Source organism: Brevibacterium salitolerans, assembly GCF_039531405.1.
In the GTDB taxonomy this organism is placed as follows: domain Bacteria; phylum Actinomycetota; class Actinomycetes; order Actinomycetales; family Brevibacteriaceae; genus Brevibacterium; species Brevibacterium salitolerans.
Genome location: NZ_BAAAPZ010000006.1, coordinates 130,194 through 187,864 on the forward strand (window position 1 = coordinate 130,194; position 57,671 = coordinate 187,864).

The following is a 57,671-nucleotide window of genomic DNA, read 5'->3' on the forward strand; positions in this document are numbered from 1 at the left end:
GCCGTTGAGGTAGGAGTCGCGGAACTCCGGCGGCCACGAGCGGGTGTCGATCGATGCGGACAGCGCTCCGGCGCGGACCACGTCGCAGGTGAATACGTGATAGGCGGCGGCGTAGACGAGGGAGAAGTCCCGCGTGACCGGAGTGCGGCACAGGGAGACCGAGCGTTCCGCGGCCTGCATCGCCTCGTCGAACTGGCCGCCCTGGAACAGCGAATAGCTGAGCTGCCGCAGGATCGTCCCCACGTGCCCGCTGAACTGCGAGCCGTTCGCCGCGCTCGCCTGCTCGGAGAGCCGCAGTGCGCGCGTGCTGAGCGCGGCGGATTCGCGGTGCCGGTTGGCGAGGCGCCAGGCGATGGCGCGCATCGCGGCGAGGGCGAACTCGTCGACGTGCGGTTCCGCGTGGGAGTGGCGGGCCTCGGCCTCCGCCGCGATCCGTGCGATCCGGGGTGCTTCCGCGCGGCGGACGGGGCTGGCGGTCAGTGCGAGGGCGAGCCCGAATGCGAGCATGGGGTGCATGCGGAGGTCATCTTCGGGGACGCCGCTCAGCGGTGTGAGGAAGCGATCGGTGGTGTAGCTGTCCGGGTTCTCGATGACGAGTGTGAAGAAGACGCGGTCCGCGAGGCGATGGTCCCGTCCCTCCAGGGCGTAGAGGAGCGCCTGCGAGACGACCTCCTCGTTGTCGAGCAGCCATTCCGCCGTCGTGGTGCACAGCTGTGAGAAGCGCGCCGGATCGCGGGCGGCCCGGGTCCGGAACGACGAGCGGATCGTCTCGACGTACTGGAAGACCTGCCGTCCGGGGGCGTAGGGAATCCATCTGCCGAACCCGTTCCGCTCCAGGACGGAGAACAGCGCGGACGCGTCTGCGGCTCCGGTCAGGCGCCTGCCCAGCTCCACGTCCACGTACGGAGGAACGCTGGTGTCGGAGACGAACTGTACGGTCCGTGCATCCGGCAGGAGCGATTCGAGCCGTGCCGTGACGACGGCACCCCACTCCTCGGAGTCCAGCGGCGGCATCCGGCCCAGCTGCGCGATGGTGAGGACGACGGAGCGGACCGCCAGTGCGAAGCCCCGCGTCGCGCGGACCACGGCGGCCGCCGCCGAGGCCGCGGTCGCCTCGTCGCGCATGCCCGCCTGGCTCTGCAGCAGCTCCTTCGTCTCGTCCTCGGTGAGTGCGAGCTCGCTCAGGGTGACGACGCGCACCACGGAACCGTCCGTGAGATCGAGGTCCGCCGTGCAGGTGGGGGCGCGCGTCGTGAGGACGACGCGGAGCTCCGGCCGTTCCGCGAGGAGGTGCATGAGGTCCGCGTCGACGGCGTGCATCGACTCGCCCAGATGCTCGTAGGCGTCGTCACGCCCTCGCCCAGGGGCACCCAGATCGCGGGCAGGTCCCCCTGCCGGCGCAGCCAGCTGCGCACCAGGGTGGTCTTGCCGCAGCCGCTGGGCCCCTGCACGATGCAGAGGCGGACGTGCCCGGCGTCGAGCACGCGATAGAGGCGGGGCCGGTCGACGATGCCTGCGACCGGGTCCGTTGTGGGGGCCATGCCCTATTCTCCTCGAAACAGCTGCCGGCGCCGTGGTCGTCTCAGGGAATGCCGTTCCCGCCACCCTCCCGCGGGCCGGAAGGACATGAGCGAAGCGGAGGAGCGGGCGTGAGCCCGCGCCTCCGCAGCGCGTCCCCCGGCAGCGGCAGCGGTGCCGGGGGACGGATGCCCAGGGGCGAGGTCGGGACGGGGGTCTCCGCGCCGTGCCCCTGGGCGGCCTCGTGTCCGCTCAGGGCAGGACGGTGCCGCCCCAGGACTGCCCCGGGTCCACGGGGCCCTCGCTCACGAGCCGGTACGAGCCCGGCACCGGGCTGTTGAAGGTGATGTTCACGGAGGTCACTCCGTCGTCCGGAGTGATGAGCCACTCGCCGTCGGAGAGCTTCACGATCGTGCCGCCCGTGATCGCGGTGACGACGATGGTGTCGAAGTCGAGGTCCGAGGAGAGGAGACGGAAGGTCTGGCCGTTCGGGAAGTATCCCTCGTTGCCGTTCGGATCGAGCCCCTGCGGGCGGATGAACCCGACGTTGCCGACTTTCGGGCTGGTGCTCGTTCCGCCGATGCTCGTCGCCTCCTCCGGCGGTTCCGTGCTCGCGGCGGCCATCGGCGCGGTGGCCGCCGCTGCGATGACGGGAGTGGCCCATGCGGCCGCCTTCGTGAACGTCCGGCGGCTGGTGCCCGCCTTGATCTGCGTCATCCTTCTGCTTCCTTCGGTGTGATGGGTGGAGTGCGCTGGGGGCGCGCTCCACCCATCACACCGCCGGAAGCGGACGGAGGAGGCAGATCCGGAAGAAGACGACGCGATCGGCGGTGGGGACGGCGGGATCGGTGCAGGGGCGGTGCAGGGCGAGCATCACACAGTGCGGACTGCGCACGGACCGGGCGCGGCCACGGACACCGGGCACGGACCAGGCGCGGACCGGGCACGGACCAGGCGCGAACCGGACACGGACCCGGCGCGGCCGTGGGCCTCACCCGCTCGTGAGCTTCACACGCCCGTGAGCCTCACACCGCGTAGTCGACGATGACGGGAGCGTGGTCGGAGGCGCCCTTGCCCTTGCGCTCCTCGCGGTCGATCACAGCGGCCTCGGCGGTCTTCGCCAGGGCGGGGGAGGCGAGCTGGAAGTCGATCCGCATGCCCTGCTTCTTGGGGAACCGCAGCTTCTGGTAGTCCCAGAAGGTGTAGACGCCGGGGCCGGGCGTGAACCGGCGCGTGACCTCGGTGAGCCCCGCGGCCTCGAGCGCGGCGAAGGCCTCGCGCTCCTGCGGAGAGACGTGGGTGGCGCCCTCGAACTCCGCGATGTCCCACACGTCCTCGTCCAGCGGAGCCACGTTGAAGTCGCCGGTGAGGACGAAGCGGTCCTCCGGGTCCGCGGCCAGGCGCGCGGCGGCGACTACCCGCAGCCTCTCCAGCCACTCGAGCTTGTAGTGGTAGTGCGCGTGGTCGAGCTCCCGGCCGTTGGGCACGTAGAGGGAGTACACGCGCACTCCGCCGGTCACGGCGGACAGGGCGCGGGCCTCGGCGGCACCGTCCTCACCGAAGCCGGGCATCTCCGCGAAGCCCACCTCCACGTCCTCGAGGCCCACGCGGGAGGCGATCGCCACGCCGTTCCACTGGTTGAGGCCGTGGAAGGCCACCTCGTAGCCGCGTTCGTCGAAGATCTCGCGGGGGAACTGCGCGTCCTTGCACTTGAGCTCCTGGATGGCGAGGACGTCCGCATCGGAGCGGTCGAGCCACGCCCCGATCCGCTCGGCACGGGCACGGATGGAGTTCACGTTCCAGTTGGCGATGCGCATGGACGACAGACTATCCAATCCCCGCGCGGCTGTGCCGCAGGCCGCCGCGGCGCAGGACTCTTCGCGGGTGTGCGCCTGGGGCGCGCGCCTCGGGTGTGCTCCCTGCGTGTCGCCGGTGCCCGCCGGATCGTCCCGGATGCCGCCCGATAGATTGACGGCATGGCAGCAGCACTCAACCACCACCTCGGCGCCGGCGGCGAGGACGTCCCGTACGCCTACTTCGTCCGCACGGGGGAGTCATCCTACCGGTCCACTCTCCACGCGCAGGGCGCCTGGCAGGCCGGCGAACAGCACATGGGAGCGGCCTCGGGCCTGGTCGTCCATCACCTGGAAGCGGTGCTGGGCGGGGACGCGCTCATCTCGCGCATCGCCTTCGACATCCTGGGGGTCATCCACTCCGGCGAGTTCGACATCGAGGTGGAGACCGTGCGCCCCGGCCGCACCATCGAGCTCGTGGAGGCGCGCATGGTGCACCGCGCCGCGCACACCGGGGCCGAGGCCGCCCCCGCCACTGCGGATGCCCCCGCTCGTCCGGCCGTGGAGGGACGCCCGCGCACCTCCGTCGTGGCGCGCGTGTGGCGGCTGCAGTCCTCGGACACCTCCCCGGTGGCCGGAGACGCCCTCGCGCCCTTCCCCGCGTGGGAGGAGTGCGCGCCCCGGCAGCTGAGCGAGCTGTGGCCGGGCGGATACATCGCCTCGCTCTCCGGGGCCGAGGCGCCCGGCGGCGTCCCGGGCCGCCGGCAGGTGTGGGTGCACACGGACATGCCGCTCGTGGCGGGGGAGGCGGACGGTCCTTTCGCGACGTTCGCCAAGCTCGCCGACAGCATGAACGGGCTCGCCGTCCGGGAGGACCCGCAGCGGATCTTCTTCCCCAACGTCGATCTCACGCTCCACTTCCTCCGGGCACCGGAGGCGGGTCCGCGTGGGGAGTTCGGCTTCGACGTCCGGCAGAGCTTCGGCCCCACCGGTGTGGGCATCACGCATGCGGTGCTCCACGACGGCCGCGGGCCGCTGGGCACCGCCTCACAGTCACTCACCGTGCGGATGCCCACGGAGTCCGGCCGCGCGGACGGCTGAGCACGGTGCGTGGGGGCCTGGCGTGCGGCGGGGTTCCCCGTTGCCGGCTGCGCACGCATACTGGGGGCACAGCCGCGGCGGCCCGTGGCGTCCGGTGTTGGAGCAGCCCGCAGTGTGCAGTGGCAGAGGAGGAAGCATGTCCGATCCCACAGTGGAGATCCGCAAGGCTCCGGAGGACAACAGGTTCGAGATCCTGGTGGACGGAGAGCGGGCGGGCCTGGCCGCCTACAGGGACCGGGGGAGTCAGCGAGTCTTCCACCACACGGAGGTCGCACCGGAGTACGGAGGGCGGGGCCTGGCCACGCAGCTCGTCTCCCGTGCGCTTGCGACGACGATCGGCGAGGGCATGCGCATCGTCCCGGTCTGTCCGCTCGTCGCCAAGTACGTCCGCACGCATGAGGAGCTCGCCGCGGACGCGGATCCGGCGACGGGCGACGTCCTCGCGTGGCTGGAAGACGAACTCGGCTGAGAGGCGGTGAGGAGATGAGCAACCTCGAGGCGGAACCCCGCGAACAGGTGTGCGCCCCCGGGCCGGTCCCGGGCACCGGCACCGAGCCCGCCGGCAGTCCCGCTTCCGGCGCAGCAGACGGCTCCGCACCCGGACCCGCCGGAGCGCGCGTGGAGGTCGTGACGTCCAGGGAGGTCCCGCTGGGCGGGCCTCGCGCCATGCCGGTCCGCCGCACCCTTCCGCAGCGGGCCCGTTCACTGGTGGGAGCGTGGTGCTTCGCAGATCACTACGGCCCCGACGACGTGGCGGTCACCGGCGGCATGGACGTCGCACCCCATCCGCACACCGGCCTGCAGACGGTGAGCTGGCTGTTCACCGGTGAGATCGAGCACCGGGACTCCCACGGCGTGCACGCGAGGGTGCGGCCGGGCGAGCTGAATCTCATGACCGGCGGCTCCGGGATCGCGCACTCCGAGGTGACGACCCAGGACACCACGGTGCTCCACGGCGTGCAGCTGTGGGTGGCGTTGCCGGAGGCGCACCGCCGGGCGCCGCGCAACTTCCAGCACTACGCGCCGCCGCTCGTGGAGTTCCCCGGCGGCCGCGCACGCGTCTTCCTCGGGACCGCCTTCGGTTCGACCTCGCCCGTGGAGGTGTTCTCGCCGCTGCTCGGCGCGGAGGTGGAGATCGACGCCGGCGCCTCCGTCCGGCTGGCACTGGACCCCGCCTTCGAACACGGCTTCCTCGTGGACCGCGGCGCGCCCGTGGTCGACGGGACGGCGCTCGCCCGTGCGGAGCTGGGCTATCTGGGCACCGGGCCGGACTCCGTGGAGGTGCAGGCGGGGGAGGAGCCGGTGAGGCTGGTCCTCCTGGGCGGCGAGCCCTTCGGCGAGGAGATCGTGATGTGGTGGAACTTCGTGGGCAGGACCCATGAGGACATCGCCCAGGCCCGTGCGGACTGGGAGGCCGGAGCAGAGCGCTTCGGGACGGTCGAGGGCTATGTGGGCGAGCGGGATCGGCTGCCCGCGCCGGCGCTGCCGCAGGTGCGCATCCGGGCACGCCGGAACCCGCCCACCGCCGCCCCGCGCTGACCGGATACCTCCTGCGGCGTGGGCGGCCTCGGGCGCGAGACCCCGCGAGCGGCGCTTCCCACCCACCTATACGTGGGCGGCTGGGACGATAGGCGGTGTGTGACGGCGGGCGGACGGCGAGGAGGATGCGGTGGACCATGTGACCGGCGATGCGACCAACGGCGTGAACAGGCACGCGGATGCGGCCAACGATGCGGCGAGGCATGCGGATGCGAGCAGGCACGCACACGACGGCGAGACGGAACTGAGCGAGCGTCCGTGTGCGCTCGTCACGGGTGCGAGCGCGGGCCTCGGGCGTGCGTTCGCGACTCGTCTCGCCCGTGACGGGTACGACCTCGTGCTGGTGGCCCGCGATGCCGTGGCGCTGGAGCGTCTCGCGGAGGATCTCGCCGCCGCCCACGGGTGCCGGGCCCTCGCCCTGCCCGCGGATCTCTCCTCCTCGGAGGGGATCGCCCGGGTGGCGGACTTCATCGACACCACCCGCGTGGACGTCCTCGTGAACAACGCCGGCTACGGACTGCGCACCTCGCTCCTCGACACGGAGCCGGAGGCGCTCGCCGCGAGCGACTCCGTCATGCTCACCGCGGTCACCCGGCTCAGCTGGCACGCCGCCCATCGCATGCGCGCCCGCGGCCGCGGCGGGATCCTCACGGTGTCCTCCCTGGCGGCGCTGGGGGTCTACGGCGTGTACTCGGCGGCCAAGAGCGCGGCGATGATCGTCACGGAGGCGCTGGCCGCGGAGCTCGCGGACACGCCGGTGACCGTGACCGCGGTGCTGCCCGGCTTCATCCGCACGGAGTTCCACGAGCGCATGCGGGTGCGCAGGACGGGGCCGCGCTGGATCTGGCTGGAACCGGAGCAGGTGGTCGATGCGGCCGTGCGCGATGCCCGCGCGGGGCGGACCGTGAGCGTGGCCGGCGCGCAGTACAAAGGTGCGTACGCCCTGCTCCAGGTGCTGCCCCGTCCGCTGGTGCGGGGTGCGAGCGGCGGATTCCGCTGGATGCGCAAGGGCGCGGGCTGACTCCCCACGCGGGCACGGAGACGCCGGGGGTGCGGGACGGGTGTGCGGGCAGGCCCGCTGACTCGCCATGCGGGCAGCGAGGACGGGCGTGCGCGGCGGAGCGGATACGATTCCCCACATGACAGACACCCGCTCGCAGCTCCTCGCACTCATCGATGAACTGGCCGTCGTCCGCGGCCGTGTCACCCTGTCCTCCGGCAGGGAGGCCGACTACTACCTCGATCTGCGCCGCGTCACCCTCGACCACCGCTCCGCGCCGCTCGTGGGCGACATCGTCCTCGACCTCCTCGCCGAGCACGGCCTGCTCGACGGTGAGGGCGCCGTGCAGGCGGTGGGCGGTCTGACGATGGGCGCGGATCCCGTGGGCACCGCCGTCATGCACCGCTCCGTGGTGCGCGGCACCCCGCTGGACTCCTTCGTGGTGCGCAAGGCCGCCAAGGAGCACGGCATGGGGCGGCGCGTGGAGGGCCCGGACGTCGCCGGCAAGCGCGTGGTCGCCGTCGAGGACACCTCCACGACCGGCGGTTCCGTGCTCACCGCGGTGGAGGCGCTGCGGGAGGCCGGTGCCGAGGTCGCGGCCGTCGTCGTGGTCATGGACCGCGAGACCGGCGCGAAGGAGCGCGTGGAGAAGGAGGCGGGCATCCCGTACCTCACCGCGCTCTCCACGCGGGACCTCGGCCTCGACTGACGCCTCGGCGGCCCTGCCGTCCCGGTGCCGCCGGGGCGGTGGAGGCGCGGCCTCCGCACAGCCGCGGGACCGTCCGGCGCCCCGGCACAGGCTGGGAGTCTGCACCGAAGCCGCTGACTCGCGTGCCTCCGCGTTTGCCGCGCGGTGCCCGCACGGCCAGACTGACTCCGGTACCGGATGGATCGCGCAGGCCTGTGCGTGTGCGGCCTCCTCGGACACGGAACCATCGCACGCAGACAGACCCGCGCTGGCAAGACAGCGCACACAGCACCCGCACCTGCGGGCGCACCCCGACGCATAAGGACAACCACGTGCTCACAGTGAAGGGACTGACGGTCTCCTCCGGGAGGAAGACCTACCTCAAGGACGTCTCGTTCGAAGCGAGATCCGGCAGGCTCACCGGTGTGGTGGGGCTGCGCGGCTCCGGCAAGACCGAGCTGGTGCGCGCCGTCATGGGCCTCATCGATCCCACGGCGGGGTCGATCGAGCTCGAGGGGAACGCGCTGGGGTTCGGCGACCGCCAGAACTTCGGCTACCTGCCCCGTGAGCGCGGGGGCTACCCGCGCATGAAGGTGATGGAGCAGATCGTCTACCTGGCGCGCCTGCACGGCATGACGCTGGGAGCAGCGGAGCACAACGCGGTCACGCTGCTGGCCCGCCTGGACCTCTCCGACCGCGCCTACGCCCAGCTGAACCACCTCTCCGGCAGCGAGGTCGCCTGCGTGGACATCGCCGCGGTGCTGGCGGCGGACCCTGACGTGGTCGTCCTCGACGAGCCCTTCGACGGGCTCGACGCGGATTCTGCGGCGAAGGTGTTCGCCCTGCTGCGCGACCACGCGGAGTCCGGCGTCCCCGTCCTCTTCACGACCGAGAAGTGGAAGCAGGCCCAGGAGGTCGCCGACGACCTCGTCATCCTCTCCCACGGCCGGGTCGCCGGCCAGGGCACGCTCGAGGAGCTGCAGGGCGAGTCCCGCAGCTTCCGGGTGCGGCTCGCGGACGCGGAGGCCGCAGCCGCCGCCGGGGCCCAGGTGGAGAAGGCCGGTGCCGAGGACGTGGTCGCCGCGGGCACCGTCGTCACCTTCCGCGCCGCCGACGAGGCGGCCGCTGCCACGTACCTGACCGGTGTCGCCGGGGCCCGCGAGTTCGGCCCCGTGACCCGCGACCTCTCAGAGCTGTTCAAGGAGTCGGTGTAAGCACATGGTCGAAGACAGGCGAGACGAAGACAACCGCGAAGAGACGACGAACGACACGGAGCTCGCAGACGACTTCCTCGACTTCAGCGATGAGGCCCAGCTCCCCGAGGAGCTGCGCGAGGACCGCCCCGATCCTGCCTCCACGCCCAAGACGGGCCTGGTGAGCGAGTTCCACGATCTCTCCGCGTCCCAGGCCGCGTACCTGGTGGCGAACCGGGAGACCTCGAGCGTGGCGCGCAGCCCGCTGTTCTACGTGAGCGCCCTGGTGCTGGGCCTGGCGACGATCGCCGCGCTCATCATCGGCTTCCAGCGCGTGGGCGCGGAGGCTGGCGGCAACAGCACGCTCGCGGTGGTGGGCGTGCCCGCCGAGCAGGCGGACGCCTTCGCGCAGCAGGTCGGCATCCCCGTCGTCGCGGCGGAGACACAGGAAGCGGGCGAGGAGATGCTGCGCGACGGTGAGGTCGGCGCGCTGTACGTGCTCGATCCCACCGGCATGGGCCCGGCGCAGCTCATCGCGCTCGACCGCGAGCCCATCGCCATCCTCGAGAAGCTCAACCAGCCCGTCCCCGTGCAGTACGTGGACGAGCCGGCGGTGGCCTCGTCCCTGGCGGACCCCGTGGGCTGGGGCATGGGCGCCGTCGTGCTCCTCGCGGGTCTGGCGCTGGGCGCCGCCCTCTACCAGAACCTGAGGACGGAGAAGCGCAACCGCCTCGCGGAGGTCATCGCCTCCGCGATCCCGGCCCGTTCCTCCGCATGGGGCCGCGTGTACGGCCTCACGCTGCTCTCCCTCACCTACGTGCTGGTGGGCGCGGGCGTGCTCCTCGTGGGGCTGTCGATCGGACAGCGCACCACGGAGGCCATGGCGCTGCTGCCGGGACTGGGCTGGTTCGCGCTCACCGCCGTCGCCACGGTGTTCCTGGTGCTCGCCGCGCATCTGTGGGTCTCGACGGCCTCGTCGAAGGGCCTCCAGCGGTTCGGCTACGGTGCGCTCGTGGTGCTCATGGTCGCCGGTGCCGTCCTGCCCATGTACTTCCGGGCGGAGCGCACCGTGCTCCAGATCCTCTCCTTCATCCCCTTCAGCTCGCCGGTGGCGATGCCGCTGCGGTACTTCGCCGGCAGTGCCGAGTGGTGGGAGGGCCTGGCCGCTGCGGCCATCGCCGCGGCGGTGGGCCTCCTGGTCTTCCTGCTGGCGTCCGCGGCGTACCGGCGCACACTGCTGGCGGGAGCGGGGCGCGGCGGACGCAAGGCGGTGGCGCGCACCTCCCGCAAGGCGAAGAAGGCCGCGGAGAAGGCAGGCGTCGCGCCCGCACCGGCCGCAGACGGCGCATCCGCGTCGTCCGCAGCGGACGAGTCCGGGGAAGCCGGGAGCACCGCGTCGGAGGACGCTGCCGCCGGCGACGCCGCGGGTGCGGACACGACCGAGAAGTGAGCGGATCACCGGCCGCGCCCGAGGCCTCGGGCGCGGACGCTCCTTCCCTCGCGGGTCCGGCGCCGGGTTCCGGCCAGGGGGCAGCCGCGGCCTCGGGCGCGGACCCGGCGCTCCATGCGGGCGCTGACGGCCCTGCGGTCGCAAAGGTGAGAGCGGACCTCTCCGCGGCCGGGGACGGCCGGCCCGGCGCCTCGGGAGCGGTCCCAGCCGCTGCGGACCAGGATCCGCAGGTAGGTGTGGGTCCGTGGGAGGGCGAGCTGCCCACGGGTGACCACTGGGATCCGGAGCTGCTGGCCCGGGGCGACCGGCGGAACGTCGCGGACGAGTACCGGTACTGGACGGTCGAGGCGATCGTCGCGGATCTGGACACCCGCAGGCACTGTTTCCACGTGGCGGTGGAGAACTGGCAGCACGACCTCAACATCGGCTCCGTGGTGCGTACGGCCAACGCCTTCAACGCGGCGGCGGTGCACATCGTGGGCCGGAGGCGATGGAACCGCCGCGGCGCGATGGTCACCGACCGCTACCAGCACCTGCATCACCACGGGGACGCGCAGGCTCTTGCGGAGTGGTGCGGGGAGCGTGGGCTGCCGCTCATCGGGATCGACAACTTCCCGGACTCCGTGCCGCTGGAGACCTTCGACCTGCCGGAGCGCTGCGTGTTGCTGTTCGGCCAGGAGGGGCCGGGGCTGAGCGAGGAGGCGCACAGGGCGTGCGGGGCGGTGCTCTCCATCGCGCAGTTCGGCTCCACACGGTCGATCAACGCAGCCGCCGCGGCCTCGGTGGCGATGCACGCATGGATCCGGCGCCACGTGTTCGGCCAGCGGGTGCAGGGCTGAGGCCGCGCGGCGCCTGCCGGCTCACCTTCCGAATCGTCCACCCGCGGCCCGGCCAGCCTCGCCTCGGGCCCGGGCCCGGCCCACCCACGGCCCGGCCAGCCTCGCCTCGGGCCCGGGCCCGGCCCACCCACGGCCCGGCCAGCCTCGCCTCGGCCTCGGGCCCGGGATTGTCTGATCACTTCACCCAGCCATCTTGCATGGAGTGGCCGGGCAGAGTGATCGATCCAGAATCGTATCTCTCTGTGGCCGGCGGGATCGGGGTCTGCTCGGAAGGTGACCGGCGGAGAAGAGCCGGCTGGCGACGGCGCAGATTCCATCACCGGCGCGGACTCCAGGGGCGGCGCGGACTCCAGGGGCGGTGCGGATTCCGGCGCCGGCAGGGGACTCCAGTGCCGGCGGCGGACTCCAGTGCCGGCGTGCGGGGTCAGGGGCTCAGGGGTCGGCCCGCTTCCAGATCGGCGAACCGCTTCATCACCGTGTCCATGGTGTCGAGGTACTTCCCGCTGTCGTAGATCCTCTCGATGAACCACCCTGCGGACCTGAATGCGCACCGCCTGTCTTCGTCCTTCTCGAACTGCCTCCGTGACGTGCGGTGGTGAGCGCCTTCGTACTCGATGCCGGTCCGCACCTCCTCATAGGCGAGGTCCGGTGTGAGGTGTCTGCCGATCGACTCGATCCACACCTTGTGACCCACTGTGGGTTCGGGATATCCCCAGGCGACGATGTTGAGACGGAGTTCGGTCTCCTTGGGAGAGGCCACGCCGGTGCGCACCCGGTCCAGCACCCGCAGCAGAGTGAGCGCGCCACGATGTCTGCGGTAGGGGTGGAGAGATTCGGTGATCTCCGTGGGTGAGAGCGTGGGCGGGTGCCACGTGCCGGTCACGCTCTCCACGGCGATGATGAGTTCCTTCTCGTGGAGAACGGTCGCAAGCTGCACGAGTGTCTGCAGTGCGGACACCACGATCACTCCGCCGGTGGTGACGGTGTCGGGCAGCTGGGTTCCCCGGTGGCACTTCACCCCGGCCAGGCGGATGAGGCTGCGGTGGAGCACGTGCACGTCGTCGCTTCTCCGCAGCCGGCTCGGCAGCGGGATCCCGAGGAGAGCGGCTGCGGTGAGATGCGAACCTGCTGCGGTGGGATGCCGTGCCTGCACCGAGGCCAACCGGGCGCGCAGCTCGAACCAGCGGTCGTCGGCCCATCCGGGATGCGTGATCTCCTCGGTGCGCTGGGGATCCAGTCGAACTCCCCGCAGAGGACGAAGGAAGGCCGGTGACTCCCTGGCCTGCCACGCGGACAGGCGGTGGGCACCGGCGCCCGTGCGGTCCGCGGCGTCAACGGGGAAGATGCGCGGAACAGCCGAGACTTCGGTCTCTCTGCGGAGATGGAGAGGGTGTTCCTCGCCCGCCGGTGCTCTGCTGCCTCCGGCCCTGCGTCCCGATGCGGTCCCCTGCTGGGGTCCGGGCGCCGGCGTGTCCGGTGACCGGCGTTTCCTGAGGTCCGCAGTGGTGGCCTTCTGCGGCCGCCGTCGCCGACGGGGTACGTCTTCGGCAGGTTGAGGGTGCATGGTCCAAGGAAAGCAAGGCCGCCGTGGTCGCGGCGGGGCATCGTCGAATCTGTGGACAGACGGTCGGGAGATCTGTCGGTTTGTGACGTCAAGTCTCGGTTGCCTGTGACAGTCGGTGGCGGTCCGCGTCTGGCCGCTGGTGGGATCAGTTCCCTCAGCCGTCCGCCGCGACACGGCTAGGAGAACTGATCGCACAGCGCGCGGGGATCACACGCTGTGCGGGTGCCGTTCCTCTCGCGGCTCCTCCGCCTCCACGGTTCCGCCGTGATATCCCTCCGAGGCCGCTGTCCGTTCGCTGATAGATTGGGCGCGTATGCAAGCCAGGCTGCCTCGCAGTCAGATCGGAGCTCCTCTCATGCGCGCCAGCCCCGCGAAGCAGCGCACCCGTCCCCTCCTCGTCGTCCTCGCGGCAGCCCTGCTCGCCCTGGTGCTGAGCGGCTGCGTGAAGTTCAACGCGGACTTCCAGATCTCCAAGGAGGAGACGGTCAGCGGATCGCTCGCCATCTCCGCCGACCCCCAGATGTTCGAGGACATGGGCGAGCCCATCGACGAATCGGAGATCGACCGCTCCGTCGAGGAGGCGCAGAACGACCCGTCCATGCCGGAGGGCGTCACCGTCGAGAAGATCAAGGACGATGACGGCTACCTGGGCATGCTCATGAAGTTCGACGATGTGCCGGCGGACGAGCTCGCGTCCACGGATTCCGCCGCCTCGGAGTTCGGCGCTCCGAGCGTGGACGGCATCGACATCGCCTCTGCCGACGGGCAGATCACCTTCGACATGCCCAACCCGGTGAGCGCGATGGGCTCCGAGGCCGGCATGGGCGGTGGAGGCTCCATACGGTCCGTGTTCGACGAGGCCCGCGTCGCCGTGACCTTCCCCGGTGCGGTGACGAATGCGGAGGGGGCCGAGATCTCCGGCAAGACCGCCACCTGGGACCTCCGCGACTTCGACGGCGACACCCTCAGCGCCACCGCCAAGGCCGGCGGCTTCCCCTGGCTCATCGTGCTCATCATCGTCGGCGCGGTGATCGTGCTGGGCGGTGCGGGGCTGATCGTGTTCCTCGTCCTGCGGTCGAGGAAGAAGCAGGCGCAGGGCCCCGGAGCTCCCGGCGGCTTCCCCGGCGCTCCGGGTGGATACCCGGGCGGCCCCGGTGGCTACCCCGGTGGCCCGGGTGCACCCGCCGGTCCGGGTGGCCCGATGGGTCCCGGCGGCTTCCCCGGCGGGCAGGGCGGTCCGGGCGGCCATCCCGGTGGTCCGGCCGGTCCGGGTGGCGCACCCGCCGGCCCGGGCGGCTATCCGGGTGGTCCGGGATTCCACCCCGGCGCTCCGCAGCAGGGGGCGCCCGGATACCCGCAGGGCGCGCCCGCGCAGGGCGGACCCGGGTATCCGCAGGGTCCGGGACCACAGGGTCCGGGCGGCCCCGGCGGGCCGGCTCCGGGCGCACCGTCCGGTCACCCCGGCGTGCCGGGACAGGGACACCCCGGTGCGGGCCACCTCGGCTCCGGCCCGCAGGGCCACGGCGGCCCCGGAGGCTCGGCACCCGGTGCTCCCGGTGGACACCCCGGTCAGCAGGGGCCGCAGGGCGACAGTCGTTTCGCCCCTCCCGGCTCACACTGACGCCGCTGCCGATTCACACTGAGGGCGCTGCCGGCTGCGCACCGCGCCGGCGGGCCGAAGCCGGACCCTGACGATGACGGAGCCGCCCAGTCATGACTGGGCGGCTCCGTCATCGTGCGGTGGAACATCGTCCGGTGGAATGCTGCATGCAGGGCCCGTGAACGCGCTCAGCCGCCCACGCATATGTGGGCGGCTGAGTCGATGCCGATGCGCGGTGGGTGCTCAAGCGGCCGGTGCTCGCGCACCCCGCCGCTCGAGCACCCTGCCTCAGGCGAGGTCCGCCGCGTGGGGCTCCAGGAGGCCGCCCTGCGCAGCGAGCGCCTGGGCCACCTCGTCCTTGTCGTCGAACGTCTTCGTGATGACGGTGAGGCGCTTGGCGTAGTGGCCGATGGGGTACTCCATCGTCATGCCGATGCCGCCGTGCATCTGGATCGACTCCTGGCTGATCTCACGTGCCGCATTGTCGATGACGAGCTTGGCGGCGAGCACGTCGCGGTGGCGGGACTTCGAGTCCACGGCACCCTCGCCCGAGGCCGCGGCGGCCTCCTCGCCCGCGATGGCGAGCTTGGCGTACAGCGCCATCGACTTGGCGCCCTCGAGCGTGGCGTAGGCGTCCGCGGCGCGGTGCTGCAGAGCCTGGTTCACGCCGATGGGCGCACCGAACTGCTCGCGGGTCTTGAGGTACTCCGCCGTCATCTGGAGGGAGGCCTCCATGGCGCCCACGGCCTCGGCGGCCAGTGCCGCGTTGGCGGTGTCGATGACCTTCTCGATGATCGCGGAGGCGTCGCCGGAGCCCAACCGCACAGCGGGCGCGCCGTCGAACCGGACGGAGCCGGTGCGGACGCCGTCCGCCTGGGTGCGGCCGGAGACGGAGACGCCGGAGGCATCGGCGGCCACCAGGAACAGCCCCACGCCGCCGTCCGCGGCGGCGGAGACCACGAAGGTGTCCGCGTCCGCGGCGCCCAGCACCGCGGTCTTCTCCCCGGTGAGGGTGTGTCCGTCACCGGCCTCGGTCGCCGAGGTGGCCGGAGAGGTGAGGTCGTAGCGCCCGGTGGGCTCGTAGCCGGCGAAGGCCAGCAGGGTCTCGCCCGCGACGACGCCCGGGAGGATCTCCGCCTTCTGCGCATCCGTGCCCGCGGCGTTCACGAGACCGCCGCCCAGCACCACGGTGGAGAGGTAGGGCTCGAGCACGAGTGCCCGGCCGAACTCCTCCATGACGACGGCGACCTCGGCGAAGCCCATGTCCGCGCCCTCGTAGTCCTCGCTGAACGGCAGGCCCAGGAGGCCCAGCTCCGCGAAGGTCTCCCACTTCTCACGGCTCCAGCCGGCGTCCGAGTTCAGGATCTCCTCGCGGGTCGCGGCGTCGTACTCGGACTTCAGCAGGCGCGCGACGGTCGACTTCAGTTCGCGCTGGTCTTCAGTGAGTTCAAGGTCCATCTGTTCTCTCCTTCGAATCCTTGGGTCAGTGCAGGGCGGGGCTCAGAGACCCAGGATCGCCTTGCTGATGATGCCGCGCTGGACCTCGGACGAACCGCCGTAGATGGTCACCTTGCGGGTGTTGAAGTAGTCGGGCAGGGCGGTGGCCGCCGCGCCGGGGAGGTCGGTGAACCCGTCGCCCACGACGGCGGAGTCCACGAAGTCCAGGCCCTGCGGGCCCAGGACGTCCACGAGCAGTTCGGTGATGTCCTGCTGCAGCTGCGAGCCGTGGAGCTTGAGCACGGAGGAGCGGGGGTCCGGCTTGTCGGATCCCGCGGCCTGCGTGGAGAGGACGCGCAGCTGGGTGAATTCCAGGGCGGTGAGGCGGGCCTCGATCTCGGCCAGCCGCGCGGAGAACAGCGGATCGTCCAGGAGGGTGCCGCGCGAGGTCTTGGTGAGCGCGGCGTAGGCCTTGGCGCGCGCCAGGTTGACCTTGGAGGTGCCGATCCGGGCGATGCCGGTGCGCTCGTTGCCCAGGAGGAACTTTGCGTAGGTCCAGCCCTTGTTCTCCTCGCCCACGAGGTTCTCCACCGGGACCTCGACGTTCTCGAAGAAGACCTCGTTGACCTCGTGCCCGCCGTCGATGAGCTGGATGGGGCGCACCGTCACACCGGGGGACTTCATGTCGATGAGGAGGAAGGAGATGCCCGCCTGCTTCTTCACGGTGGGGTCCGTGCGGACCAGCATGAAGATCCAGTCGCCGTACTGGCCCAGCGTCGTCCAGGTCTTCTGGCCGTTGACGATGTACTTGTCGCCCTGGCGGACCGCCGAGGTCTTGAGCGAGGCGAGGTCGGAGCCGGCGTTGGGTTCGGAGAAGCCCTGCGACCACCAGATGTCCACGTTGGCGGTGGCGGGGAGGAAGCGCTCCTTGATCTCCTGGCTGCCGAACGTCGCGATGACGGGACCCACCATGGAGGCGTTGAATGCCAGCGGCTGCGGGACGCAGGCCAGCTGCATCTCCTCGAGCCAGATGTGGCGCTGGACGGGCGTCCAGTCCTGGCCGCCCCACTCCACGGGCCAGTTGGGGACCGCGTAGCCGTGCTGGTTGAGGGTGCGCTGGGAGGTGACGATGTCGTCCTTCGTCAGCTCCTGACCGGTGGCCACCTTGAACCGGATCTCCTCCGGGATCTCCGTGCGGTAGAACTCGCGCATGTGCTGCGCGAACTCCAGCTCTTCCTTGTTCAGAAGCTGGTCCATGAACACTCCTGTGTGCGATGTCGGTGTGCGGTTCCGGGCTCGGTGCAGCGTGAGTCCGGTCGTTCAGCGGTCGTGACGATCCGGCCGTTGCCGCCAGTCTAGCCAAGTTACTGTACGATCGCTAAGTCCAGAAGTGGGCGGGGTCACTCGCTCTTCTCCAGGCTCGAGCCGGTGCTCGCGGAGGTGTCGTGATCCGCGCCCGAGGCCGCCTCGGCGTGCGCGGGCTCCTTCAGCCGCACAATGAGCAGGAGTCCCACCGCCAGCACCAGTGCGATGCCGAGCGCGCCCGCCCGCTGGTAGCCCAGCACCGCGATCGCCGTGGAGAACATCAGCGGCCCCAGGAAGCTCACGGCGCGGCCCGTGGTCGCGTAGAGGCCGAAGTTCTCGCCCGCGTGCTCGGCGGGGGTGATGCGTGCGAGGAACGAGCGCGAGGAGGCCTGCACCGGGCCGACGAAGACGCAGAGGAACATGGCGGCGACCCAGAACACCGTGGGTGAGTCGGACACCGCGATGGGCACGGCGCCTGCGATGAGGCAGAGGAGGCCCACCACGATGACCCGCTTGGAGCCCAGTCTGTCGTCGAGCACCCCGGCGAGGATCGCGCCGGTGCCGGCGACCAGGTTGGCGGCCACGCCCAGGACGATCACCTCCGAGGCCGTGAACCCGTAGGACCCGGCGGCAAGCACCCCTGCGAAGGCGAAGATCGCCGCGAGCCCGTCGCGGAACACGGCGGAGGCGATGAGGAAGCGCAGGGTGAGGCGGTCCTCCCGCCACATCCGGAGCAGACGCCGGAGCAGCCTGCGGTAGTCGGCCGCGAAGCCGCGGAAGTAGGAGAGCGGGAAACGGCCTCGGGCGCGTGGTGCGGCTGCCGGGTCCGCCGCACCGGAAGGGCCCGTCCCTCCGGAGGCCGCGGGGTCTGCGGACGCCGCGGCCTCCGTCGCCGAGCGCGGTCCGATCAGCAGCACCGGCAGCGCGAACACGGCGAACCAGACGGCGGCCAGCACGGCCACGAGCCGGTACCGCAGGCCGCCTTCGTCCGTGGCCCCCAGGAGGCCCACCTCGGGCTGGATGACCGTGACGAGGAGGAGCACGAGGAGTGCGAGCCCTCCGACGTAGCCCAGGCCCCAGCCCAGACCGGAGATCCGGCCCACCGTGGCCGGGGTGGAGAGGGAGAGCAGGATGCTGTTGTAGGACACCTCCGCGAACTCGAAGAAGACGCTCGCCACGGCCAGGAGCACCAGGCCCAGCCAGAGGTGCGAGGGGGAGTCCTCGACGAAGAACATGCCGGCCATCGCGGCCACGACGACGAAGGTGTGGAAGCCCAGCCAGAAGCGGTGGCGCCCGCCGGTGTCCGCGCGCGTGCCGATCGCCGGGGCCACGAGCGCGATCACCAGCCCCGCCGCGGCGGTGGTCCAGCCCAGGGCGGTGGAGCCCGAGGCCTCGTCCGCGGCCACCCCGGACGTGAGATAGGGCGCGAAGACGAAGGTGACGATGACGGCGTTGAAGGCGGCGGATCCCCAGTCCCAGAGCGACCAGGCGGCGACCGCGCCGCGGGTTCCGGAGCGCTCGCCCGAATGCGTGCTCATACCGGGAACAGTAGCTAAAGAAGCAAGTCTCGTTAGACTGCGAATTACATGTGCATATGCCGGAACCCGCCCAGGGACGCTTCTCAGTCGTCCGGACGGCTGCACGTGTTCGCCAAGGAAACCTACCGGAAGGGCATTTATGAGCTTCGGAGCCAGCACCACCGACTCCGAGAATCGATCCGAGAGTGCGCAGGACGAGGCGGAAGCCGCTGCGATCGCGGAACGGACCCCATCACCGGAAGGATCTCAGGACGAAGAGACCGTCTACGCCGCGGAGGAGCTCTCGGAAGCCGAGCAGCTCCAGGACACCGATTCCGATGTGCGCATCGTGGGCAAGCTCCGCGCCCAGGGCGTGCGGCTCGGGAGCGGCAACATCGCTCCGCGCGTGTTCTGGCCTGCGCTGAGCGTGATCGTCCTCATCGCGGCTGTCGCGATGATCTTCCCCGACCCCACCGGCAGAGCCCTCCAGGCGATCAACGACTGGATCGTGTCCACCTTCGGCTGGTACTACATGCTCGTCATCGCAGGCTTCATCGTGTTCTCGGTGTTCATCGGACTGAGCAGGTTCGGCACGATCAAGCTCGGCAATGACGACGACAAGCCCGAGTTCTCGTGGCTGACCTGGTTCTGCATGCTCTTCGCCGCCGGCATGGGCATCGGTCTCGTGTTCTACGGCGTGGGTGAGCCGCTCTCCTATGCCTCGTTCGACCCCAAGCCCGGGTGGTCCGCCGACCCGTCCGAACAAGCTGGTCTGGCGATGGCTCAGAGCTTCGTCCACTGGGGCCTGCACCCGTGGTCCATCTACGCAGTGATCGGTCTCGGCATCGCCTATGCCATCCACCGCCGCGGCCGTCCCATCTCCATCCGCTGGGCACTGGAGCCGCTCTTCGGGAAGGCCGTCAAGGGCTGGGTCGGTGACCTCATCGACATCCTCGCGATCTTCGGCACCCTCTTCGGCATCGCGACCTCACTCGGTCTGGGCGTGCAGCAGATCGCCGCAGGTATGCGCGCCATCGGCATAGTCGAGACCGTCGACATCACCGTGCTCATCGTGCTCATCGTCGTCATCACGTTCATCGCGCTCGGCTCGGTGGTCTCCGGTGTGGGCAAGGGCATGAAGTGGCTCTCGAACATCAACCTGTCCCTGGCCGCGGTCTTCATGATCACGATCCTGGTCATGGGACCCACGCTGTTCCTCCTGCGGAACTTCGTGGAGTCGCTCGGCGTGTATCTGGCCAACCTCATGAACATGACGTTCGACACCGCCGCGCTCACCGGTGCCGAGGGCCAGGACTGGAACTCCACGTGGACGCTGTTCTACTGGGGCTGGTGGATCGCCTGGGCGCCCTTCGTCGGTGTGTTCATCGCTCGCGTCTCCCGCGGACGGACCATCCGCGAGTTCGTCATCGGCGTCCTCCTCGTGCCCACGGCCATGGGCATGCTCTGGCTGTCCGTGCTCGGCGGCACGGCGATCCATCGGCAGCTCTTCACCGATGATCCGCTCGTCCCGGCCGGGGAGAGCGTCTCCAGCGACGCAGCCCTCTTCGACCTCGTCTCGGGCCTGCCCATGGGCGGGATTCTCTCCGTGGCCGCGATCATCCTCGTGGCGATCTTCTTCGTCACCTCCTCGGACTCCGGATCCTTGGTCATCGACATGCTCGCCTCAGGTGGTCACCCGAACCCGCCGACATGGTCGCGTGTGCTCTGGGGCACCCTCGAGGGCCTCATCGCGATCGCGCTGCTGTGGTCCGGAGGCCTCGAGGCGCTCCAGGCGGCCTCGCTGGCCACGGCGCTGCCCTTCAGCGTCGTCCTCGTCCTCATGTGTCTCGCGCTCTTCCGGGCGCTGCGGGAGGAGATGCGGATACGCAATGCGGCTGAGCGGGAGGCTCGCATCCGCGCAGGCCTGCAGCTGGTGCGCTCGCACATCAAGTCCAACTTCGACGAGGACTGGGGCGAGGAGATCGACACACGCGTGGACAACCGCATCGACTACCGTCTCACTGCGACGAAGAGCCCGCTGCTCAACAGGCGGGAAGCCCACCCCAAGCAGGGCACGGCCCAGCGTGAGCCGGCAAAGCGGCTGCCGCAGAGCGGGCGGCCCCGGCAGGAGTGAGCGCGCTGTCCGGTTCCCGGGCGGCGGCCTCGGCTTCGGGGCAGGCGGGCCGATGGGAGTGACCCGGTGCCTTCCGCCGTTGCGTCTGAGCACCGCTGTGGGACGTGTCCCGGAACCCTCTCTCCGGTTCCGGGACACGTCCCACGCGCATGTCCCGTGACTGGTGCAAACCTCCGGCGGGTGAAAACATGGGGGCGAGGACTTCCCCGAACCGGTTCCCCTATGCAAGGAGATGCCATGCCCGTCGCCTCCCCCGAGGTCTACTCCCAGCTCATCGACAACGCGAAGGCCAAGGGCTTCGCCTATCCGGCCGTGAACTGCACGTCCTCGCAGACGATCAACGCGGCGATCCGCGGGTTCGCGGAGGCGGAGTCGGACGGCATCATCCAGATCTCCACCGGCGGCTCCGAGTACCTCTCCGGTCCCACGGTCAAGGACCAGGTGCGGGGTGCGGTGGCGTTCGCGGTGTTCGCCCAGGAGGTCGCCAAGTCCTACGACGTGAACATCGTGCTCCACACGGACCACGCCCCCAAGGACAAGGTGGAGTCCTGGGTGAAGCCGCTGCTCGCGCTCTCGCAGGAGCGGGTGGACCGCGGTGAGGACCCGCTGTTCGGCTCCCACATGTGGGACGGTTCCGCGGTGCCCCTGGAGGAGAACCTGCGGATCGCGGAGGAGCTCCTCGAGCTCTCCACCGCCGCCCGGACGCTGCTCGAGGTGGAGATCGGCGTGGTGGGCGGCGAGGAGGACGGCGTGGAGAACGAGATCAACGATCAGCTCTACACCACGGTGGAGGACGCCCGCGCCACGGTGCAGGCGCTGGGCTCCGGCGAGAAGGGCCGCTACCTCACGGCCCTCACGTTCGGCAACGTGCACGGCGTGTACAAGCCGGGCAACGTGAAGCTGCGGCCGGAGCTCCTGGGGGAGATCCAGGAGACCATCGGCGCGGAGGTGGGCAAGGACAAGCCGTTCGACCTCGTGTTCCACGGCGGCTCCGGGTCCACGCCGGAGGAGATCGCCACGGCCGTGCGGCACGGCGTGGTGAAGATGAACATCGACACGGACACGCAGTACGCCTTCACGCGTCCGGCCGCGGACCACATGTTCAGGAACTACGACGGCGTCCTCAAGCTGGACGGCGAGGTGGGCAACAAGAAGCTCTACGATCCGCGCGCCTGGGGCAAGGCCGCCGAGGCCGGCATGGCCGCGCGCATCGTGCAGGCCTGCGAGAACCTGGGCTCCGCGGGCAATCGCATGAAGTGACCGTGCAGTGACTGGGGGAGGGGCCTGTCCCCTCTGCGCAGACGGGAGCAGCCGCCGTGGCTGCTCCCGTCTGTCTTTTCGCCGTGTTCCGGTGCGTACGGCGGCCGATCCGCAGACGGGAACGGCTCCCCGTCGTGCTGCCGTCTGTTCGGGGTCCGCGAATTGTCACCGAAAGCAACAATTCGCTTTCAGGTAGTATGCGGGAGGCTGACATGCCCTTCTGATTCTCAGGAGAGTTGTGGGTCGGGCACGCAGTCGGCGGAGCGGGACAGGGTGATGGGACATGGAGGGCCGGTCTTCCTCATTGGATCTGGTGCGGTTCCTCGCGCTGACGCTCGTCGTCGCCGGGCATGTCTGGACCGACAAGCCGCTGAGCGGGTACGTCGCCGTGTTCTTCGTGGTCACCGGCTACCTCTGGAAGCCCGGGCGAGGAGTCGTCGACGAGGCCCGCCACAAGTGGCGGACGCTCATCCGCCCCTACATCGCGTGGGGAGTGCCTCTGCTGTGCGTGCTCGTCGCAACCCTGCTCCTGAGCTCCGCGCCCCTCGCGATCGTGGTGAAGACCGCGGCTGTGACGCTGTGGGGAGGTGCCAAGGCGACGGAGCCATTCACCGCCTACTGGTTCCTCACCGCGATGTTCTTCGCCTGCATCCTCCTGCGCCTGATCGACAGAATGCGGGGCTGGTTCCCCCTCGTCCTGGTCCTCGTGCTCTCCGTCGCCGGATCGATCGTGTTCGGCGAGTACACGGACCTCCTGCCGCTGGGCTTCGGCAATGCGCTCTGGGCACTGCAGTTCCTCATCACCGGTCGTCTGCTGCAGGCGGTCGCTCCCGTCACCATGACGGCGCGCACCTGAGGCCTCGCCGTGCTGCCGGCGGCGCTCGCGCTGGGAGGGGGCCTCCTTCTGCTGCTGACCGGAAGGGCGGAGCCGATGGTGCTCAAGGCGGGATACCACGGCACCCCGGTGCTCAGCTTCCTGGCCGTCGTCGCGGTGTCCTGCGGTGCGCTCGTGCTCACGCAGGCTGTCGAACCTCTGATGCCCGCTTTCGTCCTGCGCGCGGCATCTGTCCTGGTCTTCACCAGCACCCCGGTGCTGCTGATCCACGGAGCCGTGATCTGGGCGCTGAAGCATCAGATGAGCGGGTGGGCACTCTTCGCCGCGGCCTACGCGATCCCGATCTGCATCGGTCTGGTGCTCCTCGGCGTGTCGGGCAGGGTGCGGGCGTGGCTCATGCCGGGCACCCAGGGGTGGCGGCGTTCCACCGGCCGGACCGGAACCGCGGCCTCCGGCTCTCCTACGTGAGCCGTCGTCTCCGTGTACTGTCGCCCCATGAACAGCGCAGCGCCTTCCGTGTCAGGCCGGGTTCTCATGATCTGCACGGGCAACATCTGCCGCTCGCCGTATGCGGAGCACAGGCTTCGCGCTGTCCTGGGCGCTGGCAGCGCGGTGGCGAGCGCGGGCACACACGGGCTGCGGGGATGGCCCGCTGACGAGGGATCGGAGGAGGTCGCACAGCAGCGCGGCTTCTCCTGCGCGGGCCACAGCGCCAGGCAGGTGACGGCGGAGATGATCGCGGAGGCGGAGCTGGTGCTCGGGATGGGGCCGGACCATCGCGACTTCTGCACCGAGCTGGCGCCGGACGCGGCCGGCCGGATCTTCACCCTGCACGAGCTGGCGGAGCTTCTCCGCTCCGAAGCTGCCGGCGGAGTCTCGCTCGGCGCAGTGCTCGCCTCTGCACACGCCGCCCGGGAGAGCCTGTCCCGTGCGGCGCGGATGCGGAAGGTCGCAGACCCCTTCGGCCAGCTCAGCAGCGCGTTCGAGCGCATGGCCGACGACATCGAGGACCAGCTGGAGGCGATCCTCCCCGTCCTCCGATAGGCGAGGCCGAGGCGGCATGAAACAATGGCGTGGGCCTCGGCCGGGGTCCGTGCTCGTGTCTGCGCGTATGCGCGCGGGAAGAAGGAGAGAGCCATGCCAGCGATCGTGGTCGTCGGGGCCCAGTGGGGCGATGAGGGCAAGGGCAAGACCACCGACATCCTCGGCACCCGTGTCGACTACGTGGTGAAGCCCAACGGCGGCAACAACGCCGGGCACACCGTGGTGGTGGGCGGTGAGAAGTACGAGCTCAAGCTCCTTCCCGCCGGCATCCTCTCGCCCAATGCCACCCCGGTGATCGGCAACGGCGTGGTGGTGAACCTCGAAGCGCTCTTCGAGGAGATCGACATGCTGGAGTCCCGCGGTGCGGATACCTCGAAGCTGCGCATCTCCGCGAACGCCCACCTGGTGGTGCCCTACCACCAGGTGCTGGACAAGGTCACGGAGCGGTTCCTGGGCAAGCGCGCCATCGGCACCACGGGGCGCGGGATCGGCCCTGCGTACGCGGACAAGGTGGGCCGTCTGGGCATCCGTGTCCAGGACATCTTCGACGAGTCGATCCTCCGGCAGAAGATCGAGGGCGCGCTCACGCAGAAGAACGAGCTCCTGGTGAAGGTCTACAACCGCAGGGCCGTCGAGGTCGATGAGATCGTCGAGGGGCTGCTCTCCTACGCGGACCGGCTGCGCCCCTACGTCGCGGACACGGCGCTCCTGCTGAACGAGGCGCTGGACCGGGGTGAGCTCGTCGTCATGGAGGGCGGTCAGGCCACCATGCTGGACGTGGACCACGGCACGTACCCGTTCGTCACGTCCTCCAACCCCACGGCGGGCGGGGCGTGTGTGGGCTCCGGGGTGGGCCCCACGCGCATCACCCGGTCCGTGGGCATCGTGAAGGCGTACACCACGCGGGTGGGCTCGGGGCCGTTCCCCACGGAGCTGTTCGACGACATGGGCGTCTACCTCCAGACCCAGGGCGGCGAGTACGGCGTGAACACCGGCCGCCCCCGTCGCTGCGGGTGGTACGACTCCGTCATCGCGAGGTACGCCTCGCGGGTCAACGGCTTCACCGACTACGTCCTCACCAAGCTCGACGTGCTCTCCGACCTGGAGGAGATCCCCGTCTGCGTCGCCTACGACGTGGACGGGGGGCGCGTGGAGGAGATGCCTCTCACGCAGTCGGACTTCCACCACGCGACGCCCATCTACGAGACGTTCCCGGGCTGGCAGGAGGACATCACCGGCGTCCGCACCTTCGAGGACCTGCCGGTGAACGCGCAGAACTACATCCTGGCGCTCGAGAGGCTCTCCGGCACCCGCATGTCGGTCATCGGCGTGGGTCCCGATCGCGAGCAGTCGATCGTGCGGCACGACCTGATCGACTGAGGCGGTATGGAGGGCGTGGCTGCAGACGGCAGCGCAGGAAGCACTGAGGAGGCGACCGCCCTGTGAGGGGCGGCAGCTCCTGGCTCTGGCCGCTGGTGCTGGCGGCCGTGCTCACGCAGACGGGACTCAACCTGTTCCGTCCCGTCACGTCGTACAAGCTGCTGGACCTCGGCGCCGCTCCGGCGCTCATCGGCGTGGTCACCGCGGCGTACGCGATCCTGCCTCTGGTGATCGCACTGCCGCTCGGCCGCCTCACGGACCGCACTCTGCGTCTGCGCCACATCATGGGGGCGGGGGCGCTTCTGCTCGCCGCCGGCGGTGCGCTGCAGGCCGCGACCGAGAGCATCGCATTCGTGTTCGCGGCGAACGCGGTGCTGGGCCTCGGGCACCTGCTCTTCACCATCGCGGGACAGACCGCGATCGCCAGGTTCTCACCCCCGGAGGCGCTCGACCGGGGCTTCGGCTACTTCACGGCGGCGTTCTCCGCGGGGCAGCTGCTGGGGCCGCTGCTCGCCGGCGCCGTGCTGGGACGGCAGGCGCATGCGGACCAGATCGCACTGGCGCTGTGGCTGGGCGCCGGTGCGGCGCTGCTCGCCGTCCCGCTGCTCGCCGCCGCGGGCCGGGCCCGAGGCCGTGGCGAGGAGGCGACGACTCCCGGCGCTGCGGATGCGAGGGAGGCTGCGACCGACACGGCGGGCGCGGTGCGGCCCACAGCCCTGGGCGTGCTCGGAAGGCCCGGCGTGGGTTCGCAGATCTTCGCGAGCCTCACCCTGCTCGTCATGATCGACGTCCTCACCGCGTATTTGCCTCTGGTGGCGGAGCAGGCGGGGGTCGCACCGGCCGTCGTCGGCGTGCTCCTGGCCGGTCGCAGCATCGCCTCCATCGCCTCGCGGATGCTGCTGCCGCCGCTCACCCGTCGCTTCGACCGGAGCCGTTTGGTGAGCGTCTCGACGCTGGGAGCCGGCGTCGCCCTGGTCTTCCCACCGCTGCTGATCGGCAGTCCGTGGGCCGCCGGAGCGCTGATGGTGCTGGGCGGCTTCCTCCTCGGGCTGGGCCAGCCTCTGACCATGTCGCTCATCACGCAGGCGGTCCCCGCGTCCTGGCGAGGGACCGCGCTGGCCACGCGGCTCATGGGGAATCGGCTGGGTCAGGTGGCATTCCCCGCCGCGGCGGGGCTGCTGGCCGCTCCGCTGGGTGCCGCCGGCCCCATCTGGTTCTCGTGCGGCATGCTCGTGCTCTCCGGAGCGGAGATGTCCGTGCGCAGGAGGCCGAGGTGAGGCTGCCCGGCGACGCGAGGACGGCGGGCCGCCTCCGGCGGAGTGGACCGGGAGGTGCGAAAGGCGTGTCTATACTGTACGAGGTACGTATTCATCCGATGAAGGATACGCATCGGAGCAGTCGAGATCGCAGGTGGAGGAGCGCAGGGTGAACGTATCCGGCAGTCGGCTTCACGCTCCTCTGTGGACCCTCATCACCGTCACCTACAACAGCGCGGACAAGCTGCGCGAGTACTGGGGCGGCTTCGCGTCCGATGACACGGTCGAGTGGATCGTGGTGGACAATGCCTCCACGGACGGGACCGCGGACCTCGCGCGTTCCTTCGGCGCGCAGGTGGTCCGGTTGGAGGAGAATCGCGGGTTCGGTGCGGCGAACAATGTGGGCTTCGCCGCAGCGCGAGGAGAGTATGTCGCGTTCGTGAATCCGGACATCGCCGTGGACGTCGCGACACTCCCCGTGCTCGAGCGCCTGCTCGGCGATCGGCACCTGCTCGTGTCGCCGCAGCTCGTGAATGACGACGGATCGCGGCAGCCCAACGGGCGGGGGTGGCCGTATCTGACCGACAAGGTCCTCAACCGTCTGGCGCCGGCGAAGGTGCAGGGACGCTACCGCCTCTTCGCAGGGGATGCGCAGGAGCTCACGCCGGTCGTCTGGCTGACCGGGGCCGCCGTGGCCGGCCGGAAGGAGACATTCAGCCGGTTGGACGGGCCCTGGGACGATCACTTCTTCCTCTACTACGAGGACACCGACCTGGCTCTGCGGGCCCGTCGCGCGGGCATCCCCAGCGCAGTGACCTCTCGGGTGGTCTGGACGCACGGATGGGCCCGTGAGACGGCGGGGCGGTTCCGTCTGGCTCCGTGGCGACGGGAGATCGCCTCCCTGCTCAAGTTCTACGCCCGGTATCCCTACCTTCTCGGGCCCGCTCTCCACCCGAGGTCGAAGCGAGGAACATTCGGATGAAGGTGCTCGTCGACGCGCTCGCGGCCACGAAGTTCTCCGGTGGGATGCGTCTGCACGCGGCGGAGCTCATCCGCGCCTGGTCGGAGGCGTTCCCGGAGGACGAACTGGTGGTCGCCGGCGGCTCGTCCCTGCATGAGGCGGTGGCGGACTGCTCCGGCGTCAGCGGCCTGCGCTGGCCCAACGAGCGCATACTGACCCGGGCTCCGGGGCAGGTGCTCGCCACGCCGGTCATGCGAGCGATCACGCGCGCAGACTGCTGCGTCTCCCTGAGCCCGATCGTCTCGCCCCTGTTCCGCCGCACACCGGCCTTCTGCTTCCAGCACGACTGGCGGCACCTCCGGCGGCCCGCGGAGTTCGGCGCGGTCCAGAAGGCGTACCGCAGGCTGTGGGAGGTCTCGGCCAGGCACGCCGATCTGAACATCTGCATCTCCGCCAAAACGGAGGCCGAGACCCGGGAGGTGGTGCCCGGCGCGCGGACGCTGGTGGTGGAGAACGGGCGTGACCATGCCCGGCGCTGGCGGATCACGCCGGCTCAGCCGTCACCCTCCACCGTCGTGACCTTCGGGCATCACAATAACAAGCGGCCGGAGCTGGTCATCGACGCGCTGGCCCGGTTGGGGCCGGAGGGCGAGAGCGTGACTGCGACCGTGCTCGGAGCCAGGGGCTCCTATGGGGAGGAGCTCCGGGCACGGGCCGTCGCCCTGGGACTCGGAGACCGCGTCCGCCTGCCGGGTTTCGTGACGGATGACGAGTATCAGCAGCTCATCGCCACGGCGTCGTGCATCGTGCTCGCATCCTCCGACGAGGGATTCGGCCTGCCGCTCGCAGAGGCGCAGTACTTCGGCATTCCCGGTGTGACGGCTTCCGACAGCGGGATCGAGGCGATCTTCGAGGACGCGATCGTCGCCGCTCCCGAGGCAGCGGCGATGGCCGCAGCGATCACCGAGGCGCTGGCGCGGCCCCGCGGCAGCGTGGGCGAGGGTCTCTGGCGGTGGGCCGATGCGGCCGCTGCCGTGCGCGGGGCCCTCCTGAACGCTCTGCAGAGGTGAGCGGGTGGCCAGCCTCACCAGACACGTGAGCATCACGATGCTCGGCAATGCGGTGGTCCCTCTCGCGGCGTTCTTCACCGCTCCGATCCTTGCGCAGACCTTGGGCGTCGAGGGACGCGGCGCTGTCGGAGCGGCCGTCGCCCCCTTCACCCTCGGACTCTCGCTGTTCACGATGGGTCTGCCGGAGGCCCTGACCTACTACGTCTCCCGCGGGGTACGGCCCATCGGTGCGATGCTGCTGCGCGCCTCGGTCGCCGTGCTCGTGATCGGGCTGCTGGCGGCCGCCGGCTTCGTCCTGCTCGCCGATGTGCTGGCGAACGGTTCCGAGGTGGTGGCCTCCCTCATCCCCGTCGCCGTCGCCATGCTGGTGCCCGCGCTCCTGCTCTCGCTGGTGCGCGGCGTCGCGCAGGGGCTGGACGCCTGGGGCCTCGTCGCCTGGGAGAGGACGATCGGGGCGGTCGCCCGGCTGGTGCTGGCGGTGTGCCTGGCGGCCACCGGTCAGCTCACGGTGTTCACGGCGACCCTTCTGATGTCGGCGACGACGCTGCTGGGGGTGTTCGCCTATCTTCCGGTCATCGCCAGAGCACGTCGCGACGCCGATGCCCATCGCTTACGCGAGGCCGCAGGGAAGGACGGCGCAGGCGTCCCGCAGGGGAGAGGGGGGCCGCGCAGCCCACGCGGGCTTCTCGGCTACGGAAGCCGCGTGTGGTTCGGCGCGATCGCGGGGATCCTGCTCTCACGCGTCGACCAGCTCCTGCTGCTGCCCCTGTCCGATGTGCGCGAGGTCGGGCTCTACGTCGTCGCCGTGCAGGTGGGCGACCTGGTTCTCGTATTCAACAACGCGATCCGAGACGTGATGTTCCGTGCGGAGTCGGCCGATCCTCAGGCTGCGCGACTGGCAGGCGCCTCACGGATATCCACGATGCTCACCGCGGCCACCGCGCTGGGGGTGGGGGTGGTGAGCATCTGGATGCTGCCGGTGCTCTTCGGCGAGGAGTTCTCCGCGGCTCTGCCGGTGCTCGTCATCCTGCTGGTCGGCACCGTGCTCGGCAATCCGGGATCCGTCGCGGGAGTGGGACTGAGCTCGCGCGGGCGGCCCGGTCTGCGGAGCTGGTCGCTGCTGATCGCCTGCATCAGCAGCGTCTCGGTGCTCTTCGTGCTGGCGCCTCCGCTCGGCGCGGTCGGAGCGGCGATCGCCACGCTCGTGGGCAATGTCGTCGCCGGCGGGCTGAACCTCGTCTGGCTGCAGAAGCACTTCTCCATCCCCAGCCGTGACTTCCTCCGGATCGGCATGCAGGATCTCGCAGCGGCGAGAGAGCAGATCCGAAAGGTCGTTCCGGGATGAACGGGAGGACGGGCATGGCCGGGACGGTTGCCGTGTGGAAGCGCTCCTGGCTTCCTGCGTCCGAGACGTTCGTGCGCAACCAGCAGGATGCGCTCAGCGAGTGGACGCCCGTCTCCCTCGGTCTGGTGGGGGAGCCCTCCCCGCTGGCCCGGGAGACCGATGTCCTCCTCCTGCGCCGTGCCCGCTTCAGGCGCCTCTGGCTCCGGCTCGCGAGTCTCATCGGCTGGTCCTGGCACCTGGAGAGGTATCTCCGGGCGAATCGGCCCGATGTCCTCCACGCGCACTTCGTCCCCGAAGCCGTGGTCGCCTCCCGCGCCTGCGCGCGTGCGGGAGTGCCTCTCGTCGTGACGGTGCACGGCCACGACGTGACGGCGGCGCCGCGCACGCCCGGCCTGCGCGGCATCCGCTACCGTCGCCGTGCGCGTCGGATGCTTCGCAGAGCGGCGCGTGTCGTCGCGGTGTCGGAATTCACGGCGCGCAAGGCGGTAGAGCTGGGTGCCGCCCCCGACAGTGTCGTCGTGCAGCCGATAGGCATCCCTCTTCCCGACGATCGCCCGCCTTCGCGCCTTGAGCCCGAATGGGACGTGGTCTTCGTCGGGCGCCTGGTCGAGGTGAAGGGGGTGCAGGACCTCGTGGCCGCGGTCGGCACGCTCGCCGCCCAGGGGAGGCCGGTGCGCGTCGCCGTGGTCGGAGACGGTCCGCTGCGAGGGGAGCTGGAACGGCAGGCCGCGGAATCGGCGGCCGAGATCGAATTCCTCGGTCGGCTCTCCCCTGCGGATGTCCGCAGTGTGCTCAGGCGCTCCCGCATCTTCTGCGCACCGTCGAGGACCGCACCGGACGGCGCCGCGGAGGGATTCGGGATGGTCTATCTCGAAGCGGCCGCGGAGGGCCTGCCGGTCGTGGCCTATGCCCACGGCGGTGTGCCGGAGGCGGTGGCGGACGGGAGGACCGGCCTGCTGGCCGCTGAAGGGGACCGCGCAGGACTCACTGCGCACATCGGCGCGCTTCTCGAGGACGAGGGACGGGCGAGAGAGCTCGGGGAGGCTGGCCGTGCCAGGATCGAGAGGGAATTCGATGTGCGGACGCGGACCCGGGGCCTCGAACAGATCTACGCCGCGGTGTGTGCGCAGCCGCGTGACCACGGACGCAAGTAGACCAGGGAGGGCGGTCAGCAGGTGAGGGAGACAGTGGAGCGTGCCTCGGCACCGGCGAGGATCGCGATCGACGCGCGCATCCTCTCGAAGTCGACGGGTACGTACGCGAGGATGCTGCTGAAGCATCTGCAGGAGATCGACTCCTACAACGAGTACACCGTTCTCCTCCGTGCGGAGGATCTGGGCAGATGGAAGCCCCACGCGCCCAACTTCTCCGTCGAGAAGGCGGAGTACGCGGATTTCAGCTTCGCGGAGCAGTGGGCCTTCTGGCGGCACCTCAGGCGCAGGAGGTTCGACCTCGTGCACTTCTGCATGCAGCAGCAGCCCATCCTCTACCGAGGCGCCAAGGTCACCACGTTTCACGATCTCACCCTGCTCCGCACGGTGGACACGTCCAAGAATCCCGTGGTCTTCCGGGCGAAGCGGCTGGTGGCGCGAGCCGCATTCTGGATCGCTCTGCGGACGGCCACACAGGTCATCACCCCGAGCCGGTTCTCCGCAGAGGACGCGCGGCGCTATGCGAAGCTTCCGGCGGGCAGGCTCACCGTCACTCCGCTCGCTGCGGAGATCGAGACCACGGAACCTGAGGCCAGGGAGCTTCCGTTCAGGGAGTACGCACTGTACGTGGGGAACTTCTTCGACTACAAGAACATTGATCGCCTGATCCAGGCTCACCAGCTCCTGCGCGGACGCGGGAGCGACCTGGGGCTGGTGCTGGTGGGACGGCTGGATGCCGCAGGCATGCGGCTCAAGGAGAGATCCGAGCGACGAGGGGACGAAGCGGTGGAGTTCACCGGATTCATCAGCGACGCGGAGAGGGACTGGCTCTACGAGAATGCGGCGGTCTACGTCTTCCCCTCGCTGAGCGAGGGCTTCGGCCTGCCCGGGCTGGAAGCCATGAACTACGGCGTGCCTGTCGCGGCTGCGGATGCGACCTGCCTGCCGGAGGTCTATCAGGACGCCGCGCACTACTTCGACCCCACCTCGGTGCCTGCGATGGCGGAGGCGATCGCCGAGGTGGTGGGTTCCGAGGAGCTCTCGGCCCGCCTGCGTGAGAACGCGGCCGCTCTGCTGCAGACGTACTCCTGGAGGACGACCGCAGAGCTCACCCACTCCGTGTACGAGAGCGCTCTGCGCTCTGCGGCGGGACGCGGGCCGGCATGAGCACGGGTCCCGGTGACGAGGAGAACGGCGCACCGCGGTCAGGAACCGCTGCTGCGCCGCCGGTGCTGATCGTCGACCACTCGAGCGCCACCGGCGGCGGACAGCTCTCGATGGCGCGATATCTGCAGTGGTCCCGGCGACGGTGCGAGGTGGAGCTTCTCGTCTTCGAGGGCGGGTACCTCGCCGAGGCCGCCGAGGAGGCAGGCGTGCGCACGACGGTGCTGAGCGCTCCGGCGGGGCCGATGCGACGCCTCGTGATCCTGCGGGAGCTGCGCCGCTTCCTGCGCCGCCGGCCGCGCTCCGTCGTCGTCGCCAACAGTCTCAACGCCGCACTGAGCCTGGGCATGGCGGCTCCGCGGGGCCACCACCTCGTGGACTATCTGCGCCAGGAGGCGATGCCGGCGGGACTGAGCCGGCTGCGGGGGAGATTCCTCGAGAAGACCGGGTACGTCCGCTTTGCGGAGTTCATCGCGAACAGCCGATGGACCGCGGGGACGCTTCCGGACGCGGTGGCGCGGCGCCGTCCCACGGCGATCGCCTACCCCGTCTCCGGCATCGGCCAGGTCGAGGCTCTCAACGACGCGGTGGTGGGGCGACCCGGGCGGCTCTCGGTGCTCTCCCTCAGCCGTCTGAGTCCCTGGAAGGGGATCCACCTCCTCATCGAAGCGGTGCGCATCCTGGAGGCAGAAGGAGTCCCCGAGACGTTCGAGGTGACGATCGCCGGGGGCGATCACTTCGGGGAACCCGAATACGGCGCAACGCTGAGGGAGCGGGCGGAAGGTCTCAGGACCCCGATCCGCTTTCTCGGCCATGTCGACGACGTGCGGTCGCTGCTCGCGGACCACGAGGTGCTCGTCTGCCCCTCGGTCACCCCGGAGCCCTTCGGGCAGGTCAACGTCCAGGGCATGGCGAGCGGTCTGGTCACAGTGGCCTCCGATCAGGGCGGAGCGGCGGAGATCATCGAATCCGGGCGGAGCGGCTTCCTGTTCGAGCCGGACAGCCCGGAGGCTCTCGCCGCCGTGCTGCTGAGGCTGGTGCGGAGCCCCGGGGAGCTCAGCCGGGTGCGGGCGGCCGGTCTCGAACGCGCCCGCAGGTTCACCGACGATCGGACGCTGCCGGCGCTCGACGCCCTGCTGCTGCGGATGCAGAGGACCGCGGGGACGGGCTGAGCCGCGGCTCGGAGGTGTCCGTCGGCTGCGGCTCCTCGGGTGCGGAGCCGTCGTCCGTGCGCGCCTTCCTCCCGTCCCCGGAGAACTCGATCGTCCCCAGGGCCGCGGCCATCCACGCGAGCATGTACTCGGAGGCGGAGCCTGAGGCGAAGGAGCCGGAGAACACCGTGGAGGCCAGGAAGAGGAGGACGACGACCGCCGCGGTGAAGCGGTGGGTGCCCTTCGACCCCAGCACGCTGAGGACGAGGACGGCGAAGACCGCGGCGAGGGCGAGGGCGGTCAGGAGCGAATACCCGGTCGCGAAGATGAAGAACCCGTTCTCGAGGCTGGAGCCGAGGACCCCCGAGGCGAGGAGGTCGCTGACCGGGTAGGGGGAGACGACGAAGTCCCCCAAGTGGGAGAAGAACCAGTCGATGGCCTGGAGGCGGAGTTCCGTGGAGACGCCGTCATCTTCCACCTTGTCCGAGAGTGTCGCGGACAGTTCGCTTCTCACCAGGCTGAAGATGAGGGCGCCCACGGGCACGGCGAGAATGAGGAGCGCCATGTTCCGGCGCGCCGTGTTTGCGCGCATCTCCCTGCCTGCGACGAAGACGGAGGCGAGGACGAGCAGTATCAGCCCTGCGCGTGAGGCGCTCGCGAGCACCGCGGCGAGGCTGAACACGATGACGCCCACCCAGAGGAGACGGCTCCTCAGCAGCGTGGTGAGCGGCAGGACCACGGCGAGGAACACCGCGAGCGGGATCCAGTGGCCGAACGTGGCGACCGGCTGCGTGATCTCGTGGTCGGTGCCCCACCACCACTGCTGCTGGTAGGCGGACTCCCAGACGTAGACCTCGCCGGTGAGGTACTGCGCCCCTGCGAGGCCGATGATGAGCGCCGTCAGGACGGCGAGGCCCCGCAGCAGGCTCCTCAGCGGCCCTGAGTCCCCGGTGAAGGAGAGAAGCGTGAGCACGTAGAGGAGGAACGGGCCGACTGCGATGTTGAGCACTCCGCCCAGGGACGTCCCGTGCCCCGTGGACCAGCGGATGAAGATCATGAGTGCGGAGAGGAGTGCGACGAGGCACAGCAGGAGAGGGCGGGAGTTCAGGACCTGGAGGAACCGCCGGGGAGAGCGCAGGAACTGCACGGCAGCGCCGGCTGCGACCATGAACAGCCCCGGATGGACCGGAAGGGGGACGACGGTGCCCACGGCGATGGACGGAACCAGCACGAAGTGAGCGATGGCGGCGAGGATCACGAAGTGCGGGCGGGAGGCGAAGACCACGCTGAATGCCACGGCGCCGACGACGGCGATGAGCAATGTCGTCACGTGGGCCTCGTCTCGCTGCGGCGGAGGTGCATCCTGCTCCGCTCATGGTAGCCGGGACCGTTCACCGCTTCACGTCCGTCGGGGGCGCGGACTTGCGGCCCAGAGCGGTGAGGACGACCTCCTGTGCGCCGCGATACAGCCTTCTGAGGCGCGCGCGTGCGACCGAGGTCTCCCGCACTCCGAGGTTCTCGGAGGAGGCCAGTGCCACGTCCGCCGAGGGCCAGATGAGGCGGAAGGCGATTCCCGGTCGTTCGCGGACCGGCATCTCTCGCAGCGCCGCCCAATAGGCGAGCGCCTTGTTAGGGCGGGTGCGGGGATACCAGTCCCGGGGCCGCCCGGCCGCCGATGTGTCCAGTCGTGCCTCCGGGAACGCAGAGGTGAGCGCTTCTTCCAGCGCGACCGTCGCGTCGAGGGCGGCGGAGGCCGTGAGGGTCTGCGGGCCGGCGGTGCGCAGCACCTCCGTCGCGGCCGGCACTGCCGCGGAGGAGACGACCTTGCCGATCGCGGGCCGGACGATGTGCAGGGCGGAGAGCACCGCATGCGCGGCGCGCTCGGGCGCCTGTGCGTCCACCCCCGCGAACTCCACGTGCTCTCCGCGCGCACACACGGCGGCGAATGCCTCCTCATCGGAGAGGGCGAGCCCCGGCAGGCGACGATGCAGATCGATCTCACACCCCCATCCCGCACGGGGCACCAGCGTGACCGAGTGGTTGATGACGGAGTGCTCCCAGACGTCGGCCATCGGCCCCCACCCCCACGGCTTCAGCAGCGAGGCCAGTTCGGTGAGCCGGTCCGGCGCGACCCACGCGTCGACATCGGCGGAATGTCTGCGGCTGCGCAGACCCTGTGCATGGAGGACGGGGCCCTTCACGAAGACGAGCGGGATGTCCCGGGCGGAGGCGAGAGAGGCCACGAGTGCGTAGACGAGCTCGTGGAGGGGCGAGGAGAGCCACGGCGCAGGGATCGAGGTCTGCCTGGCGGGATGGTGCAGATCGGTGGAGGCGAGACCGCTCTCGCACATCTCCTCGACGATCGTGCGTTCGTCCTCATCGAGGCCCGCTGCCTCCACCGGGTGCTCTGCGAGCCTCCGCCAGAGCGCCGCGCCTCCGGCCGGCAGAGCGAGCGGAACTCCGGGGACGGTGGGAGTGACGAGGATCTCCGCGTCGCCGAAGTCCGATCGAGCGGAGACGTCGAGCGCGCCGTAGGAGACGGCGATCCATGCGGTCATCGTGCCCCAGCCTCTCAGGCGGCCAGCAGACGTTCGAGGTACGCGCCGTATCCGCTCCTGCGGAGGGGTGCGGCGAGGTCGGCGAGCTCCCTGTCGGAGATCCAGCCGTTCCGCCACGCGATCTCCTCGATGCAGCCGATCTTGAATCCCTGGCGCTCCTCGATCACCCGGACGTACTCGGAGGCCTGCATCATGGACTCGACCGTTCCGGTGTCCAGCCACGCGGTGCCGCGGTCCAGCGGCTGCACGTGGAGGCGCCCGGCCTCCAGATAGCGCTCATTGATGCTCGAGATCTCGAGCTCGCCCCGCCTGCTGGGGCGCACGCCCCTGGCGATCTCGACGACGTCGGAGTCGTAGAAGTACAGGCCGGGAACGGCGTAGCTGCTCTTGGGCACCGCGGGCTTCTCCTCGATGGACACCGCTCGCATCTGTCCGTCGAACTCCACGACGCCGTAGGCCTGCGGGTTCGACACCTGATAGGCGAAGATCACCGAGCCCTCGGCGCAGGTGTGCTGCCTGAGGCTGCTGCCCAGGCCGGTGCCGTGGAAGATGTTGTCGCCCAGGACCAGCGCCGACCTCTCGCCGGCGATGAAGCTCTCGCCGATGAGGAACGCCTCCGCGAGACCGCGCGGTGCCTCCTGCGTCCGGTACTCGAGGCGCATGCCGAGCTGCTCGCCGTCGCCCAGCAGTCCGCGGAACTGCTCGCGGTGCTCCGGTGTGGTGATGACGAGGATCTCGCGGATGCCGGCCATCATGAGCGTCGACATCGGGTAGTAGACCATGGGCTTGTCGTAGACCGGCATCAGCTGCTTCGAGATGCCCCTGGTGATCGGCCAGAGGCGGGTTCCTGAGCCACCCGCGAGAATTATCCCCTTCACGAGTCCATCGTATGCCATATACGCCCCGTCTTTCGTATGTTTGCAGGTAGACTGGAGGGCGGTCCTGACGGCCGGCCGGCGCGGGGCCTGCGGTCTGCTCAGCGGCTGAAGGGCGATATGGGAAGCAGGATTCTGGTCACCGGGGGAGCCGGCTTCATCGGCTCCAACTTCGTGCATCATCTGGTGGCGCACACCGATGCGCACGTCACTGTGCTCGACAAGCTCACCTACGCGGGGAATGCCTCCTCCCTGGACGGCCTGCCGGTGGGGCGCGTGCGCCTCGTCCGCGGCGATGTCGCCGATGCCGGTCTGGTCGAGCAGCTCTTCCGGGAGACGGACGCGGTGGTGCACTATGCCGCAGAGTCGCACAACGACAACTCGCTGCAGGATCCGCGTCCGTTCCTCGACACGAACGTGATCGGCACTTACACGCTGCTCGAGGCCGCCAGACGTCACGATGTCCGCTATCACCACATCTCCACGGATGAGGTCTACGGCGATCTCGAGATCGACGATCCCGCGCGATTCACCGAGAGCACGCCCTACAATCCCTCGTCGCCCTACTCCGCCACGAAGGGGGCCTCGGATCTCCTGGTGAGGGCCTGGGTCCGTTCTTTCGGCGTCCGTGCCACGATCTCCAACTGCTCGAACAACTACGGCCCGCGGCAGCACGTGGAGAAGTTCATCCCCAGACAGATCACGAACCTGCTCGACGGACTGCGGCCCAAGCTGTACGGCGCCGGCGCGAACGTGCGGGACTGGATCCATGCGGAGGATCACTCCTCGGCCGTCCTGGCGATCCTGGAGCGCGGCCGGATCGGCGAGACCTACCTGATCGGGGCGGACGGAGAGCTGAGCAACCGGGACGTCCTCGCCCTGATACTCAGGAAGATGGGGATGCCCGAGGACGGCTTCGACCACGTCGCGGACAGGCCCGGCCACGATCGTCGCTACGCGATCGACTCGGCGAAGCTCCGGTCGGAGCTCGGGTGGACGCCGCAGTTCCGGGACTTCGAACGCGGTCTGGAGGAGACGATCGCCTGGTACCGGTCGAACGAGGACTGGTGGCGGCCGCAGAAGGCGAGGACGGAAGCGGACTACCGGAAGCGGGGCCAGTGACGATGGCGCCTCTGCCCCTCGCGGTGCGTGAGACCCCTGTCCCGGGCCTCCTCGTCGTCGACCTCCCGGTGCACGGTGACGCGCGCGGCTGGTTCAAGGAGAACTGGCAGCGGGCGAAGATGACGGCGCTCGGTCTGCCCGACTTCGCACCGGTGCAGAACAACGTCTCGTTCAACGCCGAACCGGGGACGACCCGAGGCATCCATGCGGAGCCCTGGGACAAGTTCGTCTCCGTCGCGTCCGGCAGGGTCTTCGGCGCATGGGTGGACCTGCGCGAGGGGCCGAGCTTCGGCCGCGTCTTCCACACCGAGATGGGGCCGGAGACCGCGGTCTTCGTCCCGCGGGGAGTCGGGAACGCCTTCCAGGCGCTCGACGAGGGCACCGCGTATTCGTACCTGGTGAATGACCACTGGAGCGAATCGGCACAGAGCGATTACACGTTCCTCAACCTCGCCGACGAGACCGTGGCCGTCCCCTGGCCCATCCCGCTCGAGCGGGCGGTGCTCTCCGAGAAGGACAGAGCGCATCCGCGGCTGGCCGAGGTGACTCCGATGCCTCCCAAGCAGACGCTGGTCCTGGGAGCGGGCGGTCAGCTCGGAAAGGCTCTCCGGTCCGTGTTCCCGAACGCGGACCATGCGGATCGTTCGCTCATCGACATCACCGACCGCCGCAGTCTCGAGCGCGTCGAGTGGACGAGGTACGCGACCGTCATCAACGCCGCCGCCTATACGAGGGTCGACGAGGCCGAGTCGGCCGAGGGCAGAGCCGCCGCCTGGGGAGTCAATGCCGCAGCCGTCGCCGATCTCGCGCGGATCGCGCGTGCCCATGCCCTCACGCTCGTACACGTCTCCAGTGACTATGTGTTCGACGGACGCCGTCCCGGCGCGTACACGGAGGACGCCGCCCTGTGTCCCCTGAGCGCATACGGCCAGAGCAAGGCAGCCGGCGACCTGGCCGCCGCCGCGGCCGGGCGGCACTACATCCTCCGCACCAGCTGGGTCGTGGGGGACGGCGCGAACTTTGTCCGCACCATGGCATCTCTCGCTGCGCGCGGTGTCGATCCCGAGGTGGTCTGCGACCAGCGGGGCCGTCTGACCTTCGCGGAGGATCTGGCCGCTGCCATCGCGCATCTGCTCGCTGTGCGTCCGGAATACGGCACGTACAACGTGACCTGCGGCGGGGAGCCGATGTCCTGGGCCGAGGTCGCCGCGCGGGTGTTCGGTCTCACCGGACACGATCCCGCGCGCGTGACCGGGGTGACGGCGGCAGAGTACTTCGCCGGCAAGCAGGCCGCGCCGCGCCCGGCCAACAGCGTGCTCGATCTGCAGAAGATCGAGCGGACCGGTTTCCGGCCGCGCCCTGCGCTTCGTGCGCTCGAGGTGTATCTCGCGGACCGCTGAGGATCAGGAGCGGTGCGGAAGGCTGCGCAGGGCGTCCGCGACGGTGGCGACGAGGCCGGCGATCTGCGCAGCCACCGCTGCGTGCACGTCCGGTGAGGCATCGATGGGATCGGGCACGTCGTCTGCGTCGGAGAGCCGCGCGGCGAAGCGGTTGCGTGCCGCGGCTTCCACGACCGGGCGGGCCTCCGGCACCCCCGCCGGTGCCGCCACACCCGTGCCGGTCTGCACGGCATGGGGAACCAGTGCGGCGAACTCGGCGAGAGTGAAGGTGCGCTGGGCGGCCCGCGGATAGCGTGAGATCAGATGATCCCTCTGCCCGCGGGTCATGGTGAGGAGGAGATCGGCGGTGTCGACCCGCACGTCGTCCAGCTGCTCACCCAGCAGGCCTTCCGGCTCCCCTCCGTGCGCTCGGAGCTGTGCGGCGGCCAGCGGGTCCATCGGAGCGCCGGTGACCGCGCGGAGACCGGCGCTGCCGAGCTCGTAGCGACGATCGCCGGCGAGGGATCGGCGGAGCAGCTGCTCCGCCAGCGGTGACCGGCAGATGTTGCCGGTGCAGACGGTCAGTATCCCCAGCGGCGGGGCCGGCCGATGCGCCCGGCGGCTCATCGTGACGCACGCATGGCACGACGGGTCTGGGGCGCGTCTCCGGCAGCGGCATGCCGGGGCGCGCCCTCTGCGGCAGCGGGCTGCTCCTGTGCCTTGCCGTAGTAGGCGCGGTATTGGTAGCCGTACCCGTCGGCCTTCGCTCCCTTCATGGGAACGCCGTTGAGGATGATTCCCAGAGCGCGGCCGTGGACCCTGTCCAGGCTCCGCAGCGCAGCCTTCAGGGCGTCATAGGTGGTCTTGCGGGCCCTCGCGATGATGATGGCGCCGTCGGTGCGGGCCGTCAGAATGGCGGCATCCGTCACCGGGAGGAGCGGCGGTGCGTCGATCAGCACCACTGCGTGGGCGGTGAGTTCGGTGATGAGTTCGTGGAGGACGTTGGAGCCGAGCAGTTCGCTGGGGTTCGGCGGCACCTTCCCCGCGCCGAGGACGAAGAGGTTGCCGGTGTCGCCCCACGGCTGCATGACGTCGCTCAGCTGGGCCTCCCCGATGAGCACGTCCGTGAGCCCGATGCCGGGGAGGAGGCCGAACGTCTTGGCGACCATCGGCCTGCGGAGGTCGCCGTCGATGACCACCACCCGGCGTCCGGAGGCCGCGATGGTGGCCGCGAGGTTGGCGGTGACAGTCGATTTGCCCTCTCCGGGGAGCGAACTCGTGACGACGATCGAGCGGGGAGGGTTGTCGATGTTCATGAACTGCAGGTTCGTCCGCAGCTCCCGGATCGCCTCCGCGACGGCATACTCGTCACTGCTGCGGGCGTCTCGGTCGTTGCCGCCGGAACTCGTGATGATCCGGTTTTCAGCGGTGAATCCCTGGTGCAGCGGGATGGTGCCGATCACGGCGTGATCCGTCTGGCTCTCCACCTCGGCCGTCGATCGGATGCGCCGGTCGAAGATGTTCCTGAGCAGCGCATAGCCGATCGCTGCGACCAGTCCTGCCAGCGCTCCGATCCCCACCGCGAGTTTGGTGTTCGGCGACGAGGGGGACGTGGGGAGCTTCGCGGAGTCGAGGGACTGGAAGGTGACGATCGACTGCTCGCCCTCCGTCGCGTTCGCGTTCTCCACTTCGGTGACCTGGTCGCCGATGGCTCCCACCCAGGCTTCGGCGAGATCGCGTGCGTTCTCCGGAGTGTCCGCCCTCGCGGACACGCGGATGGTCGCGGTGTCCGCCGGGTTCGTGACCGTGACCTGGCCGATGAGCGACTCCGGGCTCTCGGTCAGTCCGAGCTCCTGCACCACCGATTCCGCGACCGCGCGGGACTCCGCCAGGTCCAGGTAGGAGACGACACGTGATTTCGCATAGTTCTCACCGGCCATCGCAGTGCCCAGGTCGCTGCTGACGCCCGCGGACACGATGCCGCTCGCGTCAGCGGTGTACTCCTTGGGCTGGATGAGCGCCCACCCCAGCCCGAGTACGGCCCCAGCGCAGGTGATCGCGACCATGGCGAGCCAATGGGCGCGCACGATCTTCCAGTAGTCAGTGAGCTCCACGCTGGGGGTCTCCTCTTGCAGTGCCGACGATGCGGTTCGCTTTCATGCTAGCGGCGCGTTCCCACGAGTGCCGCATTGACCGATCTGCGGTCAGAAGCGGCCGTTCACGGCCGCCCCATGCCGGTGTAGGTCCAGCCGGCCGCGCGCCACTTCTCCTGATCCAGGCAGTTGCGCGCGTCGATCACGGCCCGGCCACGGGCGAGCGAGGCCGCGTGCTCGGGGGTGAGCTCGCGGCGGTATTCGTCCCACTCCGTGACGACCAGGACCGCCTCCGCGTCGCGGAGGGCATCGTCCAGGCTCTCCGCATAGGCGAGGTGCGGGTGCACTCGGCGGGCGTTCTCGAGCGCCTGGGGATCCGTGACGACCACATCCGCGCCCAGACCGTGCAGGCGCACGGCCACATCCAGCGCGGGCGAGTCCCTGACGTCGTCGCTGTGGGGTTTGAAGGCCGCCCCGAGCACGGCGACCTTCCTGCCGTGGGGTTCCCCGCCCAGGGCCTCGACCACCAGCTGCGCCGCCCGCTCGCGGCGCCGGAGGTTGATGGCGTCGACCTCGCGCAGGAAGCCCACGGACTCGCCGCGGCCCAGCTCCTCCGCACGCGCGGAGAACGCGCGGATGTCCTTGGGCAGGCAGCCTCCGCCGAACCCGATCCCGGCGCCCAGGAACTTCCGGCCGATCCTTTCGTCGTGGCCGATGGCATCTGCGAGCTGCGTGACGTCCGCGCCGGTGGCCTCCGCGATCTCCGCCATCGCGTTGATGAACGAGATCTTGGTGGCGAGGAACGCGTTCGCGGAGACCTTGACGAGTTCCGCGGTGGCGTAGTCCGTGACGAGGAAGGGGGTGCCCTTCGCGACGGCGGGGTGGAACACCTCTCGCAGGACCTGCGCGGCGTCCGCGCCCGCCCGGCCCGCCGGGACCCCGACCACCAGGCGGTCCGGGTCGACGGTGTCCTTCACGGCCCAGCCCTCGCGGAGGAACTCGGGGTTCCAGACCAGCGTGGCACCGGTGGGCTCGACGCGTTCGGCGAGTTCAGCCGCAGTGCCGACCGGGACGGTCGACTTGCCCGCGACGACGTCTCCGGGGCGGAGGTGGGGGAGGAGTGCACCCACGGCCGCATGCACGTAGGTGAGGTCCGCGGCGTAGCCGTCGGCCTGCTGCGGTGTGCCCACACCTATGAAATGGACCGCTGCGCCGGTGGCGGCCGAGATGTCCGTGGTGAAGGTGAGGCGGCCGGAGGCGATCCCCTCGGAGAGGATGTCCTGGAGCCCGGGCTCGAAGAACGGCGCCTCGCCGCGTGAGAGCGAGGAGACCTTCTGCTCGTCGACGTCCACGCCGACGACTTCGTGACCGATCGAGGCCATCGCCGCGGCATGGACGGCACCCAGGTAGCCGCAGCCGATCACACTCAGACGCATTCTCACTCCTCGCAGACGAACGACGGACGGCGGGACACCGAAGGGCCGTCGGGATGCGCGGGGCACCGCCCGGCGACCGTTCCATTCTAGAGTCATTCTCCGGCCGTGCCCGCACCGCTGAGGCTAACAGGGCCGGGGTGCGCTCCGGTGTGTGCAGAGCGCGGACGGACGAGGCCGGGCGGGTGCGCACGGCACCGGCCCGGCCTCGGCGGCGGTCAGGTCCTCAGCAGGTCAGCTCTGCGCCTCCACCAGGGACTCTCCGCCGAAGTGCGCGGGCATCGTCCCCTCGTGCGCCTGCCGCAGCTCGTCGAGGCCGAGCGTGAACTCGTCCACGATTTCCAGCTGCTCACCCGCGGCGTCCGTCATGCCGATGCGCACGAACGGGAATCCGCGCGCGGTGCACATGTCCGAGAAGCGCACCTCCTCGCTGCGGGGGACCGCCACGATCGCGCGCGCCGTGGACTCGGAGAACAGTGCGGTGAAGGCATCCACGCCGTCGCGCTCCTGGAGCGCCGTGAGCCACACGCGTGCGCCCACGCCCCAGCGCAGGGTGCTCTCCACGAGCGCCTGCGCGAGCCCGCCCTCGGAGAGGTCGTGCGCGGCGTCGATCATGCCGTCCCGGGAGGCGTTGATGAGGATGTCCGCGAGCTCCTTCTCCGCCTCGGGCCTGTACCGCGGAGGCACACCGCCCAGGTGATCGTGCGCGGTCTGCGCCCAGGCGGAACCGTCCAGCTCCGCCTCCGTGGTGCCCAGCAGGTAGATCGTCTGGCCGGACTCGCGCCAGCCGGACGGCGTGGCGCGGGTGACGTCGTCGAACACCCCCATGACGCCCACCACCGGTGTGGGATGGATGGCGGTGCCGCCCGTCTGGTTGTACATGGAGACGTTGCCGCCGGTGACGGGCACGGAGAAGTCCACGCACGCCTCCGCGAGGCCCTCCACCGTCTGCGCGAACTGCCACATGATCTCCGGGTCCTCCGGGGAGCCGAAGTTCAGGCAGTCCGTGACGGCCAGGGGGCGCGCGCCGCTCGTGGCGACGTTGCGGTAGGACTCCGCGAGCGCCAGCTTGGCGCCCTGCGCGGGGTCCAGGTAGCAGTAGCGGCCGTTGGCGTCCGTGGCCAGGGCGATGCCGCGGCCGGTCTGCTCGTCGACGCGGATGACGCCGGCGTCGTCCGGGAACGCCAGTGCGGTGTTGCCCTGCACGTAGCGGTCGTACTGCTGGGTGATCCACTGCTTCGAGCAGAGGTTGGGGGAGGCGGCCACGTCCAGGACGGTCTGCCGGAGCTCCTCGGCCGTCTGCGGCGTGGCGAGTCCTGCGGCCTCCACCGTGTTGGCCTGTGTGGACTCCGTCCAGGAGGCCTTCTGCATGGGCCGTTCGTAGACCGGGCCGTCGTGGGCGACGGAGCGCGGCGGGACGTCGACGATCACGTCGCCGTGCCACTCGATGACGAGGCGACCGGTGTCCGTCACCTCGCCCAGGACGCTCGTCTCCACCTCCCACTTGTTCACGATGGCCAGGAACTCGTCCAGCTTCTCCGGCCGCACCACGGCCATCATGCGCTCCTGCGACTCGGACATGAGGATCTCCTCCGGGGTGAGGGAGGGATCGCGCAGCAGCACGTCGTCCAGCGCGATGTGCATGCCGCCGTCGCCGTTGGAGGCCAGCTCCGAGGTGGCGCAGCTGATGCCGGCCGCGCCCAGGTCCTGGATGCCCTCGACGGTGCCGGCGCCGAACAGCTCCAGGCAGCACTCGATGAGCACCTTCTCCGCGAACGGGTCGCCCACCTGCACGGAGGGACGCTTGGAGGGCTTCGCGTCGTCGAAGGACTCCGAGGCCAGGATGGAGGCGCCGCCGATCCCGTCGCCGCCCGTGCGCGCACCGAAGAGCACGACCTTGTTGCCTGCGCCCGAGGCGTTGGCCAGGCGGATGTCCTCGTGCTTCATCACGCCCACGGCGAGGGCGTTGACCAGCGGGTTGCCCTGGTAGACGGCGTCGAAGACCGTCTCGCCGCCCACATTGGGCAGGCCGAGGCTGTTGCCGTAGCCGGCGATGCCGGAGACCACGCCGTGCACCACGCGCGCCGTGTCCGGGTCGTCGATCGCACCGAACCGCAGCTGGTCCATGACCGCGACCGGGCGTGCGCCCATCGAGATGATGTCGCGGACGATCCCGCCCACACCGGTGGCCGCACCCTGGTAGGGCTCCACATAGCTGGGGTGGTTGTGGCTCTCCACCTTGAAGGTCACGGCCCAGCCGTCGCCGATGTCCACCACGCCCGCGTTCTCGCCGATCCCCACGAGCAGGTTCTTCCGCATCTCCTCCGTGACGTTCTCGCCGAACTTCTTGAGGTGCACCTTGGAGGACTTGTAGGAGCAGTGCTCCGACCACATGACGGAGTACATGGCGAGCTCCGCGGAGGTGGGGCGGCGGCCCAGCACCTCGCGGATGCGCAGGTACTCGTCGTGTTTGAGGCCCAGCTCCGCATACGGCTGCTCGACCTCCGGGTTCGCGGCGGCGAACTCGACCGTCTCCTTCACCCTCTTCGAGGTGTCCTGCGTGAGGTCCCGTGGCGAGGTCTGCTGCTCCGCGGCATTGCCTGCGGCCCCGGCCGGCTGCGTGTTCGTCATGATCCTGGAGGTGGTCCTTTCCTGAAGACGGCGCCATGAGCATCCTACCGTCGTGGGAACGCCGCCCGGCGCCTGTTCGAAGGCTGTCCGGCGGCGCAGGAGCCGGGGGCCTGCGCACGTCTACCACTGGGCCCCTGTGAATGGAAGTGGTGCACATCACCCCCTCGGGGGCGGCGTTCGCTTCAGCTGCGGTCGCATCGACCCTGCGCCTCTCCGATGCGGAAGAGGTGGCATGAGTTCATGCGGCGCTGTGGGTTCTCCCAGGGGACTCCTGGAATGGAGCTGAAGGGGTTCTGTATGTGAAGCCTTCATTAGGGTAGCTTTCCCTAACACATGCGGGGTTGAGGCAGAGCTCCCCGATGATTCCGAGGAGGAGAACGGACTGATGACAGCCTTGAGGACAGAGCAGGGTGAGGCCCCAGGCGGCAGAGGGCCCGTCCCGGCCTGCGGAGCCGGGCAGGGCGGGGCCGCCGCCGGGGCGAGGTCGGAGCGAAGTCCACTGCTGAATGCGGCGAGTGCGCGCGAATACGAAGCCCTGCTCCATGACGTCGTCGACGCGCTGGGCCGTCGCTTCCGCACGGTCGAGGCTCCCGTCTCGGGGGTCTCGCGCTCCGACCTCGAGGAGCAGGTGGCCAGGATCGATCTCGACGGCCCGGCGATCGGCCACGAGGCTGCACTGCGGGAGGCCGAGGAGCTCTACACCGCGCATGCGGTCTGGTTCCACCACCCTGCCTATGCCGCCCATCTCAACTGTCCGGTCGCCGTGCCCGCAGTCGCGGCGGAGGCGATGCTGGCGGCGGTCAACACCTCGGTCGACACCTACGACCAGTCGACTGTCGCAACCCTGATGGAGCGCCGCCTCATCGCGTGGGCCGCCGAACAGATCGGTTTCGCCGCCGGAGACGGCGTGTTCACCTCGGGCGGCACGCATTCGAATCTGCAGGCTCTGCACCTCGCTCGCGAGGCGGCTCTGCGCAGAGCCGCCTCGCGGACGGAGGAACTCCCACGACTGCGCGTGCTGGCCACCGCGGAGAGCCACTTCTCCGTCGGGCGTGCGGCACATCTGCTGGGGCTGGGCACGGACGCCGTGCTCTCGGTCGCTGCGGATGCCGAGGGACGCATGGACCCGGAGGCGCTCGACGCTGCCCTGGCCGGAGTCGAGGAGGACGGTGCGCGGGTGATGGCCGTCGTGGTCACGGCCGGTACGACGGACCGCGGGGTCATCGACCCCATTGCGGCAGTCGCCCGCCGCTGCGAGAGCGCCGGCCTCTGGCTGCACGTCGACGCCGCCTACGGCGGCGGGCTGCTCGTGTCGCCGCGACGCAGACACCTGCTCGCGGGGATCGAGCGGGCGAACTCGGTGACGATCGACTTCCACAAGACGTATTTCCAGCCGGTCTCCTCCAGCGCGCTGGTGGTGCGCGAGCCCCGGGACCTCGCCGCCACAGCGCACCATGCGGACTACCTCAACCCCGTTGCGGAGGCCGGCCGTGCGGACTCCGAGCCCAACCAGGTCGACAAATCCCTCCAGACCACACGGCGCTTCGACGCCCTCAAACTGTGGACGACCCTGCGCGCCCTCGGGGCGGAGAGGGTGGGCGAGATGGTCGACGCCGTCTGTGATCTGGCTGAGTACGTGCGCCTGCGGCTCGAGGCCGATCCCGAGTTCGAGGTGCTGGGTCGCTCGGATCTCAGCACGGTGCTCTTCCGCTTCTGCCCCGCAGGTGCCGACGAGGCCGCCGTCGACGCGCTGGTGCCGGAGATCCGGAGCCGGCTCTTCGCCTCCGGGCGGGCTGTGGTGGCGCGCACGGTGGTCGCGGGGATGCCCTGGCTCAAGGTCACCCTGCTGAACCCTGAGGCGACCCTCGCGGATCTCGACGTGGTGCTCGAGCATGTGCGCACTGCAGGACGTGAAGCGCTGCGGGAGGGATGCGGCGCACGGAGCCCCGGCCGGTCGGCCGCGGAGCTGGCGATGGCCGGGGGTGAGCGCGGATGACGGGTGTGACGGAGCCGGCCAGCGGGTCTCTGGGTCCGCAGCACGCTGAGCCGGGACGCGAACGCGTGCACGATGTCGTGGGCATCGGAATCGGGCCCTTCGGTCTGGGAATGGCGGCCCTCGCCGAACCTCTGCCCGATGTCGACGCCGTCTTCCTCGACCAGGCTCAGGGCTTCCGATGGCATCCGGGGATGATGCTCGAGGGCGCGACCGTCCAGGTGCCCTTCCTCGCGGATCTCGTGACCATGGCCGATCCGACCTCCCCGTACTCGTTCCTCGCCTTCCTCAAGGCCGTGGGTCGTCTCTACCCCTTCTACATCCGCGAGTCCTTCTATCCCCTGCGCGCCGAATACGACGAGTACTGCCGGTGGGTCGCGGATCAGCTCACGACGCTGCGCTGGGGACGCCGGGTGACGGCGATCGAGGTCGAGACGGGTGGGCCCGAGGCTCAGGAGCACTACCGGGTGAGGGCGGAGCTGCTGGACGCCTCAGGGGAGGTGATCGGCATCGAGCACCACCGAGGCCGCCATATCGTGCTGGCGGTCGGCACCAGTCCGGTGATGCCGGCTCCGCTGCACGCGCTGCGGGCGGCCGCCGCAGCGCACGCCGACGAGCCGAGGCGCAGCGGTCCGGTCGTGCACTCGGCCGACTATCTCCCCCAGCGCGAGGCGCTGCTGCGGCAGGATTCGATCACGCTCATCGGCAGCGGACAGTCGGCGGCGGAGATCTACCGGGACCTCATCGAGGAGACGAGCGCCCGCGGCATCCGCCTCGACTGGCTCACCCGTTCGCCGCGCTTCTTCCCCATGGAGTACACCAAGCTCACACTGGAGATGACCTCCCCGGAGTACACGGACCACTTCCGTTCGCTCCCCGAGGAGCTGCGCGCCCACCTGGGGAGAGAGCAGCGCAGCCTGTACAAGGGGATCAGCGGCGATCTGGTCGACGAGATCCATGACACGCTCTACCGGCTCAGCCGCGGCGGGCGCGAGGTGCCGAGCATGCTGCTGGCCGGCGCCGAGGTCCTCGAGGCGCGCAGCGAACCGGTGCGGCAGTGTGGCGGGAGCGACGTGGGCCGCCCGCAGGCGGGTGAGCAGCCGGTGCAGGAGGAATCCGGTGCGGACCGGTACGTCCTCCGCGTCCTCCAGGCCGATCAGGAGCGGACCTTCGAGCTCCGCACCTCTGCGATCGTCGCCGCCACGGGGTATTCCTCCTCCGTCCCCCCGTTCCTGGCACCCATCGCGGACAGGGTGCGACTGGACCGTCGCGGCCGCCTCGACGTCAGCCGCGAGTACACAATCGACGACGAAGGCCGCCTGCACGTTCTCAACGCCGAGGAGCACACGCACGGTGTGACCGCTCCGGACCTGGGCTTCGGAGCGTGGAGGGCCTCGGTGGTGCTCGCCGCGATCACGGGGAGGGAGCCGTATCCCATAGAGCGGAGGATCGCTTTCCAGACGTTCGGAGCACCGGGGACGGCGGGCGCGTTCGGGCACCCCGGCACTGTGAGCGCTGACCCGCTGGCAGATGAGACGACCGGTGCGCACGCATCCGGGACCGGCGTCGACAACCCTGTGGCGCTGGACCACACGGAGGGCGTCACCGACGGGGGCACAGCTGCAACCGCGCATACCCCTGCGCAGAGGATGAAGGAGGCCGTGAGCCGATGAACCCGACTGACACCCCCACCATGGCCGCGACTCACCGCGCGGAACCTGATGTCATCGACGACAGCGCGGGTTCCGATGACCCTGCTGGCGGCTTTGCCGGTGACCCTGCAGGAAACCCCGCCGCGCAGGCAGCCGATTGGGACATCACACTCGAGCCCGTCGATCCGGTGCGCGATGCGGCGACACTCCAGCGCTGGTTGTCAGATCCCAAGTCTGTCTTCTGGGCCATGACGGACCGGGACGTACCGGCGGTGCAGGAGTATCTGCGCACGGTGGTCGATTCCGCTGACCAGGACGGCTGGCTGGGACGCGTCGACGGAGCTCCCCTGTTCTACGCAGAGACCTATGCCCCGGCTTCGCTGCTGCCGGCCGACGTCCTCGACGTGCACGCCGGCGACCTCGGCATGCACCTGCTGGTGTCCCCTGCAGGCGAGAAGCCCCGCCGGGGACTCACAGCGGCCGTCATGCGTGACGTCATGGACTTCTGCCTTCGCCCGCTTGCAGCCGGTGGCCGTGGCGCAGACCGGGTGGTGGTGGAGCCGGATGTGCGCAATACAGCCATTCACCGGAAGAACGCAGCGGCAGGATTCCGCGTGCTGCGCGAAGTGGAATTCTGCGTGGACGGGCAGACGAAGCGCGCACTCTTGAGCGTGTGCACTCGCGAGGACTTCGCCGCGAGTCCGCTGGGTTTCGCTGTGGGCCGGCAGCATGGGGCCGGCGGGCTTGCCGGCGAGGCGGCAGGAGGGCCGGCCGGTCCCGGCGAACCCGCCTCCGGGCCGTACGCTCACCTGGATGGGAGCCTGCTCGCACGCGCACAGCGGCATCTCGTGGCCAAGGCGCTCACCGAGTTCTCCCACGAGCGTCTCATCGCCCCGAGCCAGGCCGAGGGCAAGGACGCAGCTGCCGCGGACGGAGAGCCCGTCCAGTACACGGTCGTGGTTCCCGAGGCGCCGACCATCTACTCCTTCCGCGCCCGGGTGCTGCCACTCGAGCACTGGCTCATCGAGGAGGACAGCCTCGTGCGCCTGGTGGACGGGGTGGAGACACCCCTGGACGTACAGGAGCTCATCCTCGAGCTGCAGAGCTCGCTCCAGCTGCCGGAGAGGCTCATCTCCACCTACCTCGAGGAGCTGGCGTCGACGCTAGCCGGAGCCGGAGCCAAGCTGCAGGCCGAGATCGACGGGACGCGGCCGGACTCGAGGGAGCTGCTGAACGCAGGCTTCCAGCAGGTCGAGGCGGCAATGAGTGAAGGGCATCCGAGCTTCGTCGCCAACAACGGTCGGATCGGGTTCGGGCTCTCCGACTATTGGCGGTATGCCCCGGAAATGGGACGGCGGACCCGGCTCATGTGGGTTGCGGTGAAGCGTGAGCTGAGCCATCTGGCCTTGGGCGAAGGTATGGACGAGGATGCTCATCTGGACCTCGCGCTCAGCCCCGAAGAGCGAGGGGCGTTCAACGCGCGTCTTGCTGATCGCGGTCTTGACCCGGCTGACTTCCACTTCCTTCCCCTGCACCCATGGCAAGCGGATCACCGCTTGGCGATCACCTTCTCTGCAGACATCGCTCGCGGCGACTTGGTGCCGTTGGGGCCCGGCGGAGACGAGTTCCAGCCGCAGCAGTCACTGCGGACGTTCTTCAACCTCGTGCGGCCGGAAGCGCCCTACGTCAAAGTGGCGCTGTCCGTGCAGAACATGGGATTCCTGCGTGGACTCTCTCCCGCCTACATGCGGCCCACACCCGCGATCAACGACTGGGTCGCAGAGCTGGTGGGCGGGGATCCAGCCTTCGCGGGTTCCGGATTCTCGGTGCTCCGCGAGCGTGCAGCTCTGGGCTATACCGGGGACGTCTACCACCGCACTGCGGAGTCGAATCCCCACCGGAAGATGCTTGCAGCGCTCTGGCGGGAGAGCCCGCTGCCGAAGCTGGAGGAGGGCGAGAGGGTCTTCACCATGGCTGCGCTTCTGCACCGCGACCACCAGGGCCTCTCCTTCGCCTCCGAGCTCATCCGTGCATCAGGACTCACGTCCCGGGACTGGGTGAGGTCATACCTGGAGGCGTATGTGGTTCCTCTTGTGCATGCGCTGCTCGCTCATGATCTGGTGTTCATGCCCCACGGGGAGAACCTCATCCTCCGTCTGCGTGAGAACACGGTGACGGGAGCGTTCATGAAGGACATCGGGGAGGAGGTCGCGGTTGTGAGCACGCGCGAGCTGCCTGCGGACATCGCGCGCATCCGGGCGGTTGTGCCCGGGGACGAGAAGGCGCTGTCGATCTTCACGGATGTCTTCGACGGGGTGCTCCGGCATCTTTCCGGCACTCTGCATGCCGATGGGACGCTGCCGGCAGAGGACTTCTGGAAGCTCGTGGCCGAATGCCTCGACCGCTATGAGCTCGCCCACCCGGGGACCGCCCACGGTCTGGCCGGGGACGTCGATCTGCGTGCGGAGAGATTCGCGCACTCCTGCCTCAACCGTCTGCAGCTGCGCAACACCCTGCAGATGGTCGACATCGGCAATCAGGCGGAATCGCTCCTCTACGCCGGAACCATGCGCAACCCCGTGGCCCGCAGGCGGTAGGCGGACTGCTCCCGTCCGCCTCCGGCATGACGGGCGGGCCTGCAGGCGGTCCGCCGGATGGGCGCGGACCCAGCGCGGACGGGAGCAGTCCGCCCGTGAGGCCGTGCATAGAATTCCCCCATGTCCGTTCCCAAGATCGTGCTCTTCTACGTCTTCACCCCTCTGCCCGATCCGGAGGCCGTGCGCCTCTGGCAGACCGCCCTGTGCCGGGAACACGGGCTCAAGGGGCGCATCATCGTCTCCGCGCAGGGGATCAACGCGACCGTGGGCGGCGATGTCGCGGACGTGAAGCAATACGTGCGGGAGACGAAGTCCTACGCGCCCTTCCGCGGCGCGGACGTCAAGTGGTCCAACGGCACCGGCGACGACTTCCCGCGGCTCAGCGTCAAGGTGCGTCCGGAGCTCGTGGCCTTCGGCGCCCCGGATGAGCTCGTCGTCACCGAGGACGGGGTCCAGGGCGGCGGTGAGCATCTGCGGCCGGGCGCGCTGCACAGGCTCGTGGAGGAGCGCGGGGACGATGTGGTCTTCTTCGACGGCCGCAATGCGATGGAGGCGGAGATCGGCCGCTTCCGCGATGCGGTGGTCCCGGACACCACGACCACGCGGGACTTCCTCGCGGAGCTGGACTCCGGCCGCTACGACCATCTCAAGGACAAGGCCGTCGTCACCTACTGCACGGGCGGCATCCGGTGCGAGGTGCTCAGCGCCCTCATGCGCACCCGCGGCTTCGAGGAGGTCTACCAGCTGGACGGCGGGATCGTCCGCTACGGCGAGACCTTCGGCAACGCCGGACTCTGGGAGGGCTCGCTCTACGTCTTCGACAACCGGCTCCACATGGAGTTCGGCGAGGGCGCACAGTCGCTGGGTTCCTGCACGCACTGCGGTGAGCGCACTCCGCTGTTCGTCAACTGCGCGAACGAGGAGTGCCGGGCGCAGTTCCTCCGCTGCGAGGCCTGCACGGATGCGGGACTGCAGCGGCGCTGCCGCGACTGCGAAGGGCGCGTCGCCGCGTGAGAGCGGATCACGAGCGGTCTGCTCGCACAGAGCCTGAGGTTCACCAGCAGTCAGTGGATCGCGCTCAGCCAGCGGAGCCCGCGCCGTCCGTGAACGGCTCCGGCACCCGGCAGGTGCCCGAGGCCGGCCACAGCAGGTGTGCCATGGTCCTGGGCGCCGCGGGTCTGCTCGTGGTCGCGGCGGCGCTGGGACTGTGGGTGTACAGCGCACCCGGTGGTGAGACCGCCGTGGACCACTGGTGGCACGACCTCGCCGCGGGCGGCGGCGGGGCCCCGCTCGTGGGCTTCTCCCTCGTGATGGACTACGTGGGCGCGGGCTGGGCGGGCGTCCTCGCGGTTCCGCTGCTCATCGCCGCGTTCCTGCTGTGGCGGCGAGGGTGGAAGGCCGTGGTCTTCGCGCTGACCGCATGCGCCTGCAGCGCGCTGGTGGTCCAGCTCGCCAAGCACGTGGTGGCGCGGGCCCGGCCCGAGGACATGCTGGTGCTCTCCGACTTCGGCTCCTTCCCCTCCGGGCACACCGCCAACGCGGCGACGGTGGCCGCGATCCTCTGGCTTCTGTTCCCCCGCATGCGCGTGCTCGTCCTCGGACTGCTCTGGATCGTGCTGATGGCCTTCTCCCGCACCGTCCTGGCGGTGCACTGGCTCACCGACACCGTGGGCGGCGCCGCGGTGGGCATCGCCACGGCGCTGCTGTGCGGCGTGTGCCTCCTGCCGTGGGCGGAACCCCAGGGCGCGCTCAGGCCCGAGGCCAGTTCCGCACCCGAACCCGCGTCCGGTTCCGGCCTCTGACGCTGTACGGAGGCCAGCCCCCACTGCGCGCCGATCTGTCCTGACCGGCAGCCGGCCAGTCGCAGCCGGACGGCGGCGTCCGCCACAGGGGAGGCTTCTGCGGTGCGGACACCTGGCAGCATGCCCACACCGCAGAGAGCTGCCCCTCTGTCCGGTCGGCGCTCACCTGCCGAAGAGGCGCTTGAAGAAGCCCTTCCTCTCCTGCCTGCCGCTCTGCTGGCCGTCGTCCTGCCGGCTCTCGTCCTGGTCCGCCCGGTCCGGTCCGGTGGCGGGCTCGGCCTGCGCCGGTTCCGCAGCGGGTGTCTGCACAGGACGCGGAGCGTCCGCCGGCTGCGCGCCCTCGTCCTCCGGCGCAGGGGCCTGGGCGGCGGGGACGACCGGCTCCTCCGCCGGAACCGCTCCCTCCGCGTCTGCGGCGGGAGGGGCCGTCTCGGCAGCGGGGACGGACGTCGCCGCGGGGGCGGGAGCCGGCTGTGCGGCAGGCGCCTCGGCAGGGGGAGCGGCCGGGGCCTCGGGTGCGGTCTGGGCCGGGGCCCCGGGGACCTCCTCGGGCACCTCCACGGCTCCGAACACCGCCGCAGTCTCCGGTGCCCGCGCCTCCGCGAACTGCTCCGCGGCCTCCCCGGCGAGCGGCTGCGCGGCCTGGCAGGTGGCGATGCGGCCCTGCTCGTCGAAGGTGATGTCCGCGCTGCCGTCCGCGCAGAGAAGGCGGATGCCGTCCTCCGGCAGGGCGACGGTGCGCAGGCCGCGCAGCCGGAAGTAGGACTCGAGCGCGGCCCGGTGGTCGGAGATCTCCATGTCCGTGATGCCGGAGGCGATGGCGCGCACCACCTTCTTGAGCTCCGGCTCGCCCAGGGCCAGCCGCGCGTCGTCGACGAGCACCCACACCGTGGTCCCGCCTCCGGCCTGTGCCGGGTAGTGCGCCCAGGCGCCCGTCACCAGCTTGGCCGCGAGGGTGAGGCGGGTGGGGAGCGCGTCCGCGTCGAGCGGGAGCTCCTCCGCGGTGAGCTCTGCGATCCCGTGTGCGGTGCCGTACTCGCGCACGCGGTGGGAGAGCGCGACGACGGGATCCGGGAAGCCGGAGTCGTTGGTCCAGCCCCAGTGCCAGGTGGCCTCACGCGGACGCCGGACGTCCGAGCCGATCATGTGCGGGCGGAGCTCCAGCTCCTGCCGCTCGGCGGGCGCGGTGCCCGAGGTGCCGGCCGCCTGCCCGGCGCCGCCCGCCTTCCCCGCCCCGGGCTTCTTCGACGTGCCTGCGGATCCGCCGGCCTCCGGAGCGGGGAGGGTGAACCGCAGCCGAGGTGCGGCGGAGAAGTCGATGTCGAACTCCGCTCCGGCGATCAGCCTGCCGAAGTGGTGCTGCACCTCCGTGGAGAAGAAGACGGCGCGGTCGACCAGGCTCTGCAGGGAATCGCTCATGGCTCCAGGGTAGTGGAGCGTCCGGGCGGGGTGGGGCCGTGGATGCGATGCCGGCGCAGCCGGTCGAGCGCGATCCCCAGCCCCACGCCGATGATCCCGCCCGTCGTGTTCATGACCACGTCCATCGCGGTGGCGGACCGGGAGCTGTAGAGGACCAGCTGCGTCGTCTCGATGCCCAGACTCAGCATGTGGAGGACGGGGACCCACCACCAGCGCGGCAGCAGCAGTGCCAGGCCGAGGCCCAGCGGCACGAACATGACGATGTTCCACACCATCTCCAGCCGCACCGGGGTGAACGCCTCGGCATACGGCAGCCAGCCGAACATCGCCTGGAAGATCTCCCAGACGCGGTGGTTCGCGCGCCCGATCGCGTGCCCGGACGGGAACAGGACGAGGAGAGCGCACAGCGTCGTCGCGGGGATGAGGAGGGCGGTGCCGGCGAGCCGCTGGAGACGGCGGAGCCTCTCCGCCTGCAGCCGGCGGCGCGTGCGGCCCCTCCCCACGACCCGCGCCGAGGCTGCTGCCGCGGAGACGGGGCCGGTGGAGGCGGGGGCCGCAGAGGCAGGACCCGCAGAGACAGGGCGCGTGGAGACGGGGCCCGTGGTGGGTGCGGGAACGCGGCCGGAGGGTGGAGGCGCGGCGGGGCCGGACGGTGCTGCGGGCGCCGGGGGTGCGGCAGTGCCGTCCGCCGGCGGGCCAGCGGACGGCACCGGTGCGGCGGGTGCCGGAGGCGGAACGATGGGCCGAGGCGGCGGCCCGGCGGGCAACGGGGGTGCGGCTGCCGGCCGGACCGGCACCTCGGGCGTAGCAGGAACCTCGACCTGAACGGACCCCCGTGCCCGGGTCTGCGGCTCGTCCTGGACCTGAGTCTCGGGCGGGGTGCGGAACTCCGTCACAGACGCGTCACTGCGACAGCAGCGAGCGGATCACAGAGGTGAAGAAGCCCTGGCCGTCGATGCCGGTGCGCATGCCGGAGGCGGAATCGGGGCCGAATCCGGCCTCGACCGCGTGCTCCGGGTGCGGCATGAGACCCACGACGTTGCCGCGTTCGTTCGTGATGCCGGCGATGTCGCGCAGTGAGCCGTTGGGGTTGCCTCCGGTGTACCGGGCCACGACGCGGCCGGTGGCCTCGAGCTCGTCCAGCACGGACTGCTGAGCCACGTACCCGCCCTCGCCGTTCTTCAGCGGGATGGTGATCTCCTCGCCGGCGGCGTAGGAGTTCGTCCACGCGGTGCTTGCGTTCTCCACGACGAGCTTCTGGTCGCGGCAGATGAAGTGCTGGTGGCTGTTGCGGATGAGCGCCCCGGGCAGCAGGTGGGACTCGCAGAGGATCTGGAAGCCATTGCAGATGCCGAGCACCGGCATGCCGCCGTTCGCGGCGTCCACGACCTTCTCCATGACGGGTGCGAACCTGGCGATCGCTCCGCAGCGCAGGTAGTCGCCGTAGGAGAAGCCGCCGGGGAGGATCACCGCGTCCACGTTGGACAGGGAGTCGTCGCCGTGCCACAGGCTCACGGCCCGGGCGCCGGAGAGCGTGACGGCGCGCTGCGCATCGCGTTCGTCGAGGGAGCCGGGGAACTGCACCACGCCCACCCGCAGCGTGTCCGCGCCGGTGAGGGGGGCCTCGGCGCCCAGGTCCGCGACGAGCGGAGTGGCCGTGGCGACAGCCGTGCGGGAGCTCACTGCGCGGCCTCCTCCGCGGTCGTCTCGCGGACCGCGACGACGTCCTCGATGACGGGGTTGGAGAGCAGCGTGCCGGCGGCCTCACGCGCGGCGGTCAGCGCCTCCTCGGTCACGGGGCCCTCCACGTCCAGGTGGAAGAGCTTGCCCTGGCGCACGTCCGCGAAGGCGTTGAGGCCCATGCGCTCCAGGCCGGATCGGATCGCCTTGCCCTGCGGGTCCAGGATCTCAGGCTTGGGCATGACTTCGACGACGATCCGTCCCATGCGCGCGTACTCCTTGAAAGTGGGAGGGTGGGGAATTCCGGACCAGTCTACCGGGCCCCACAGGCTGCTGATGTCTCACTCTGCGTCGTCGGGGCGGGCGAATTGCGACGTGATGTGAGACGTGGATGGAAATGCGGCAGCGCGGAGTGTGGCGGGAGGCGGGCGGCGCGCCAGCGCGGGCGGCTGGGAGGTGCCCGCAGAATGGACCGAGGTGTGAACTGGAGCACCCGGACAGTACTCTGCCTGCAGGTTTTCACGCCTCGGCACACCGGGTCGTGAGCAGACCTCGCCGCCGCAGGGGCGCGAGGCCGAAAGGGGAGTGCCGTGAGCCAGATCGCCGTGATCGCGATACCGCTGATCCTGCTCTTCGCCGTCATCCTCCTCAAGCGGATACCGTGGATCGGTGGGAGCGTGGAGGCTGCGCTGCTGCTCGCGGGCCTGTCTCTCGCGCTGCTCTCCGGCGTGGCGCCGGTCGACTACCTCACGGGCACGGTGGACGGCATCGACCGCATGGCCTGGGTGATCGCGCTGAGCCTGTTCGGGTCGATCTATGCGGAGACCCAGGTGCGGATGGGCACCATCGACGCGACCATGGGGCTGCTGCGCAGAGTGTTCGGCGATTCGCCGCGCGGCCTCATCACCGCCACCTTCATCACGCTCGTGATCGGCGGCTCGCTGCTGGGGGACGCCATCGCCACGGCGACCGTGATCGGCTTCCTCGTCATCCACTCGCTCGCGGCCATGGGGGTGCGGCCCGTCCAGATCGGCATGATCATCCTCGTGGGGGCCTCGCTGGGATCGATCATGCCGCCGGTGAGCCAGGCGATCCTCCTCTCTGCCTCACTCGTGGGCACCGATCCCAGCCCGGTCATCCGC

The 57,671-nt window shown here is 70.2% G+C and carries 48 protein-coding genes (2 of these 48 cut by a window edge); 30 read left to right on the forward strand and 18 right to left on the reverse strand.

Features of this window, described 5'->3' with window-relative positions:
• The 3 genes from ABD240_RS08640 to ABD240_RS08650 all read right to left on the reverse strand — a co-directional run.
• Positions 1–1,320 carry the 5' portion of a helix-turn-helix transcriptional regulator gene (locus ABD240_RS08640; protein ID WP_344336886.1) on the reverse strand. The gene continues 930 nt to the left of window position 1, outside the view, so 1,320 of the gene's 2,250 nt are visible here — the first part of the coding sequence; its start codon is at positions 1,318–1,320; its stop codon lies beyond the left edge, outside the window.
• Positions 1,321–1,770: 450 nt separating this feature from the next.
• The gene (locus ABD240_RS08645; RefSeq protein WP_344336887.1) at positions 1,771–2,235 is read right to left on the reverse strand and encodes a hypothetical protein; all 465 of its coding nucleotides are present in this window, start codon (positions 2,233–2,235) and stop codon (positions 1,771–1,773) included.
• Between the two features lie 308 nt (positions 2,236–2,543).
• Positions 2,544–3,335: an exodeoxyribonuclease III gene (locus ABD240_RS08650; RefSeq protein ID WP_344336888.1), complete on the reverse strand. Its 792-nt coding sequence runs from the start codon at positions 3,333–3,335 to the stop codon at positions 2,544–2,546.
• A 159-nt stretch (positions 3,336–3,494) separates the two neighbouring features.
• On the opposite strand from ABD240_RS08650, the gene ABD240_RS08655 reads away from it, so the two are divergent.
• From ABD240_RS08655 to ABD240_RS08690, 8 genes are all read left to right on the forward strand, one after another.
• Complete coding sequence (locus ABD240_RS08655) at positions 3,495–4,412, forward strand: thioesterase family protein (RefSeq protein WP_344336889.1); 918 nt, start codon at positions 3,495–3,497, stop codon at positions 4,410–4,412.
• A gap of 136 nt (positions 4,413–4,548) precedes the next feature.
• Positions 4,549–4,881 carry a GNAT family N-acetyltransferase gene (locus tag ABD240_RS08660; protein WP_291793591.1) on the forward strand — a complete coding sequence of 111 codons (333 nt, stop codon included), beginning with the start codon at positions 4,549–4,551 and terminating at the stop codon, positions 4,879–4,881.
• A gap of 14 nt (positions 4,882–4,895) precedes the next feature.
• Entirely contained in the window at positions 4,896–5,951 is a 1,056-nt protein-coding gene (locus ABD240_RS08665) for a pirin family protein (protein WP_344336890.1), read from the forward strand.
• Positions 5,952–6,081: 130 nt separating this feature from the next.
• Positions 6,082–6,972: an SDR family NAD(P)-dependent oxidoreductase gene (locus ABD240_RS08670; RefSeq protein ID WP_344336891.1), complete on the forward strand. Its 891-nt coding sequence runs from the start codon at positions 6,082–6,084 to the stop codon at positions 6,970–6,972.
• Positions 6,973–7,090: 118 nt separating this feature from the next.
• Positions 7,091–7,660, forward strand: coding sequence for an orotate phosphoribosyltransferase (pyrE, locus tag ABD240_RS08675; protein WP_291793583.1), 570 nt, complete (start codon positions 7,091–7,093; stop codon positions 7,658–7,660).
• 311 nt (positions 7,661–7,971) lie between these two features.
• Positions 7,972–8,853, forward strand: a complete 882-nt coding sequence (locus tag ABD240_RS08680; RefSeq protein ID WP_291793580.1) for an ABC transporter ATP-binding protein — start codon at positions 7,972–7,974, stop codon at positions 8,851–8,853.
• A gap of 4 nt (positions 8,854–8,857) precedes the next feature.
• Complete coding sequence (locus ABD240_RS08685; RefSeq protein WP_291793577.1) at positions 8,858–10,282, forward strand: ABC transporter permease; 1,425 nt, start codon at positions 8,858–8,860, stop codon at positions 10,280–10,282.
• 236 nt (positions 10,283–10,518) lie between these two features.
• The gene (locus ABD240_RS08690) at positions 10,519–11,121 is read left to right on the forward strand and encodes a TrmH family RNA methyltransferase (RefSeq protein ID WP_291793597.1); all 603 of its coding nucleotides are present in this window, start codon (positions 10,519–10,521) and stop codon (positions 11,119–11,121) included.
• A gap of 424 nt (positions 11,122–11,545) precedes the next feature.
• On the opposite strand, the gene ABD240_RS08695 is transcribed toward ABD240_RS08690, so the two are convergent.
• The gene (locus ABD240_RS08695) at positions 11,546–12,178 is read right to left on the reverse strand and encodes a hypothetical protein (protein ID WP_344336892.1); all 633 of its coding nucleotides are present in this window, start codon (positions 12,176–12,178) and stop codon (positions 11,546–11,548) included.
• Between the two features lie 862 nt (positions 12,179–13,040).
• Here ABD240_RS08695 and ABD240_RS08700 point away from each other — a divergent pair.
• Positions 13,041–14,306 carry an LppM family (lipo)protein gene (locus ABD240_RS08700; RefSeq protein WP_344336893.1) on the forward strand — a complete coding sequence of 422 codons (1,266 nt, stop codon included), beginning with the start codon at positions 13,041–13,043 and terminating at the stop codon, positions 14,304–14,306.
• 267 nt (positions 14,307–14,573) lie between these two features.
• On the opposite strand, the gene ABD240_RS08705 is transcribed toward ABD240_RS08700, so the two are convergent.
• The 3 genes from ABD240_RS08705 to ABD240_RS08715 all read right to left on the reverse strand — a co-directional run bounded on the left by ABD240_RS08705 (position 14,574) and on the right by ABD240_RS08715 (position 18,565).
• Entirely contained in the window at positions 14,574–15,743 is a 1,170-nt protein-coding gene (locus ABD240_RS08705; RefSeq protein ID WP_344336894.1) for an acyl-CoA dehydrogenase family protein, read from the reverse strand.
• Between the two features lie 42 nt (positions 15,744–15,785).
• Positions 15,786–16,979, reverse strand: coding sequence for an acyl-CoA dehydrogenase family protein (locus ABD240_RS08710; protein ID WP_291793564.1), 1,194 nt, complete (start codon positions 16,977–16,979; stop codon positions 15,786–15,788).
• Positions 16,980–17,122: 143 nt separating this feature from the next.
• Positions 17,123–18,565 carry an MFS transporter gene (locus tag ABD240_RS08715; protein WP_344336895.1) on the reverse strand — a complete coding sequence of 481 codons (1,443 nt, stop codon included), beginning with the start codon at positions 18,563–18,565 and terminating at the stop codon, positions 17,123–17,125.
• 139 nt (positions 18,566–18,704) lie between these two features.
• Here ABD240_RS08715 and ABD240_RS08720 point away from each other — a divergent pair, with 139 nt between their 5' ends.
• The 13 genes from ABD240_RS08720 (at position 18,705) to ABD240_RS08780 (ending at position 33,316) form a co-directional block, all read left to right on the forward strand.
• Complete coding sequence (locus ABD240_RS08720; RefSeq protein WP_291793559.1) at positions 18,705–20,678, forward strand: BCCT family transporter; 1,974 nt, start codon at positions 18,705–18,707, stop codon at positions 20,676–20,678.
• Positions 20,679–20,915: 237 nt separating this feature from the next.
• On the forward strand, positions 20,916–21,938 hold the full coding sequence (fbaA, locus tag ABD240_RS08725; RefSeq protein WP_291793556.1) for a class II fructose-bisphosphate aldolase: 1,023 nt from the start codon (positions 20,916–20,918) through the stop codon (positions 21,936–21,938).
• A 283-nt stretch (positions 21,939–22,221) separates the two neighbouring features.
• Positions 22,222–22,794 (forward strand): acyltransferase family protein, encoded by a 573-nt coding sequence (locus ABD240_RS08730; RefSeq protein ID WP_344336896.1) that lies wholly within the window; start codon positions 22,222–22,224, stop codon positions 22,792–22,794.
• A 9-nt stretch (positions 22,795–22,803) separates the two neighbouring features.
• On the forward strand, positions 22,804–23,241 hold the full coding sequence (locus tag ABD240_RS08735) for a hypothetical protein (protein WP_344336897.1): 438 nt from the start codon (positions 22,804–22,806) through the stop codon (positions 23,239–23,241).
• 27 nt (positions 23,242–23,268) lie between these two features.
• Positions 23,269–23,817, forward strand: a complete 549-nt coding sequence (locus tag ABD240_RS08740; RefSeq protein WP_291793550.1) for an arsenate reductase/protein-tyrosine-phosphatase family protein — start codon at positions 23,269–23,271, stop codon at positions 23,815–23,817.
• A 93-nt stretch (positions 23,818–23,910) separates the two neighbouring features.
• Positions 23,911–25,197, forward strand: a complete 1,287-nt coding sequence (locus tag ABD240_RS08745) for an adenylosuccinate synthase (RefSeq protein WP_344336898.1) — start codon at positions 23,911–23,913, stop codon at positions 25,195–25,197.
• A 62-nt stretch (positions 25,198–25,259) separates the two neighbouring features.
• Complete coding sequence (locus ABD240_RS08750; protein WP_291798337.1) at positions 25,260–26,474, forward strand: MFS transporter; 1,215 nt, start codon at positions 25,260–25,262, stop codon at positions 26,472–26,474.
• 148 nt (positions 26,475–26,622) lie between these two features.
• Positions 26,623–27,435, forward strand: coding sequence for a glycosyltransferase (locus ABD240_RS08755; protein ID WP_291798334.1), 813 nt, complete (start codon positions 26,623–26,625; stop codon positions 27,433–27,435).
• Positions 27,432–28,484: a glycosyltransferase gene (locus ABD240_RS08760; protein ID WP_291798331.1), complete on the forward strand. Its 1,053-nt coding sequence runs from the start codon at positions 27,432–27,434 to the stop codon at positions 28,482–28,484. Before ABD240_RS08755 ends, ABD240_RS08760 begins: the two co-directional genes overlap by 4 nt.
• 25 nt (positions 28,485–28,509) lie before the next feature.
• Complete coding sequence (locus tag ABD240_RS08765; protein ID WP_291798329.1) at positions 28,510–29,829, forward strand: oligosaccharide flippase family protein; 1,320 nt, start codon at positions 28,510–28,512, stop codon at positions 29,827–29,829.
• Between the two features lie 14 nt (positions 29,830–29,843).
• Positions 29,844–30,983: a glycosyltransferase gene (locus tag ABD240_RS08770; protein WP_344336899.1), complete on the forward strand. Its 1,140-nt coding sequence runs from the start codon at positions 29,844–29,846 to the stop codon at positions 30,981–30,983.
• Positions 30,984–31,004: 21 nt separating this feature from the next.
• A complete protein-coding gene (locus tag ABD240_RS08775; protein WP_344336900.1) occupies positions 31,005–32,147 on the forward strand; it encodes a glycosyltransferase family 4 protein in 1,143 nt (380 codons plus the stop codon).
• The gene (locus ABD240_RS08780; protein ID WP_344336901.1) at positions 32,144–33,316 is read left to right on the forward strand and encodes a glycosyltransferase family 4 protein; all 1,173 of its coding nucleotides are present in this window, start codon (positions 32,144–32,146) and stop codon (positions 33,314–33,316) included. Before ABD240_RS08775 ends, ABD240_RS08780 begins: the two co-directional genes overlap by 4 nt.
• Here ABD240_RS08780 and ABD240_RS08785 read toward each other — a convergent pair.
• The 3 genes from ABD240_RS08785 to rfbA form a co-directional block, all read right to left on the reverse strand.
• The gene (locus tag ABD240_RS08785; RefSeq protein ID WP_344336902.1) at positions 33,243–34,625 is read right to left on the reverse strand and encodes a hypothetical protein; all 1,383 of its coding nucleotides are present in this window, start codon (positions 34,623–34,625) and stop codon (positions 33,243–33,245) included. The two genes, ABD240_RS08780 and ABD240_RS08785, sit on opposite strands and share 74 nt — an antisense overlap.
• Before the next feature lie 61 nt (positions 34,626–34,686).
• On the reverse strand, positions 34,687–35,853 hold the full coding sequence (locus tag ABD240_RS08790) for a nucleotidyltransferase family protein (RefSeq protein WP_291798315.1): 1,167 nt from the start codon (positions 35,851–35,853) through the stop codon (positions 34,687–34,689).
• 14 nt (positions 35,854–35,867) lie between these two features.
• Positions 35,868–36,731 carry a glucose-1-phosphate thymidylyltransferase RfbA gene (rfbA, locus tag ABD240_RS08795; protein ID WP_291798312.1) on the reverse strand — a complete coding sequence of 288 codons (864 nt, stop codon included), beginning with the start codon at positions 36,729–36,731 and terminating at the stop codon, positions 35,868–35,870.
• A gap of 117 nt (positions 36,732–36,848) precedes the next feature.
• Between rfbA and rfbB the strand changes: the two genes are divergently transcribed.
• Both rfbB and ABD240_RS08805 read left to right on the forward strand, forming a co-directional pair.
• Positions 36,849–37,850, forward strand: coding sequence for a dTDP-glucose 4,6-dehydratase (gene rfbB, locus ABD240_RS08800; protein WP_291798310.1), 1,002 nt, complete (start codon positions 36,849–36,851; stop codon positions 37,848–37,850).
• Positions 37,851–37,852: 2 nt separating this feature from the next.
• Positions 37,853–39,250 (forward strand): sugar nucleotide-binding protein, encoded by a 1,398-nt coding sequence (locus tag ABD240_RS08805; protein ID WP_344336948.1) that lies wholly within the window; start codon positions 37,853–37,855, stop codon positions 39,248–39,250.
• A 3-nt stretch (positions 39,251–39,253) separates the two neighbouring features.
• Here ABD240_RS08805 and ABD240_RS08810 read toward each other — a convergent pair whose 3' ends face one another.
• From ABD240_RS08810 to purL, 4 genes are all read right to left on the reverse strand, one after another.
• Entirely contained in the window at positions 39,254–39,856 is a 603-nt protein-coding gene (locus ABD240_RS08810) for an arsenate reductase/protein-tyrosine-phosphatase family protein (RefSeq protein WP_344336903.1), read from the reverse strand.
• Positions 39,853–41,343, reverse strand: a complete 1,491-nt coding sequence (locus ABD240_RS08815; RefSeq protein ID WP_344336904.1) for a tyrosine-protein kinase domain-containing protein — start codon at positions 41,341–41,343, stop codon at positions 39,853–39,855. The genes ABD240_RS08810 and ABD240_RS08815 overlap by 4 nt, the downstream gene beginning before the upstream one ends.
• Before the next feature lie 104 nt (positions 41,344–41,447).
• Positions 41,448–42,758, reverse strand: coding sequence for a UDP-glucose dehydrogenase family protein (locus tag ABD240_RS08820; RefSeq protein WP_291798294.1), 1,311 nt, complete (start codon positions 42,756–42,758; stop codon positions 41,448–41,450).
• A 231-nt stretch (positions 42,759–42,989) separates the two neighbouring features.
• Entirely contained in the window at positions 42,990–45,386 is a 2,397-nt protein-coding gene (purL, locus tag ABD240_RS08825) for a phosphoribosylformylglycinamidine synthase subunit PurL (protein ID WP_344336905.1), read from the reverse strand.
• A 385-nt stretch (positions 45,387–45,771) separates the two neighbouring features.
• Between purL and ABD240_RS08830 the strand changes: the two genes are divergently transcribed.
• The 5 genes from ABD240_RS08830 to ABD240_RS08850 all read left to right on the forward strand — a co-directional run bounded on the left by ABD240_RS08830 (position 45,772) and on the right by ABD240_RS08850 (position 53,430).
• A complete protein-coding gene (locus ABD240_RS08830) occupies positions 45,772–47,382 on the forward strand; it encodes a pyridoxal phosphate-dependent decarboxylase family protein (protein WP_344336906.1) in 1,611 nt (536 codons plus the stop codon).
• Positions 47,379–49,052 carry a lysine N(6)-hydroxylase/L-ornithine N(5)-oxygenase family protein gene (locus ABD240_RS08835; RefSeq protein WP_291798286.1) on the forward strand — a complete coding sequence of 558 codons (1,674 nt, stop codon included), beginning with the start codon at positions 47,379–47,381 and terminating at the stop codon, positions 49,050–49,052. The genes ABD240_RS08830 and ABD240_RS08835 overlap by 4 nt, the downstream gene beginning before the upstream one ends.
• Complete coding sequence (locus ABD240_RS08840; protein ID WP_291798283.1) at positions 49,049–51,628, forward strand: GNAT family N-acetyltransferase; 2,580 nt, start codon at positions 49,049–49,051, stop codon at positions 51,626–51,628. The genes ABD240_RS08835 and ABD240_RS08840 overlap by 4 nt, the downstream gene beginning before the upstream one ends.
• A 120-nt stretch (positions 51,629–51,748) precedes the next feature.
• Positions 51,749–52,642, forward strand: coding sequence for an oxygen-dependent tRNA uridine(34) hydroxylase TrhO (gene trhO / locus ABD240_RS08845; protein ID WP_344336907.1), 894 nt, complete (start codon positions 51,749–51,751; stop codon positions 52,640–52,642).
• Between the two features lie 89 nt (positions 52,643–52,731).
• Positions 52,732–53,430, forward strand: a complete 699-nt coding sequence (locus ABD240_RS08850) for a phosphatase PAP2 family protein (protein ID WP_344336908.1) — start codon at positions 52,732–52,734, stop codon at positions 53,428–53,430.
• Positions 53,431–53,592: 162 nt separating this feature from the next.
• Here the strand turns inward: ABD240_RS08850 and ABD240_RS08855 are convergent, their stop codons facing one another.
• From ABD240_RS08855 to purS, 4 genes are all read right to left on the reverse strand, one after another.
• Positions 53,593–54,849, reverse strand: a complete 1,257-nt coding sequence (locus ABD240_RS08855; RefSeq protein WP_344336909.1) for a DUF6882 domain-containing protein — start codon at positions 54,847–54,849, stop codon at positions 53,593–53,595.
• Positions 54,846–55,352 (reverse strand): VanZ family protein, encoded by a 507-nt coding sequence (locus tag ABD240_RS08860; RefSeq protein WP_344336910.1) that lies wholly within the window; start codon positions 55,350–55,352, stop codon positions 54,846–54,848. The genes ABD240_RS08855 and ABD240_RS08860 overlap by 4 nt, the downstream gene beginning before the upstream one ends.
• Before the next feature lie 400 nt (positions 55,353–55,752).
• Positions 55,753–56,484, reverse strand: a complete 732-nt coding sequence (purQ, locus tag ABD240_RS08865; RefSeq protein ID WP_425547005.1) for a phosphoribosylformylglycinamidine synthase subunit PurQ — start codon at positions 56,482–56,484, stop codon at positions 55,753–55,755.
• 44 nt (positions 56,485–56,528) lie between these two features.
• Complete coding sequence (gene purS / locus ABD240_RS08870) at positions 56,529–56,795, reverse strand: phosphoribosylformylglycinamidine synthase subunit PurS (protein ID WP_344336911.1); 267 nt, start codon at positions 56,793–56,795, stop codon at positions 56,529–56,531.
• A 324-nt stretch (positions 56,796–57,119) separates the two neighbouring features.
• Between purS and ABD240_RS08875 the strand changes: the two genes are divergently transcribed.
• Positions 57,120–57,671, forward strand: partial view of a TRAP transporter large permease subunit gene (locus tag ABD240_RS08875; protein WP_344336912.1) — the beginning only. 960 nt of this gene lie beyond the right edge of the window; only the first 552 of its 1,512 coding nucleotides appear in the window; it begins with the start codon at positions 57,120–57,122; its stop codon lies beyond the right edge, outside the window.

Coding starts and splice junctions, on each gene's coding strand:
- ABD240_RS08645 (WP_344336887.1), bottom strand. CDS start 2,235: ATGACGCAGATCAAGGCGGGCACCAGCCGCCGGACGTTCACGAAGGCG.
- ABD240_RS08650 (WP_344336888.1), bottom strand. CDS start 3,335: ATGCGCATCGCCAACTGGAACGTGAACTCCATCCGTGCCCGTGCCGAG.
- ABD240_RS08655 (WP_344336889.1), top strand. CDS start 3,495: ATGGCAGCAGCACTCAACCACCACCTCGGCGCCGGCGGCGAGGACGTC.
- ABD240_RS08660 (WP_291793591.1), top strand. CDS start 4,549: ATGTCCGATCCCACAGTGGAGATCCGCAAGGCTCCGGAGGACAACAGG.
- ABD240_RS08665 (WP_344336890.1), top strand. CDS start 4,896: ATGAGCAACCTCGAGGCGGAACCCCGCGAACAGGTGTGCGCCCCCGGG.
- pyrE (WP_291793583.1), top strand. CDS start 7,091: ATGACAGACACCCGCTCGCAGCTCCTCGCACTCATCGATGAACTGGCC.
- ABD240_RS08685 (WP_291793577.1), top strand. CDS start 8,858: ATGGTCGAAGACAGGCGAGACGAAGACAACCGCGAAGAGACGACGAAC.
- ABD240_RS08700 (WP_344336893.1), top strand. CDS start 13,041: ATGCGCGCCAGCCCCGCGAAGCAGCGCACCCGTCCCCTCCTCGTCGTC.
- ABD240_RS08705 (WP_344336894.1), bottom strand. CDS start 15,743: ATGGACCTTGAACTCACTGAAGACCAGCGCGAACTGAAGTCGACCGTC.
- ABD240_RS08710 (WP_291793564.1), bottom strand. CDS start 16,979: ATGGACCAGCTTCTGAACAAGGAAGAGCTGGAGTTCGCGCAGCACATG.
- ABD240_RS08715 (WP_344336895.1), bottom strand. CDS start 18,565: ATGAGCACGCATTCGGGCGAGCGCTCCGGAACCCGCGGCGCGGTCGCC.
- ABD240_RS08720 (WP_291793559.1), top strand. CDS start 18,705: ATGAGCTTCGGAGCCAGCACCACCGACTCCGAGAATCGATCCGAGAGT.
- fbaA (WP_291793556.1), top strand. CDS start 20,916: ATGCCCGTCGCCTCCCCCGAGGTCTACTCCCAGCTCATCGACAACGCG.
- ABD240_RS08730 (WP_344336896.1), top strand. CDS start 22,222: ATGGAGGGCCGGTCTTCCTCATTGGATCTGGTGCGGTTCCTCGCGCTG.
- ABD240_RS08740 (WP_291793550.1), top strand. CDS start 23,269: ATGAACAGCGCAGCGCCTTCCGTGTCAGGCCGGGTTCTCATGATCTGC.
- ABD240_RS08745 (WP_344336898.1), top strand. CDS start 23,911: ATGCCAGCGATCGTGGTCGTCGGGGCCCAGTGGGGCGATGAGGGCAAG.
- ABD240_RS08760 (WP_291798331.1), top strand. CDS start 27,432: ATGAAGGTGCTCGTCGACGCGCTCGCGGCCACGAAGTTCTCCGGTGGG.
- ABD240_RS08770 (WP_344336899.1), top strand. CDS start 29,844: ATGGCCGGGACGGTTGCCGTGTGGAAGCGCTCCTGGCTTCCTGCGTCC.
- ABD240_RS08780 (WP_344336901.1), top strand. CDS start 32,144: ATGAGCACGGGTCCCGGTGACGAGGAGAACGGCGCACCGCGGTCAGGA.
- ABD240_RS08790 (WP_291798315.1), bottom strand. CDS start 35,853: ATGACCGCATGGATCGCCGTCTCCTACGGCGCGCTCGACGTCTCCGCT.
- rfbB (WP_291798310.1), top strand. CDS start 36,849: ATGGGAAGCAGGATTCTGGTCACCGGGGGAGCCGGCTTCATCGGCTCC.
- ABD240_RS08805 (WP_344336948.1), top strand. CDS start 37,853: ATGGCGCCTCTGCCCCTCGCGGTGCGTGAGACCCCTGTCCCGGGCCTC.
- ABD240_RS08810 (WP_344336903.1), bottom strand. CDS start 39,856: ATGAGCCGCCGGGCGCATCGGCCGGCCCCGCCGCTGGGGATACTGACC.
- ABD240_RS08820 (WP_291798294.1), bottom strand. CDS start 42,758: ATGCGTCTGAGTGTGATCGGCTGCGGCTACCTGGGTGCCGTCCATGCC.
- purL (WP_344336905.1), bottom strand. CDS start 45,386: ATGACGAACACGCAGCCGGCCGGGGCCGCAGGCAATGCCGCGGAGCAG.
- ABD240_RS08830 (WP_344336906.1), top strand. CDS start 45,772: ATGACAGCCTTGAGGACAGAGCAGGGTGAGGCCCCAGGCGGCAGAGGG.
- ABD240_RS08835 (WP_291798286.1), top strand. CDS start 47,379: ATGACGGGTGTGACGGAGCCGGCCAGCGGGTCTCTGGGTCCGCAGCAC.
- ABD240_RS08840 (WP_291798283.1), top strand. CDS start 49,049: ATGAACCCGACTGACACCCCCACCATGGCCGCGACTCACCGCGCGGAA.
- trhO (WP_344336907.1), top strand. CDS start 51,749: ATGTCCGTTCCCAAGATCGTGCTCTTCTACGTCTTCACCCCTCTGCCC.
- ABD240_RS08855 (WP_344336909.1), bottom strand. CDS start 54,849: ATGAGCGATTCCCTGCAGAGCCTGGTCGACCGCGCCGTCTTCTTCTCC.
- purS (WP_344336911.1), bottom strand. CDS start 56,795: ATGGGACGGATCGTCGTCGAAGTCATGCCCAAGCCTGAGATCCTGGAC.